Origin of the sequence: Psychrosphaera haliotis (assembly GCF_039523615.1) — a bacterium.
In the GTDB taxonomy this organism is placed as follows: domain Bacteria; phylum Pseudomonadota; class Gammaproteobacteria; order Enterobacterales; family Alteromonadaceae; genus Psychrosphaera; species Psychrosphaera haliotis.
Genome location: NZ_BAAAFQ010000006.1, coordinates 173,015 through 230,685, shown reverse-complemented (window position 1 = coordinate 230,685; position 57,671 = coordinate 173,015). Strand labels below are relative to the sequence as shown.

The following is a 57,671-nucleotide window of genomic DNA, read 5'->3' as shown; positions in this document are numbered from 1 at the left end:
AGATCCAGCGAAAACAACCATTGCATTTAATTCAACGTGGTTTGATAAATTTGGCGCAGCGGACATGATCAAACTCGCGGCACGTCAAACTGTTGCGCGTATGTTAGAGCGTGATGATTTCAAAAAGCGTTATGCTGGTGGCCAATCAATCGCAATACATGAGTTTTTATACCCATTAGTGCAAGGTTGGGACTCGGTTGCATTGGAAGCTGATGTTGAGCTTGGTGGAACAGACCAAAGATTTAACCTATTAATGGGTCGTGAGCTTCAAAAAGATGAAGGTCAAACACCTCAAGCTGTTTTGATGATGCCATTATTAGAAGGTTTGGATGGCGTTCAAAAGATGTCAAAGTCGCTTAATAACTACATTGGCATTACAGATGCACCAAATGACATGTTTGGTAAAGTAATGTCTATTAGTGATGAATTAATGTGGCGTTATTACGACTTATTAAGCTTCCGACCATTAGCTGAAGTTGCAGAACTAAAAGCTAAAGTTGAAGGCGGTGCAAACCCTCGTGATACTAAAATTGAATTAGCGAAAGAGCTTATTGCTCGTTTCCATTCTGAAGATGATGCTGAAGCAGCGCACGCTGACTTTATTAAACGATTCCAAAAAAATGCATTACCTGATGACATTCCGGAAATAGCAGTTGCGGCGACAGAAGCAATGGGAATTGCTAATGTACTTAAAGAAGCTGGTTTAGTGGGCAGTACTTCTGAAGCAATGCGCATGATAAAACAAGGTGCGGTAAAGCTTGATGGAAAAGAGAAAGTAACTGACAGTAAAATGATGGTTGAACTTGGCTCTACTCAAATATTCCAAGTAGGTAAACGTAAGTTTGGTAAAATTACGTTAGGGTAGGCATAAACGCTACTTTAACCAGCTGAATATATTCCCAGCGGGTTATATTTAAAAAAGCCAGTCTAAGACTGGCTTTTTTGTTATTTGATCGGGCAAATGCCCACAACCAATAAAATCAGTGGTAGTGTTGGTATTAGAGTAATAATAAGTTTTAATTATTCATAATTAATCTAAAACATATAAAGGGGAGAGCCTAGCAATGTTAGTTAAAAAGCTTACTTTGCTAATGACTGCAGCGTTGGTTGTAACGGGTTGTGCAAGTATTGACAGTTCGCCTACAGCAGAACAAAAGTCGCAGGAATTATCACTAGAACGAATTTATCAGGACCGTGAGTTTAAAAGCGAACGTAGTACTTATTTTAAATGGTTAAAAGACGGGTCTGGTTATACGGTACTAGAACGTCGTCAAATTGAGAAAAAGGTCACGCCAGTCAAAGATGGTGAAGTGGCCAGTGATATTGATGCGCTAGATGATAAAGATGCTGATAGTACAAAGGGCATCTCAGGCAATGACATTGTTTTTTATAACCCTGATAGTACAGGCCGTAAGGTATTAGTTAATTTTGAAAACCTAATTCCTGAAGGACAAGACAAGCCGTTGAGCATCGAAAGCTACGACTGGTCTAAAGATGGTAAATGGCTAATGGTTTTTACCAATGGTCAAAAAGTATGGCGCTCACGTAGTCGTGGTGATTTTTGGTTACTTAATTTAGAAACCAACAAGTTAATGCAATTAGGCGGTGAAGAGCCTGCAAGTGCAAAATTAATGTTCGCTAAGTTTTCTCCAAACAGTGAAAAAGTAGCTTACGTTCAAGACAATAATATTTTTGTTCAGCCAGTTGGCAGCAACAAAGTCACTCAGCTAACAACCGACGGCAGTGACATTATTGTAAATGGTAATTTTGATTGGGTTTACGAAGAAGAGTTCTCAATTCGAGACGGTTTCCGTTGGAGTCCAGATAATAAAAGTATTGCATACTGGCAGTTAGATACGTCGGGTGTAAAAAACTTTATCATGATCAATAACACGGATGAGCTGTATCCTACGTTAACTAAATTTCCATATCCTAAAGCCGGCGAGCAAAACTCAGCCGTTAAAGTAGGCGTGGTAAGTTTAAGTGATAAAAAAACACGTTGGGCTGAGTTAAAGGGCGACAACAGAGATCGCTACATTCCAAGAATCTCTTGGGCTGGCAACGGTGATTCACTATTAATCCAAGATGTAAATCGTCCACAAAATACTAATAAACTGTGGGTGTTTAACTGGAAATCTGACAGTTTAACCAACATTTACACTGATAAAGACGAAGCGTTTCTTGAATGGTTTTACGACGCTCAATTCATTAATGAAGGCAAAAATTTCATTTGGCACAGTGAACGAGACGGCTGGCGTCACCTTTACAAAGTCTCTCGAGATGGCAAAAGCATTGTTGATTTAACACCAGGCGAGTTTGATATTGTAGACATGTTAGGTTTGAGCGAAGAAAACAATGCGATTTTCTTTACTGCAAGTCCGGATGATGTTTCACAGCGTTACTTATTTAAAGCGACGCTAGATGGCTCTTCGCCAGTGACTCGAATTACCCCAGCGGAATTTTCGGGTACAAATAACTATTACATGTCAGAAGACACTTCGTGGGCAAGACATTCATTTAGTAGCTTTGCTAAACCAACTATGCGCCAGGTTATTTCAGTTAATGATCACAAGGCAATAAAAAGCTTAGTGAAAAATGAAGAACTTACGGCGCAGTTAGCCAATGAAAACTTACCTACACACGAGTTTTTCCAAGTGGAAGCGCGTGATGGCGTAAAGTTAGATGGTTATATTATGTTTCCTCCAAACATGGATAAATCAAAAAAATACCCAATCATTTTTTATGTTTACGGTGAACCATGGGGACAAACAGTAAAAGACAGCTGGCGTGGAAATAGCTACCTTTGGGATTCGATGATGGCTCAAAAAGGGTACATTATTGCCTCGGTAGATAACCGTGGTACGCGTGCTCCAAAAGGTCGTGATTGGAGAAAGTCTATCTATAAAAAGCTAGGTGACATTACTGCTAGAGATCAAGCTGATGCATTAGGTGAAATGGCAAAACGCTGGTCATTTATAGATACTGATCGTGTTGGCGTTTGGGGTCACTCTGGTGGTGGTACTCAAACATTAAACTTGTTGTTCCGTTACAATGACAAGTATAAAGCTGGTGTAGCCGTTGCAGCGGTTCCAGACCTAAGCTTGTACGACACTATTTATCAAGAACGTTATTCGGGTAACCCTAAAACAGATCCTGATTCGTACAAAAATAGTTCAGCATTAAACTTTGCTGATGGCTTAGAAGGTAAGTTACTACTGATCCATGGTACGGGAGACGACAACGTTCATTATCAAGGCGCGGAACGTTTAATTAATGAGTTGATTAAACACAATAAGCAATTTGAATTTATGTCTTATCCAAACCGCAGCCATGGTATTTACGAAGGTAAAAATACCACGCTTCATTTGAAGACAATGTTACGAAACTTTTTCATCGAAAACTTGTAATTACTTTTTGTGGATGTGATTTCAGCTAACTAGGCTAGTTAATAGTTAATAGTTAATAGTTAGCTGGAATCCATTAGCAATAGAAATTTATTTAGAAGAGGCGCTTAGCGCCTTTTTTTGTGTCTGGAATTTGCACTAAAAACGCTTTCTTAATTTCGGCAGGACGTTAAAGCCAGTTATTTGTTTAAATAAGGAAATAACTGGTTTACTTCATCCGTGGTCAATTGTTCCACTTTCTCCATATTGCGCTCTGGAATAAGCTCAGGATCAGGATACTGTTTGAGGACTCGGCTCATACTATCTTCTCTAATAATATGAATTATTGGATAAGGAGCTCGGTTCGTTAAGTTTTCTCTAGCGTCTGCTTCAGCACCATCAAATTGATAGTCCGGGTGGAAACTAGCAAGCTGAAACACACCTTCAAACCCTAAGTCAGAGTTAATGCTATTTGCGCTGTCCAAGAAGTCTAAATAAACATAAAAGTCTTCTAGTAAGTGTGGGATAACAAAAACCGTTGTATCTGTTTGTTCAGCTGGTGTTTTACTGAGTTTGAGTAACGCTTTTTCAAAATCTTCGCTAATAGCCACCATCGACGGTTTATTACTAACATGCAATTCGATTTGTTGTTGCGTCCTTGGCTTTTTTGCAAAGGGGCACAAATTAAGTCCAATCACCACAGAATCTAACCATTGCCATACTTCAGTTTCAATTGTGGAATTAACATCGTTATTATTAGCTGAATCAAGACTATCGCTAATCTTAGGAGTAACTTTGTTCTCTAGACAGGGCTCTTGAACGTCAGATATATTTTTACTTATTTTATTAGACGGCATAGTGTTTCCTGTTTAGGTTGTTCTAGGTTAGTTTGATAGTGTTTAGTTTTTAAGGCCTGACTGACTCAGCTTTATCATGGTTAGTCTAAGTTAAACTGCTGTTTTAATAGTTCATGAGTAAATTGGCTGCGCAGGTAAAACCCTTTTGGTGGAGCCATCGTTGGCGAACCATCATTACTTATTGCTGCGGTTCTTATGCTTGAATCTGCAGCTTTAGGTCTGAGCTGTATTACTTCGCCGTGGTGTGCGGTAATTTTATCATGCTCACCCATTACAATAAATTCAGTTAACTCTAGCCAGTCTTGTTGAAGCTTTTGCTCCGATTTAGCGTCCATTTGCCATAAAAAGGGCATAGCTATTTGACGGTCAGGAACCGGAATATGGCGTTCGGCAATAATAGGCACCCATAAAACATGGCGTAGTTTTTTATATACGCCGCTGTCTTGCCATTGATGTCCGGCAGCTAGCAATAATGGCGCGACACAAACAAACGTGGTTTCTAGAGGCTTTCCTTCGGCATTGATTGGTAAGGTTTTTAGTTCAATACCAAGCTCTTGGAAATCAGGTTCAGGCAAGTTACCCGCTGTTGCGCCTAAATAAGCTTCTAGCAATTGTCCGCTCCAACCTTTATCAACTAACAAGTTTTCTGGCACTGCCACTTGCAACTCTTCGGCAATTTCACCCAAAGACAAACCGGCTACAGCGTCGATACGTGATTGTAATTCTTCAATAGTTTTTGGTGGATTGGGTAATTTCATATCAATTAGCTTCGTTATTTTGAATCTATATTATCTATCGTCCATTTAATTGATGCTAGTGCTAATTTACGTTTGCGCTAATACTTCGTTTGTGGAAGAATCAAGTCATATATAAGAATTAGAAGACAGGTGAAACTGTGATTGATGCCGAAGGGTTTCGACCTAACGTTGGCATCGTGATTTGCAACCACAAAGGCCAGGTGTTTTGGGCTCGTAGATACGGACAACACTCTTGGCAGTATCCTCAAGGCGGTGTGGATGAAGGCGAAACGCCTGAACAAACAATGTACCGTGAACTTGAAGAGGAAGTGGGGCTTAAGCCAGATGATGTAGAAATTCTGGCGGTGAGTAAAAACTGGCTTCGTTATCGTTTACCTAAGCGACTTATCCGTCGCGAAAGTATGCCGATATGTATAGGTCAAAAACAGAAATGGTTTTTACTGCGCTTGCGATGCAAAGAATCCGATGTAGATTTATTAAAGTCAAACCATCCAGAATTTGATGATTGGCGCTGGGTAAGTTACTGGTATCCAATTAGAAATGTCGTATCGTTCAAAAGAGACGTTTATCGACGTGTAATGAAAGAGTTTGCTCATATTGTGATGCCTATGGGAAGACAGCAGTCATCACGTGGTGATCATATGGGTAGTAAGTCGGCAAATCACCGATTTAAACGACGAAATCAAAAGTCTCAACAACCAAGGAATAAAGCTCAAAAACAACAATAACGTTTTTATATTATGCTAGACGAACTGAGACGCATCACCCACAACTTTGTTCAGAGCCAAATTTAGACTTGGCTCTTGCAAGTCTCGTCAGCGATATAAAGTACTGTTTGAATACAGATTGTTGTTCTATCTACCTTGCCGAACCAGATCAAAAACTATTACGCCTCAAAGCCACTGATGGATTAAATATTGACGCCGTTGGTCAAACTATAATGCGGTTTGACGAAGGATTAACGGGTTGGGTTGCTGAACGTGGCGAACCCATTAAAGTTCATAATGCGCTTCAACATGCTCGCTTCAAACAATTCCCTGCAATAGAAGAAGATACTTATTCTGGTTTTTTAGGTGTGCCAATTATGCACCGTAGAAAAATACTCGGTGTTATTTCGCTTCAACAGTCAGAGTCCAGATATTTTGAGCAAGAAGAAGAAGCTTTCCTGGTAACCCTAAGTGCTCAATTAGCCTCAACCTTTGCTAACGTAACATTACGATTGCGCTCTCAAGACGTTCAAACTAATGAACATGCCGGTTTGGTTTTACAAGGCGCATCCGGAGCTCGTGGTGTTGGTATAGGCCATTCATATTTAGTCCAAACGAATATTGAATTCTCTGACGTTTCATTAAAAAAAGTAAGTGAAAGCGAACCGGAAAAGGCGCGTTATTTTAATGCGGTAGAAAATACTCGAGCAGACATTATTCAAATGACGCAGCGTATGTCAGATCAACTGCCTAAAGACGCTCTGGCTATTTTTGATGTATACCAACAGTTACTGGACGCCGCGAGTTTAGGCAATGAAGTTGTTGAAAAAATTAATCAAGGCTGGTGCGCTGTTTCAGCATTGAAGATTGTCGTTGAAAAGTACATCGCCGAGTTTGAAAAAATGGATGACCCTTACATCCGCGAACGCGCTGTTGATGTAAAAGACTTAAGTCGACGTTTACTTGAACATTTAACGGCAAAAGCGAATAGGGCGTTGGCAATTCCCACATCGGCAATCATTATTGCGGAAGAAGTGACAGCGTCAATGTTGGCTGAGATCCCTCGTGAACAAATCACTGGCATTGTATCTTTTAAAGGTGCTGAAAACTCGCATGCAGCCATTATGGCCAGAGCGCTGGGTATTCCTGCGGTGATAGGCGTTAGAGATGTGCCTATTTTGCAACTTGACGACGTTGATATCATTGTTGATGGTTACAGCGGCAAAGTATTTATCTGCCCAAATGAAGCTATTTTAGACGAATACAGAAAGTTAGAGTCTGAAGATAAAGCCTTCGCCGACTTATTGAAAGAAGAAGCCGATGAGTATGCCCAAACGGCATGTGGTCGTCGAATCTCAATGTACATTAATTCAGGTATGGGTTTTGAAGGCGACATTGCCGAACAACAACACATTGAAGGCATAGGTTTATACCGAACAGAATATCTATTTATGATGCGTCAGCGCTTTCCATCAGAGCAGGAGCAACAAGCCTTTTACCAAGAAGTTTTAGGTGATTTTGATGGTAAACCAGTAATCATGAGAACACTGGATGTTGGTGGTGATAAACAATTGCCATACTTTCCAATTATCGAAGAAAACCCTTTTTTAGGGTGGCGGGGTATTAGACTAACGCTTGATCACTCAGAAATATTTTTAGTTCAAATTAGAGCCATGATCAAAGCGAATATCCTGACTAATAATTTACACATTATGTTACCAATGGTATCAGATATTGGTGAAATTGAAGAAGCGTCAAGGTTAATCAAGCAAGCGCATCGAGAGGTCGAAAAAGAAATGTTTGACGCTGATAATGCGGCGCGTGTGCCAATGCCAAAAATTGGAGTGATGATTGAAGTACCAAGCATGATTTTTCAATTGGACAAATTAAAAGGCAAGATTGATTTTTGCTCCATTGGTACAAATGATTTAACCCAATATCTATTAGCAGTTGATCGAAATAATGATAAAGTGTCGGGTCTTTATGATGCTTATCACCCTACGGTTTTAACGGCGATTAAAATGATTGCAGATGAAACCAAAAAAATAGGTATTCCCTGCAGTGTGTGTGGTGAGTTAGCAGGTGATCCCGGTGGCGCAATGTTGTTGACTGGTATGGGTTTTGACCAGCTGAGTATGAATACTCAAAACGTATTACGTGTTAAATGGGTATTGAAAAAGGCAGACCATCTAGTACTGCAAAAATTGGTTGAAGATGTACTCGATTGCACCAGACCAGACCAAGTTAAATTTAGAGTAAACAGAACCATCTTAAACATCGGTGCGGCTGGCATTCTTAGAGCCGGCAATTAAATTGGATTTAACGTGACAGACCTACTTATTTTTACGCCTATTCTTGGCATTATTGCTGGCTTTTTGTCGGGCCTTTTAGGTATAGGCGGCGGTATTGTTATTATACCTGTGCTGCTTTATTTATTACCTCAGTTGCCTCAGGTTGATGAAAGTAATGTGGCTATTATCGCAATTGCTACTTCGCTATTTACTATTTGTATCACTGCATTTTCGTCAGGACGTAGTCATTATAAAAATGGCAACGTAGATTGGCTAATAACGCGACCAGTTATTGTAACTGTCGGTTTATCAGCAATGATTGCATCACAAATTGCGGTACAATTATCCTCTGCTTGGTTAACCAAAATATTTGCTGTATTACTTATTATTCTTGCAATACTAATGTGGCGTGGAAAACATGATGTTGCTGATGAAGATCATGAAATTAATAATACTAAATTAGGCTTTGGTGGCATTTTAACTGGCACCTTAGCTGCAATGGCTGGTTTAGGCGGTGGCGCAATTCTTGTTCCATATATGACCTTTATTGGCGTGCACGTAAGGCAAGCTATAGCAACCGCTGCCATTTCCGGTGTTATAGTTGCAGTGTTTGGCACCATAGGCTACTTATGGGCTGGCTGGGGTTGGACAGACTCCGTAGACTTTTTGGGTTATGTTCATTGGCCAACGGCACTTATGATCATGGCTTTTTCTTATTTTTCAGCGCCATGGGGCGTTAAAGCAGGACAAAAATTACAACAAGCGCAACTAAAGAAGGTTTTTGCTGTCTTTATGATGCTTGTTTCAATTAAATTATTATTAGAGGTATTGCAGGTTTGGTAGATCCAATTATATTCCCACAGATTGATCCCGTTATATTTTCAATTGGCCCTTTAGCCGTTCGTTGGTATGGATTGATGTATTTAATAGGATTAGGCTTTGCTTATTTCCTAGGTATGAAAGCCGTTAAAAGTGGTCGTTCGCCATTTACAGAGCAGCAACTTTCTGACCTTTTGTTTTATGGATTTATGGGTGCCGTACTAGGTGGTCGTCTAGGTTATGTATTCTTTTATCAGTTTGAACGATTTATCGAAGATCCATTATATCTATTTATGATCCATCAAGGTGGTATGTCTTTCCATGGTGGCTTATTGGGCGTAATTGCTGTGTTGTTCATATTTAGTCGAATTACTAAAGTATCGTTCTTACAAATTGGTGACTTTGTTGCGCCACTGGTTCCAATTGGTTTGGGTGCTGGTAGATTAGGCAATTTTTTAAATGCAGAGCTGTGGGGCCGCACTACAGATGCTCCATGGGGTATTGTATTCCCTAACGCAGGGCCTTTACCTAGACACCCTTCGCAATTGTATGAGTTCTTTTTAGAGGGATTTGTTTTATTCTTTGTTGTTTATTGGTATTCAAAAAAACCAAGAGCCGTTGGCTCTGCAAGTGGTTTGTTCTTAATGGGTTATGGCTCGTTTCGTTTTATCGTTGAATATTTTAGGCAGCCAGATGATCACTTAGGCCTACTTACTTTAGGTATGTCGATGGGACAGTGGTTGTCATTACCAATGGCATTGGCTGGACTTGGCTTAATGGTGTGGTCTATAAAAACCAACCCAAAAGCGGAAAATGGAAAGTTGGTTACTCCTTAAGATGTAAAACCTTAGGGCCTTAAATCCTAGCGTCTTAAACTTCAAGACTTTTAAGCTGGTCTTTTAGCAAAATTTTTGAGAATTATTATGAAACAGTATTTAGATTTGTGTCGCCGAATAGTAGAAGAAGGCGAGTGGGTAGAAAACAAGCGGACAGGTAAGCGCTGTCTTACGGTGATTAATGCTGAGTTAAATTATGATGTGGCAGGTAATAAATTTCCGCTTATCACTACGCGCAAAAGTTTTTGGAAAGCAGCCATTGCTGAACTACTTGGTTACTTAAAAGGTTATGACAACGCCGCAGACTTTAGAGCTATTGGATGTAATACTTGGAACGCAAATGCCAACGAAAATGAAGCTTGGCTAAACAACCCTCACCGTAAAGGTGAAGATGACATGGGTCGTGTTTACGGTGTTCAAGGCCGTGCATGGGCAAAACCGGATGGTGGTTTTGTAGATCAGTTGAAGAAGCTGGTGGATGATCTTTCAAACGGTATTGATGACCGTGGTGAGATTTTGTCTTTTTATAATCCTGGTGAATTTCACATGGGTTGCCTTCGTCCATGTATGCATACCCACACGTTTTCACTTTTAGGCGATACATTACACTTAACTAGTTATCAACGTTCTTGCGACGTGCCGTTAGGCCTTAACTTTAATCAAATTCAAGTATTTGTTTTATTAGCATTAGTAGCGCAAATTACTGGGAATAAACCGGGCAAGGCGTATCATAAAATTGTTAACGCACATATTTATGAAGATCAACTTGAGTTGATGCGAGATGTTCAGCTTAAGCGTGAACCGTTTGAATCACCTAAGCTGCATATCAATCCAAAAATTAAATCGTTAGAAGATATTGAAACCTGGGTTACTTTGGATGACTTTACCGTTGAAGGTTATGAGTGCCACGAAGCTATTAAATATCCTTTTTCTGTTTAATAACATAGTGCCTCAGTTTGTTTCTCTAATATAAACAAGTGCTTGCCATTAAAATCAACCCAGCTTTGTGCTGGGTTTTTTGTTACAGTTGGCCAATAGACAAATTAAAAACTTGTGATAGTCTGATTAAATAATAATAAAAAATAGCAATTAGCTACTTCAGAAAAGAGAGATGGTATGAACTTTGTCGCCATTGCAATTCCATTCTTTTTGTTGCTTGTAGGCCTAGAGTTACTCGCCAATTGGTGGCGAAAGACTAACTACTATTCAACAAATGATGCAATAAACTCGCTCCACCTAGGTGTTTTAAGCCAGTTAACTGGACTTGCTAAAAAAGCAGTTCAATTCTCTGTATACGCTTGGATCTTTCCTTACATTTCTTTATTTGAGTTAAACAGCCAATCTGTTTGGGTTTGGATTGCCGGCTTTGTTGTATATGACTTCTGTTATTACCTATATCACCGCTGCTCGCACGAAATAAATGGTTTATGGGCTTCGCATGTTGTTCATCATCAAAGCGAAGAGTACAACCTGACAACAGCGTTGAGACAAACCAGCGGTGGAATCGTAAATTTTGTATTTTATATACCGTTAGCTATTTTAGGTTTTGAGCCGATTATATTTATTGCGGTAGGCTCACTGAACCTTGTATACCAATTTTGGGTTCATACAAGACATATAGATAAAATGCCTGCTTGGTTCGAGTTTGTCTTTGTTACGCCAAGTAATCATCGCGTTCATCATGGCCAAAACCCTGTTTATCTCGATAAAAACCACGGCGGTGTTTTCATTTTGTGGGATAGATTTTTAGGCACATACCAAAAAGAGTTAGATGAAGAGCCTGTTATTTATGGTGTTACAGTCCCTCTTGCGAGTTGGAATCCAATTTGGGCAAACTTTGAAGTTTACTTGGGACTATTACAAGACTCAGTTAGAACAAAAAAGTGGTCGGATAAATTTAGAGTTTGGTACAAAAAAACTGGCTGGCGTCCCGATGACGTTTCTGAAAAGTATCCTGGCCCTAAATTTGACCCTTATAAGCAAGTTAAATTTGATGTCGCTAATTCAATAACAACAAAAACTTATATTTTGTACCAACATATAGTGACACTTTGTTTGTCGTTAGTTATTTTGTATCAAGCTCCAAAGGTGGACAATTCCTTTAATATAGTTAGCATGATAGTTATAGGGTTTGGTTTGTTTACATTAGGTAAATTACAACAAAACACAAAGTGGTCTCATCAGCTAGAAACGTTAAAAATTGCTCTTTGGGGAAGCTTTATTGTTTTGTCACCGTACCAATTTGAATGGCCGTTAGAAATTTCGATGCTTTATGGTCTTAGTAGTTTGATTTGGCTGGCAGGAAGTTACAGGTCAAAAAGTAATAACATAAATATAAAAAAAATAATTCCAGGAAATTAACATGTTAAATAATTCTTCAGTAGTTAGCTTTAAGAAAAGCAAATTGTCACTCGCGGTTGTCTTTTCATTGCTATCTTCAGGCGCATACGCCATGGATGAAGTTCCAGAAAAAAAAGTCGGTTTAGAAGTAATCGAAGTTAGTGCCCAAAAACGAGTGGAAAGTATTCAAGATGTTCCCATCACAATAACTGCCTTTGGTGAAGCTGATATAGAGAAAATGGGCATTCAAAGTGCGAATGACCTTGGTCTTATTACCCCTGGATTAGAGACCAATAATGCCACGGCAACTCAAACCACTTTTAATATTCGAGGCATAACAACAAACGACATGGGAATTGGCCTAGATGCTGCTGTTGCTGTGTATATTGACGGTGTTTATGTTGGTCGTAGAGGTACTTCAAATCTTAACTTTAATGATGTTGAAAGGGTTGAGGTTCTTAAAGGGCCACAAGGTACTTTATTTGGCAGAAACTCCGCCGCAGGCGCTATTCACATTATTACTAAAAATCCAACAGATGATAACGAAGGCGGAATTAAGTTTACGGTTGGAGAATATAACAAACGTAAAATAGAACTGTGGGCGAATACACAAATTAATGAAGAGTTGTCTTTTAGGGGCAGTTTTAACTCAAACCATCGCGGTGGTTATTTAAATATAAAAGACAGTGAAGAAAAGTACGGAAACCAAAGAGATTGGTCAGCTCGTGGTGCTTTATTATGGCAAGCAGCTGATGACTTGGAAGTGATTTTCAGGGGTGATATAAACGATACTAATCAACAAGGTAGACCTGCAGTTACGTTAAACACTTCTTACGGCAGTGGCGACCCTTTTGCACCTATCGAATTTGACTTTGAAGGTAAAGAAACACGCCAGGCAGGTGGTATCTCTGCGGAAGTGAATTACTTTGCAGATGGCCTAACGTACACCTCCATTACCGGCTATCGCCAGTTTGAGCGTTATAATGCAATGGAAGATGATGGTTCTGCAATGCAGAGAGCTTATTTTGAAAGTTTGCTAGATGAAGATCAAAGCCAGTTCAGCCAGGAGTTTAGAGTTGTAGACTCTGAAGGTGACTTTAAGTGGACTGCAGGCACAACCTTCTTCTATGAAGATATTGAACAAGATGTTGTTGCTAACTTTAATACGCTAAGCTTTGATGCATTAGCGATTGTGCAGCTTGGCTTGGACCCTCGTATTTTGCCTGACTTTCCATTTGGACAAGGGGTTGCTGGTTCTTATATGACGTTAGGACCAATTGAAGCGCAACAAGCTATTGGTTTAGAAATTCAACGTCGCATAATGGCGGGTCAGGACTTTGAAACAGCTCAGGCAACCGTTGGACAAGACTTGATCAATGCCAATTTAACTAAGGTTTTTGGTCAGCATGAAGAGCGCTTTTATCATCATGCAACGACTTCAAGTTTTGCAGCATACTTTGACGGCACCTATGCCGCGACTGACAAGTTAGATTTAACATTTGGTTTACGTTATACCTACGATGATAAGAACTTCAAGCTATCCTCTGTGCCACAAAACACTTACTACGTGCCATTTGAAGGTGCCGATGCTCAAATTGTTGGTGATGTGCCGCTAGCGGTAGCTTTCCAACCTGAAGATGCTCGACAAGAAGAGAGTTGGGATAAGTGGACACCACGTGTTGTAGTAGATTACAAATGGACTGATACCTTCATGACATTTGCTTCCTACGCAGAAGGCTTTAAATCAGGCGGCTTCAATGGTGTAGGCAAAGCGCCACCAGTAAAAGAAGAAACCGTTAAAAACACGGAAATAGGGGTTAAGTCTTCTTGGTTAGATAACCGCATTAGACTCAATGTGTCGGCCTTTGAATACAAATATAAAAATCTTCAACAACTTGAGCTATTTGGTGCGCCAATACCTACTTATAACCTTCGAAATGTAGATGCAGAAGGTGAAGGGTTTGATATTGAAGCGGTTATCCAAGTAACACCAGATTTAATTGTTACGGCAAACTACGGAAAAACGATTGCTGAATACACTAAGTGGGATTTCTTTGAGGGCGAAGATGTTAACGATGGTAGAGTTGGTGAGCCGATTTCAGGCATGCCAGAAGATCAAAGTAATATTCGTGTAGACTATTTCTTTGAAGGTCTAGATGGTCAATTTAACCTCCATGTTAGTTACGCTGACACAGGTGAGAGAACCCAAGGCGTAGAAGGACCTGCATTGCCAGTGTTACCTTTTGAGCCAGGTACAGTGACGGGCTTAAATGCAGATAATAGAATTTCTGGATACAGCTTAGTAAATACGCGTATTAGTTGGCAAAGTGACAACCACCCAATTTATGCTGCCTTTTTTATTAATAACCTAACGGACGAAAAATACTTAATTCAAACAGGCGGGCAAGCTATGGCGCTTGGTTCTCCTATCGCAACGCCAGGACTTCCTAGAATGTATGGTTTTGAGTTTGGTATGGAATTTTAAGGTTTGTTTCTAAAATAAATACGGTTATTATCGGCTCCATGATGGAGCCGTTTTTATAGATGAAGGAGTAACATAAATGGCCTACTTGGATACACTTGGTGAACTAATCTTAATTTTTTCGCTGCTGGCGTTTGTAATCAATTTAAACAAAACAAACTCTTTTGAGTCACCGTATAGACTCTACTTAACCCTTGGTTTGTTGTTCATTGTTATCACTGCTTCTTTTGGTGCTGTGCGTTTTGCTGGTGTAGATCAAATAATACCCATCCATGACTATTTGTCTTTATTAAGTACAAAGGTTGCTATGGTGATTTACGTATTTAGTCTTCCTATGGTGATCCTATCTTGTAAAAGTAATAACGCCATTTGCAACTCTGATATATCATCTTCAACTACTGAAAAAGAAGAACTAACAGGTAACAAAGATGCGCCTGTTAGTACTAAATTAGAGTTCTTAAATGGTCACTTTTCGGAGCAGGGGATTGTTAAAATTGCGAAGTTTGTAATGGTATTTTTGCTAACGTTTAATATTCTAACTGTAAGTTTTTCCATCGAAACTAATAAGCTAATTACAGATGCAAGTATCATTCTCGGGTTTGTTTTGTTTGCTTTAGTCGCTAAAGAAAAAGGGTTAGTTTTCTTATCTATTGTAACGCTTTTATTGGTTCCAGCGTCGACGACATTGCACATTAGTGATGATTTAAGTATGGCTATTTTCCATTTATTACTTGCCATACATTTTTTACTTATAAATAGAGTGTTCACCTTAGAGCAGTCGCAACCAAGTTTTAATGAAGTCAGTGAGCAAAATCGCCTATAATGGCTAATAGACTTTAAAAAGGTGATGTATGACAGAAACTAAACTAGATCCAAATCGATTTGTTGAAATTAAAAGCTGGAGCCAAGATAAGCGTTTAAAATACTTATTAATGCAAATACTGGAACAGCAGCAGGTTTGGATTTTAACCGACGAACACGGCGCTGTGATGCTCACAACGGATGATGAAGACTGCATTCCAGTTTGGCCTCATTTTGAATTTGCTCACGAATGGGCAACGGGTGATTGGAACGGTTTTGAACCTAAAGCTATTTCATTAAAAGATTGGCAGAAGAAGTGGAGTCATGGCCTTGAAGATGATGAATTGTTAATAGTGGCATTTCCAGTCCCTGATGAAGACGGCATTATCCTTGAACCGTTTGAGCTAGAAGATGAATTAGAACAGCAAAAACGAAAGCTTCACCCTCGCTAGAGTCAAAAGCCCAAGTCTACGATTTGGGCTTCTTCAAAAAGATAACATCCTTATCTACAAACTCTAAAGTTAATCCAAATTTCTTCGCAATAAATTCAAAGGTTTGTTGGCTGAAAAAGCTGATATGAGTAGGATCGTTTTTATAGTGCCAATTCGCAAAACGTTGTTTATCGATGACGAGTTTTGTCATTATGGCTAGTAACCCGTCAGGCTTTATCATTTCAATAAGTTGGCTCAACTCTTTACTTGGGGTATTAAAATGCTCTATTACTTCTGTACAGGTTATAAAGTCATATTGCTTGTTGAGTAGTGACTTATCGTCGGCGTAATAAATATCGTATTCGCTGATGTTTAAACCAAGTCTTCTAAGCTCAAATGCCAACGCAGGTCCAGGTCCACAACCAAAATCGAGACCAGTGAGGTCGCCTTTCTTTTTACCTAAGGGCTTTTCATTTAAACGTTTGTCATTTTCAAACTTTCCATCTGATGTGGCTAAGCTTATACAGTTAGCAGAATTATTAGAATTACTGGTGTTGGCAGAGTTAATAGAGTTGGAGTGAGAACTATAAGATTCCGGCTTAGAAAGTTGGCTAGCAAACTCGCCAGCAAAATCAGCGTCAACCAATTGTGTTAACAGTGGCTTGGCTAACCGACTAAGAAAAGTTAGGTATCCTAAATCTTCAAGCTGGTTTTCATGTTTGTCATACTCTGACTTTTCATTAGATGTTGATAGGTGAAATTCGGCAGGAACAAAAACCAACGAGCATTGTTGGCACTGTAGGTAATCACGTTTTTTGTCAGTAAAGTAGTGTGCGACCTTTGTATGGTCGCACAACGGGCATAAGTGATTAGTCACTTACTACCTCAAAACTTAACATTTTCATATACTTTGCCATGTCTTCAGCTGATTTAGCTGGGCGCACGTTTTTATCAATCATGACAATTTTACCTGTTTTGTCGATGTAAAACGTATGACGCTTTGCATATCCCATAAAGCTAACATCGTAAGCATCTGCCACCTCGCCTTCAGGGTCGCTCAATAAAGGAAAGTCGGCTTTAGTTTCCTGCGCAAATCGCTCATTATCTGACGCGTCATCTGTACTTGCCATAAAATATTGAGCATTAAACTCTTTAAGCAAATGTCCGTTTTCCGCTAACGATTTACATTCAATGGTACAGCCCGATGTAAATGCTTTTGGAAACCAAGCTAAAACAACGTTTTGTTTTCCTTTGTAATCAGATAGTGAATAGGTTTTTCCGTCGCTTCCTTTCATTGTGAAATCAGGGGCCTGATCTCCAACTTTTAGCGATGCAAACGTTGTGACACTAAATAACAATGCCGAAGTTAGTGCGATAGTACTTAATAGTCTTTGTAACATATTGCGTTTCCTTATTAATAATCTGACGGTTTTACGTAGTAATAACCTTGGTCGATCAGTTTGTTACCGGTAATTGATTAAATGTAGAGATAACAAAATCCAGTGTAACGACAAAAGGGATTTTTGCTTTTAGTGTTGTTAAATTTTCTTCTGACGTTTTCCACCCCAAAGGCGTCATCGTCAATAAATTACTGAGGTCCGCTTCTTCAGTAATTTGAATTTCCATGCTAACCGAATCATGTTTTTCTAACTCAAACATATCTGGTGCTTTAGGTGCTTCGTGTAAATCAGCAGTAGGATAAATAACCTGCTTAATTTCAAATAGATGATGCGGGCCAGGTGAAACGGATAATATTTTCCCTTGCTCCACTAAAATGCGCTGACATTCTTTGCCAATAAGAGGTGCGAAAACGTTCATTACTAAGTCTACACTGTCTGTAGCTAATGGCACGTGAGCATTTGTTGCTACGGCGTAATGAACTTGCTTGTTTCTCTTGGCGGCATATTTCACGGCAGACTTGGAGATATCAAAACCGTAAACGGCTTTATCGGCCATCTGGTTTTTAACTTCATTTGTGTAATAACCTTCACCACACCCTAAATCAACAATGGTGTTAGGTGATAACTCAGCAATAAGTTCTATTAACTTGCTGCGCATAAACTCATAGTGACCTAACTGCAGAAACTCTCTTCGTGCTACCACCATGTTTAAGTCGTCACCTGGTTGAAGCGACTTCTTTAGCTGCACTGGCAATAAATTAACGTAACCTTCTTTGGCATAATCAAATGCATGATTATTTGAACATCTTAATGTTTGTCCTTCTTTCTCTAATGAAGAAGAGCAGATAGGGCAGGTAAATTTAGCGTGTTCAGACATAAAAACTTATTCAAATAATTCAAAGACAAGGCAATTATAACGCAGAGCTACTAAAATTGGTTTTAGTTTTAACAGTTGGTTTGTACATTAAATGTCCGAACGAGCGATAAACCGTAAAATAAATGAAATTTACCCTTTACCTCAGGCATTCGCACAGTATAATTGCCGGACTTTGATGCAGGGGCGTAGTTCCAATTGGTAGAACAGCGGTCTCCAAAACCGATGGCTGGGGGTTCGAGTCCCTCCGCCCCTGCCAAGTCAAAGAAATTAAACCGCTTAATTGCGGTTTTTTTGTGCTTGAAGTTTAGGGTGTTTATGTAGCATCGAATTAGCCAGTTAGCTGCATGATTTTAGAACAGCGGTCTCCACTCTTCATAAAAGACGCGATGGCTGGGGGTTCGAGTCCCTCCGCCCCTGTCAAGTCAAAGAAATTAAACCGCTTAGTTGCGGTTTTTTTGTGCCTGAAATTCACGAGCTCAAACGCTTCCTTTAAGTGCTTTGCTAACATGGACAGTTAATTTAGTTAATTAAATCTCTAATGGCTCAACTCCTCAAATTTAGATATCATTAATTTTTATTTCATAATTTTGGTTCCACTGTGTACACACCTCATCAAATAGAATGCATGAAAAAGCTTGGCATTAAATTTCTGCAAGCTGGCTCTCTCGATGCATCATCAAAAGAATCGTTGACTAAAGATATGGTGCTAGAGCCATCATTTGAAAAAGACTTGTTGGTTCTCTTTCCTCAAATGAAAGTGGTGGGCCAAAAGGTTCAGCTTACTGAAAGCTTTTCGTGGTTGATTGAAGGTAAATCTACCCGTGTTATTGCTACTAAAACACAATTAATAACAGCACCGATAAGTGATTTATCAAGCGCTCAAAAACAGCAGGTTTGGTCAACGTTGGCACCTTTGGTTAGCCAGTAATAAAAAACTAAAAACAAACACTAACCGATGAATCTCAGCTAATAAAAGCCAGCTAATGAAAACAAGAATAGAACCATTAAACCATTCTCATATCTCCGAAATTATGGAAATTGAAAACACTGCGCACTTAGCACCTTGGAGTGAGCGTATTGTTTCCTCTAGTTTTGGCTCGCGTAGTCATAATATGGGCTTGTTTCAAATAGAGAAAAAACAATATCAACTTATCGGATATTATTTTTCAGACCATGTTGCTGGCGAAGTGTCTTTGGAAAACATATGTATTGCCAAAGATCACCAAGGTAAAGGCTTAAGCAAAGCGTTAATGAATGATTTGTTTACGTATAGTGAAAGCATACAGGCAGAAGAAATTTGGTTGGAAGTGAGAGAGAGCAACCAAGCTGCGGTTGCTCTTTATGAGTCATTTGGCTTTGTAACACAGAGCGTCAGAAAAAATTACTACTCAGTGCCTAATAGCGTTGAAAAAGAACACGCACTGTCTATGAAAAAAGCACTGTAGCAAGCAGCACAAACTCTAGTTAAGCTTTAGTACCGACAACAAGCTTGAGTAATCGTCGGTCCAATTAACGGTTGCTCCGCCAGTCATTAAAATACTTGAGCCAAATGATTTTACCGTTGGTTGAGCCAAGTACTTCTTATTATTAGTAAATACTACCCACTCAGTTGTGTGAATATTTGCATCTTCAGACTCGGCTTTAAAATAAACCGCCGTCATTTTTAATTGCTTAGCAATGCTTCGCATCACAGGTTTTAAGTTTAAATAGCTATTTGAAATATGGAATGCCATTAAGCCATTTTGTTTAAGATGATGTTGGTAAAGGTTTATTGCTTCCTCAGTAAGCAAGTGAACCGGAATGGCATCACTCGAAAAGGCATCAACCACCAACAGATCAAACTGCTGGCTACCCTCATTATTCATCTCTTGTTCCAACATGACTCTAGCATCACCTAATTTAATATTTACCTGAGCGCGCGAACGCTTTAGATAATCAAAATAGGTATTGGCCACAAAAGCCACGTCGGGATTTAACTCATAAAATATATAGTTATCATTGGACTGACCGTAATAGGCTAATGCACCTACGCCTAAACCAATAAGTCCTACTTTTCGTGACGCTTGCTGTGTAGGCATTTGCAAAGTGAGACCAATACCCGATGCCGGACGGTAGTAACTAAGAGGTTCTAGATCAACTTTTGCAGCAGAATTGGACGAGTGATTTATGGAAGGCAGGCGTTGAGCGCCATGTGCGGTATAACCATCAACCAGTCGGCGTTCTGGTGGTGAAATATTCAGTAAATCTTTAACTGCGAGTGAGCCGTAAAAGTTGCGACTTTCATAAACATTAAACTGATTAAATTGAGAGTTTAAAAAGTTGAAAAAGAAACCAAAAGCTACAAACCCAGCAAGACTAGTGAATGCCAGCTTATTGTCTGGTTTAGCGTTGAACGAGGCTATATCAATATTAGTATCTGGTCTTTTAAGTGTTTTATTATGGCTAAAAATAGACAGGGGCAACAAAGCGTAAATCGCCATAAAGCCAATAATGTATTCATAGTTTTGCGTGAAAAATTGAGTAGCAAAAAAAGAAGCAAACAAACTTCCTGCTGCGCCGCCTGCGGCTAGTAATAAATAAAACAGAGTAAGGTGCTGAGTATCTGGTTTTGTTTTCACCAATTCGCCGTGACAAACCATGGTGGCAATAAACATGGTTAATAAATAAAGCGATATTTGTGAAATAGCACTGAAATGTGTGCCTATATAAAACAGCAGCAATGCAATAACGGAGCTAACGATAAACGCCGCCAGCCAATACCAGCGGGCGTAAAGTCTTTCATTATGGAAGGTCAAAATAAACGTCACGAGATAAACCGCTAATGGTGTGATCCATAAAAAAGGAATAGGTGGAATGTTTTGTGTCATTTTGCTGGTGGTAGCAATCAGCAATACAACGCCAGCCGCGGACAGCAAAAACCAGCTAAGCATTTTCAAAAAGCTTGGCATCGCCTCAATGGAATCTGCATCTGTCAGTTCCGGTAAACTCTCCGGTGCCAGCTTTAACGCGGTATAGATACTTAAGCCAATGGTCGCGGAAAAAAGCAAGTAAACACCAGACCAGTAAAAGGTTTGATTGTTGAGTGTCAGCTGGTGCTCAATAATGAATGGGTAACTAAATAAGGCGAGCAGCGCGGCAATGTTAGAAACTGAATATAAGCGATAAGCTTTAGATTTCAATGAAGTTTGCCCTAACCAATGCTGAATCAAAGGGGCCGTTGTTGATAATACAAAATACGGCACGCCAATAGTGTAAAATAACAGTTTAAATATGTCCCAAAATGGCGATTGCACGTCAACAAATATGGCGTTAGACCAATCATTGGAAACGGGCATTAAGGTGGCGGCAATCAAAACTATCACCGCATGAAACTTGGCTTGAAAGCTTGTGTTTTTCAGCTTACTTAAAATAAATGAGTAAAGGTAACCAGCCAGTAACATTGTTTGAAAAAACAATAAACACGCGGTCCAAACGGCACTGCCACCACCTAAGTTCGGCAATATCAGTTTTGCGTAAATAGGTTGAATTGAGAAAAGTAAAAATGAACTGAGAAAAATGGTTAAAACAAAAGACGCTTTCAAGTTGTTGTTCACTCGTGTGATGGCCGAAAACAGGCATGATACACGGCTTTTAGCTAAGGTTAAAATAGTGTCAGAAAAAACGCAGTTTAAGGTGAATCAGCGCCTTACTTTTAATCCTAATTCGGCTATAATACGCGGCTAAAATTTTATTCTCTTTTTCAATCCATATTTAATACAGGTAATTTGCATGTCTGCGCAACAACAGCAAGTCGACATTCGACGCACATTCGCGATCATCTCGCACCCGGATGCCGGTAAAACAACTATCACCGAAAAGGTATTGTTGTTCGGACAACACCTTCAAACAGCAGGTACTGTTAAAGGTCGTGGTTCAAACCAGCATGCAAAATCTGACTGGATGGAGATGGAAAAAGATCGTGGTATTTCAATTACTACGTCTGTTATGCAATTCCCATATAACGAATGTTTGGTCAATTTACTCGATACTCCAGGACACGAAGACTTCTCTGAAGATACTTACCGTACATTAACTGCTGTTGATTCCTGCTTAATGGTTATTGATACCGCGAAGGGTGTAGAAGATAGAACTCGTAAGTTAATGGAGGTTACTCGCCTTCGTGATACACCAATCATAACGTTCATGAACAAATTGGACCGTGACATTCGTGATCCAATGGAAGTAATGGATGAAGTGGAATCAGAATTAAAGATTGCATGTTCACCAATCACTTGGCCAATCGGTTGCGGTAAATTGTTCAAAGGTGTTTATCATATTCTTCGTGACGAAGTTATTTTATATGCCACAGGCCAAGGCCACACAATCCAAGAAGTTCGTACGATTAAAGGTGTTGATAACCCTGAGATAGATGCCGCAGTAGGTGAAGACCTTGCAGAACAATTACGTGAAGAACTAGAGCTAGTTGTTGGTGCGTCACATGAATTTGATAGAGAGTTGTTTTTAGCAGGCGAATTAACACCAGTATTTTTTGGTACCGCTTTAGGTAACTTTGGTGTCGACCACATGTTAGATGGTTTGACTGAATGGGCGCCAACGCCAATGCCTCGCGAAACGAACGAACGTTCTGTATCAGCAGAAGAGTCAAACTTCAGTGGTTTTGTATTCAAAATACAAGCAAACATGGACCCTAAACACCGTGACCGTGTTGCCTTCATGCGTATCGTTTCTGGTAAATATGAAAAAGGCATGAAAATGAAACACGTTCGTTTAGGAAAAGACGTTCGAATTTCAGATGCGTTAACTTTTGTTGCTGGTGACCGTGCCCAAGTTGAAGAAGCATGGCCGGGCGACATCATTGGTTTGCATAACCACGGCACTATTAAGATTGGTGACACCTTTACACATGGTGAAGACTTTAAATTTAGTGGTATTCCAAACTTCGCACCAGAATTATTCCGTCGTATCCGTCTTAAAGATCCACTGAAGCAAAAGCAGCTATTAAAAGGCCTTATTCAGTTATCAGAAGAAGGTGCTGTACAGGTATTCCGTCCACTTGAAAACAACGATTTGATCGTAGGCGCGGTTGGTGTACTTCAGTTTGATGTTGTTGTTCAACGATTAAAATCGGAATACAACGTTGAAGCAATTTATGAAAATGTAAACGTGGCAACTGCTCGTTGGGTAGAGTGCGACGATGAGAAAAAACTAGATGAGTTCCGCCGCAAATGTGCCACTAACTTAGCGTTAGATGGTGGTGACAGCTTGGCGTACATTGCTCCTACAAGAGTGAACTTAAACTTATCTATGGAACGTTACCCAGATGTCCGTTTCTTAGAAACTCGTGAACACTAATTAGGCACTAAAGAAAATGAATGTATTTCAATTAGTTCAAGACAGATTTAAACAAGCATTAAGCAACATTGAAGGCGCAGAAGGCGCACCAGCACCATTGGCTCGCAGTACTCGACCTGAATTTGGTGAATATCAGTTTAACGGTGCTATGGCACTGGCGAAAATTTTAAAACAAAAGCCACGTGATATTGCAGAGACTATTGTTGAGCAAGTAAACCTAGATGATATGGCTGATAGCTTAGAAATTGCTGGCCCTGGTTTTATCAATGTAAAGCTTCGTCCAGAGTGGTTAGCCGCACAGGTTGAAACTGCACTGGCAGATCCTCGTTTAGCCATCGAAAAAGAGTTGGCTAAAAAAGTTGTTGTTGATTTGTCTTCACCAAACCTAGCCAAAGAAATGCACGTTGGTCACCTTCGTTCAACGATTATAGGTGATGCCGTTGCACGCGTTATTGAATTCTTAGGTCACGATGTGATTCGTCAAAACCACATGGGTGATTGGGGAACACAGTTCGGAATGTTGATCGCGCATTTACAAGACAAGCTGCAAGCATCTGAAGTTGCAACAACCGCACTGTCAGACTTAGAAGACTTTTACCGCGAAGCAAAAATTCGTTTTGATGACGAAGAAGGGTTTGCTGACCGAGCTCGTGAGTATGTTGTTAAGCTTCAAGGCGGTGACGCTGAGTGTAAAGCTCTGTGGCAGCAGTTTATCGAAGTGTCTATTCAACACTCAGAAGAAGTATACGAGAAACTGAACGTTAAGCTAACTAACGATGACATTATGGGTGAAAGTGCTTATAACCCAATGTTACCAGGTGTGGTTGCTGACTTAAAAGAGCAGGGCATTGTGGTTGAAGACCAAGGTGCGCAAGTTGTATTCATTGAAGAGTTAGCGAATAAAGACGGTGAGCCATCAGTATTTATCGTTGAAAAGTCAGGCGGTGGTTTCTTGTATTCAACCACTGATTTAGCGGCAATGAAGTATCGCTCATTTGAATTAGATGCGGACAGAATCATTATCTTTACCGACGCACGTCAAGCTTACCACTTTAAGCAAGCTGAAATAGTTGGCCGCAAAGGTGGATTGTTACGAGAAGAAACGACCTATGAGCATGGCCCATTTGGCATGATGCTAGGTAAAGACGGCAAACCATTTAAAACTCGTACTGGTGGCACGGTAAAACTAGCTGACTTGTTAGATGAAGCAGTTGAGCGCGCAGGCAAACTATTAGCAGAACGAAATAGTGATCTATCTGCAGATGAGCAAAATGAGATTGCTCGTAAAGTAGGTATTGGTGCCATTAAATATGCAGACTTAAGCAAAAACCGTACAACGGATTACATTTTTGACTGGGATACCATGTTGAGCTTTGAAGGCGATACGGCTCCTTATTTGCAATATGCGTTTGCGCGTATTCAAAGTATTTTCCGTAAAGCGGGGATTAATACTGAAGACTTCGCTGCAAATGTTGTTATTGCAGAAGCTCAAGAAAAAGCGTTAGCAATGAAGCTATTGCAGTTTGTTGAAGTAATGAATGCGGTTAGCCAAAACTTAACGCCTCATGTGTTATGTACTTACCTTTATGAGTTAGCTAGCTTGTTCATGACATTCTACGAAGCGTGCCCAATCTTAAAAGATGGTGTGCCAGAAGAAACAAAACAAAGCCGTTTAGCACTTAGCTTGTTGGTATCTAAAACAATGAAGCAAGGTTTAGACTTGTTAGGCATTGAAACAATGGAAAAAATGTAAGTATAAAATGTTTAAACCTGAGCTCTAACCTTGGGTTTAGATTTGTCATATACTTTCTGAAAAGCGGAGCCTAGTGCTCCGTTTTTTTGTTTCAACTTTAGGCGATGCGGATTACTGTTGTGTCCTGAAGCTAGACTAGGTGAGTTATTTCCAAACTAAGCTTAGCATTAACTGGGTGTTGAAACTCATCACCGACTTGTTTTGATTTCATGGCTCCGCCCAGGGGTGACGATAAGGTAATGACGGTAACGACTTCGTCTGATACCTCGATTTTTAAACCACCAGAATAATTGCCGATTAAAAACATTTTTGAAATTTCATCTGAATCAATGAGCTCAACTAAAGCCCCTGCGTCGATACTAGACTCATTACTGAATACTTTGTGTTGTAAAACTTTCCAATCCTCTATGGCATTGGCTAAGTCTGCAGCACGTTGTGAGTGACCATGTGCTAAATATGAAGCTTCGAGTCCAACCGTATCATACTGAGTTTCTGGTTTACTCTGTTCGTGAGTTGCCAATTGACGCGCCCCTTCTGCAGCATCGGAGGCTGCTAGAAAGGACTTTTCTAACTGAATAAATAATTCTGAAAATACTGCTAATTTGTCAATGTTCATAGATTAGTTTAAACAATTTCCAATGTGTCTGGTTCTTTCACAAAGTATACCGCAAGCATGGCTAAGGTGAATGGAAATAGTAGTAAATTAAATGCAGAGAAAATCACTGTTACTTGTAGAATGCTCACCACTAAAAGTAATACAGAAAAGACTTTCAACATACTGCTGATTTGTTGGTGGTTGATTAATATTACAATACTGCAAATAAAAGTAGAAAACGCTAATAAAACTAGCGCAGCAATACCGAAAAACAAACCCACAGCAACTATGCTATCTATTGATGAGTTTGGTAACGCACCACTTGTCATCGCTAAAGCAACATCAAAGATCACCGTTCCGTGGAACAGGGCACTGGCTATCGCCATTACAATAAGCAAAATAGAAGCAAAGCGCGAGTTAAGTTGGACTTTTAGTGCTTTGCTTAAACTCAAATAAACGTAAACTTCAAGTGCGCCCATGATCACAAACATTAAATCACTGAAGCCAAGTGTCATCATATCGGCTTTTATAAACGCAAAAATATCATTATTAAAGCTTGCTGAGTAAAACGCGCTGCTCCAATAAATGGGGAATACGATGGCGAGCAGCAAAGTGGCTATCGCTGGTTTTATGTATTGATTGTTCATTTAAATCTCCAGTTTTAAAATAAGTAAAGTCAGAGTTAGTTAATCGACTTTTAAAATAGATTAACTCCCATCTTTCTCTTTAATTTCATACACCAAAATATCGCCGGGCTGACAACTTAATGCCTTGCATATAGCCTCTAGCGTACTAAATCGAATCGCTTTAACCTTACCGTTTTTCAACAAGGATAGATTAGTCATTGAAATGCCGATTTGTTGTGACAATTCAGTTAATGACATTTTCTGTTTCGCGAGTTCTATGTCTAAGTTAATTCGTATATTCATGTTATTTACAATAGTGACTTGCTTTATGTTAGTCAAATTAAATTTTATGATAAACGTAAAGTTTATTTCGATTAGCATAAGGTGTCGTGGTTTGAGAACACAACTTTATTGACTAAATTCACACAGGAAAGTGAGCATATGTAGGTACTAGCTGGTGGTTTTAAAAATTTAAATTGGGACGATACTAACTGCGAATGCAATTAAATGGATATTGGCTGAGAATAGTTTACACAGAGGCATTCAAATATATAAAAACGGCTCGCTATATATTATTATTATCAGTTATTAAGGTTGGTAAAGGCTATCCTATATACTGCCAACTAAATCAGAGCGTTAAGGAACAATTATGTACGACTTGCCAGTGGTCAGCTTAAAAGACTCAGTGTCTGAACAAGAATGGCAGACGCGTGTGGAATTGGCCGCATGTTATCGATTATTAGTGATGCACGGTTGGGACGACTTAATTCATTCTCATATATCAGCTCGTATTCCGGGTACTGATCATTTGTTATTAAATGCATTTGGCCTTACGTTTGATGAAATCACGGCATCGAATTTAGTAAAGATTGATATTCAAGGCAACATTGTTCAAGAAGACTGTCCTTTTACGATTAACCCAGCTGGCTTCACTATTCATAGCGCACTGCATGAAGCAAGACATGAAGATCAATGTACATTACATGTTCATACTAATGAGACTGTTGCAGTAGCAAGTTTAGAAGAAGGTTTATTGCCGTTGAGTCAGTATTCAATGTTTGCATTGGCTTCCCTTGCTTATCACGACTATGAAGGTTTGGCTGTTAATGATGAAGAAAAGCAAAGACTCAAAGATGATTTGGGTAATGCTAATTTTTTCCTGCTTAAAAACCATGGTGCAATCACACTAGGTAAAACTATTGGTGATGCCTTTATGCATATGTACGATTTAACGCGTGCTTGTGAGATTCAATTACAAGTTCAAGCAACGGGAAAATCCGCGTTTATGGTAGACCAAAGCATAGTTGATGGTATAAAAGCGCAAGCGAATATAGTCCATTCGGGTCAAACTGGAGGCCAAAAAGCATGGCCAGCCATGATGCGAAAAGTTAAGCGCGCCTATCCTGACTTTGATATGTAAAGAGTGATAGGTAAAGGCGGGTATTTAAGACCGACATCTAATTTTAAAGCGTGACCAAGGGTCGCGAACAAAAACAATATAGAATTTAATTAAAAGAGACCAAAATGAAAATCACTCACGTAGAAATATTTGATATTCACTGCCCAGAGCGCCCACCATGGAATCCTGTTTTTATCCGTATTCATACTGACGAAGGTATTTCAGGCGTTGGTGAGGCAGGTTTAGCCTACGATTGGGGACACAGTGCGGCTGCCGCTATGATTAAAGAAATAGCTGAAGCGGTTTTAATTGGTTTTAACCCGTTTAATACTGAATTGTTGTGGAGTCGTATGCTGCGCGAAAGCTTTTGGGGCTTAGGCGGCGGACCGGTTTTATATTCTGCAATGAGTGCAATTGATACTGCATTGTGGGATATCAAAGGTAAAGCCTTTGGCGTTCCTGTTTATCAATTATTAGGTGGTAAAACGAATGACAAGTTGAGAACTTATGCCAGCCAATTGCAGTTTGACTGGGATAAAGACATCACTAAGCTTATTCAGCCAGAACAGTACGCAGAAGCGGCATTAAAAGCCGTTGCTGAAGGGTATGACGCAGTGAAAGTTGACCCAATTGTTTATGATGCAGATGGTGGCTCGTCGTTTGATAGAACTAAGTTATTCACAAAACCACAAATGCGCTTATTTGGTGATCGCCTTCGTGCAATCCGAGATGCGGTAGGCGAAGACGTAGATATTATCTTTGAATCACACTCGTTAATGGGCGCTGCTTCTGCAATTCAAATGGGTGCGATAGTGGAAGAAGTAGGCTGTATGATGTATGAAGAGCCTGTGAATTATTTAAATTCAGCGGTTCACAAAAAAGTGTCTGATAATGTAAATGTTCCAATTGCTGGTGGCGAACGCTTATATCATCGCTGGGATGTGCGTCCTTATTTTGAAGATCAAAGCATAGACGTATTGCAACCAGATGTTGGTTTATGTGGTGGTTTCACAGAAGCGAAGAAAGTTTGTGATTACGCCGATGTTTACGACATTCGTGTACAAGCACACGTTTGTGGTGGACCAGTTGCAACGGCAGCGTCATTACATTTAGAAACGGCGATTCCAAACTTCTTAATTCATGAGCACCATACTTATGCAATCAAGTCGTGGAACCGTGAACTTTGTATTCAAGATCCACAACCGGTAGACGGTTTTTTCCAAGCACCTGATACTCCGGGAATTGGTATTGAACTGAATGATGAGGTTGTTAAACGTTCGCCAAATGTGACGGTTAAGTAAGTTGTTTTTAAGTGCTGTTTAAGTGCCGTGTCTTTTGACGCGGCCTTTTTGTTTGAGAGACCGATTTGTTAAGGAGAGGGTGTCGGTTAAAAATAACATCTCCATAATACATGAACAGTCAGGTTTTATTTGAAATAGAAAGCAACCGCATTGTCATAAAGTAGCTTCTGCTGGTGAGCCTGCGGAATATTTAGGTTGTTTAACACCAAAACTATATCTTGCCAATATTCTGCATAAGACTTGCTGAATGTGCACAACGGAAAATTGCTGGCCATCATAATACGTTCAATCCCAAATACATTTATGACACTTTTAATCTTAAGTTCAATAGCAGCAAGCGTGTAATTTCGGTTACTCATTTCCCAGCCTGAACACTTTATCGAAACATTTGAGAACGTGCTTAACCGTTTAATTCCAGCAAGCCAGTTGGCCCATTCGTCTTCGTTTTGATTATGATCTGCAGGGGGAAATCCAGCATGATTAATAACAACTTTTAAATTACCGAGCGGCAAAGAACTCAGTGACTTAGTAATACCGTCAACAACGAGTGTATCGAATAGGTTCGTCTGAAGTTCAAATATTAAATTTTGAGACTCTAAATAACTGAGATTGCATAAGCAATTAGCTGAGTTAAGAATGGCAACTGCGTTTTCATCTAAAATATGGCGCACACCAGCAACAGAAGAATAGAGCTTAAGTTCGCTTATCTGACTTTTAAATTCTTCAGGCTCCAAAAGTAAATTGATAGTGGCGATAGATTTAAAAGGCTTAGTGACGGTTTTTTCCAACCATTCGACTTCTTGGCTGGGGTGTTCATTGTTGAACCCAGCTTCAATGTGAACAAATGAAGATAGCTCAAATTGCTCAAACACGGTTAGATCCAGCTCCGAAAAGTCCCGATTTATTTTAGACTTATCGCTCCAAAAAGGAGGATGCTCTGGCTTCAACCATTGATATTCGCCTTTGACCAAATCAAATAGGTGGAGGTGTGGGTCACTAATTTTCATTTATTGCGCCGTATACCCGCCATCAATAACTTGCAGGCTACCAGTTATAAAACTGGCCTTTTCACTCGCCAAAAATAGGGCAAACTGGGCGACCTCTTCTGGTTGGCCTAATCGACCAATTGGCTGGAGAGATGCTTCTTCTCGATGGATTTCGTCTTTATTTGCACCTGAGCGCGCAACATAATTGTCGATAGCCTTATGGTATAAAGGCGTTTCAATGGTGCCGGGGCATAATGCGTTTGAGCGTATATTAAATTCGGCGTAATCGAGGGCTGTTGTTTTGGCCATAGAAGCCAGCGCAGTTTTACTAAGGTTGTAAGCAAAAGAGTTTTGTTTAGCTATCAAGGCTTGGTCTGAAGCAATAAGTATTATTGAACCGTCGCGATGCTTTTTCATGCTTGGTAAAACGGCTTGTATTGCCGCATAAGCACCTTTTACATTGATATCCAAAACCCGATCAAATTCAGCGTCAGATGTGTTTTCAATAGTACCGGAGAAATGAATTCCCGCATTGGATATCAGAGTATCGATTTTATAACTACGGGCAATATTAGAAATGTTTTCGCGAACGGCATTAAGGTTTGTTATATCACAATGTATATACTCACCTTTGTCGCTAGGTTGTAAATCAAGATTAAAAACTTGGTAACCATTTTCTAGGAACAGTTCGACGCAACTAAGGCCAATTCCCGAAGAGCCACCCGTTATAATGCATGTTTTTTTCATGTCTAATAAAACCCTAAAATTAACCTATGGAATAGACCGCTAATTATGCAGAAAAAAGCACGACGCCGCACGGTTAATTTTAAAACTGAACTCTATTGAAGCTCTGTATAAATTTTGTCTAATAGTGCAATCAACGAGTTCTGGTTTGATTCGTTTGCCGCATAACTATCCGGAGTCGCAAAGGCTTTTTTATCATTGTCAAAATACTTGCCGTTGGATTCTTTAAAGCTGTCAGATAACGAAGCGTCCGTTAACAGGTTTACGCCAATAGAGATGTCATTACCTTCAACACCAAAACCAGCTTTCACCATTTTTGTTGCTAGCAATGAACCAGGGTTTACCGCCAAGAAAACCTGGCGTTTAGTGTTTTCTAACTTTGCCATGGCTAACGTCCACGCCGTGATTGCAAGCTTACTTTCAGCATAGGCTTGCATTTCGTTGGAGTAGCTTTTTGTTCCAAGAATACCGTTTAAGTCAAATGGTGCTTGGGCGGCTGAAGATAAATTAATAACTCTGGCATCGTCTGATAAGTTGCTATGCAAGGCTTTTGTAAATACATAAGGTGCAATCGTATTGATCATAAGTCGAGGGTCAACTTTATCTTTATCAATTGATGCAGGATTTAATTTGAATACGCCTGCATTATTGATTAAAACATCGATTGACGCGTAATCAGATTTAATTGTATTGGCTAACGCTAACACAGAGCTTAAGTCCGAAAAGTCTGCCTGGTATGCAGAAACTTGAGGCGATATTTTTAATAATGATTGGTGAACTGACGCCAGCTTTTCTTCGTTACGGCCATGAATTATAACTTGATGGCCAAGTTCTAATAATTTTGTTGCGGTTGCTAAACCTAAGCCATCGGTTGAACCTGTAATTAAAATTGTTTTCATCTTTATTCCTTTGAATAACCTATTAAAGGTATGGTTAAGCTAAATCATCTTTGGCTTCAATCAAGTAGTGTTTGAATATTAGTCGACAATTGCTATATTGATAATCCTCTTTAATGAAGAATCATTTTTTAGATATTATTGATAATGAATATTGAACATTTAAAACTATTTGTCCGAGTCGCTTCAACACTAAATATCAGCTCAGCGGGGCATGAATTAGGCTTGTCCGCAGCTGTGTCTAGCGCGCACATAAATAAATTAGAGCAAGAGTTAGGTATTCGTCTTTTGCATAGAACAACCAGAAATGTATCGTTAACTGAAGAAGGAAAGGTTTTTCTTCCTCACGCAGAAGAGGTTCTAGTTGGTATCGAAGCCGCAAAAGCCTCGGTAGGCGTTGGCAATGCGTCTCCTATGGGCACTCTAAGAATTACAGCACCGGCATCATTTGGACGGCAACATTTAGTTCCTGCTTTAGCAGAGTTTTTAAAGCGATACCCTTTGATCAATATTGATTTAAGCATGTCAGATACCATTGTGGATATGGTTGAAGGTGGTTTTGATATTGCGATTAGAAATGCTGAATTAAAAGACTCCAGCCTAATAGCCAGTAAATTAGCGGTGGATAAGCGAATTATTTGTGCCGCACCAAGTTATATTGAAGAGTTCGGTATGCCTAAAACGCTAGAGGATTTAAAGGCACATAACTGTGTAAACCTCAGAAGCTTTGATACGTGGGCATTAAAGTCAGAAGGTAAAACGGTAAACATTAAAACGCATTCTAAGCTTCGAACGGATAACGGTGAGGCGATGCGAGATGCAAGTGTACAAGGGCTTGGTTTATCTATTAACTCTACTTGGAATGTTTATAAGCACTTGAATAGTGGCGAATTAGTGAAGGTTTTAGAGGATTATCCGTTGGCCTCTGATACTGCTATCTGGGCCGTTTATCCGTCGTCGAGATTGTTAGCACCAAAAGTTCGAGTATTGATAGATTTCTTAAAAGACTGGTATGGCACCCCGCCATATTGGGATACGGAATAGTATGAAAAACTGTAATCAGTGCGGAAAGTGTTGCATTAAATATGGTGGAGGAGATTTATCCGCCACCTCCGAAGAGATTGAAATGTGGGAGATTTTTAACCCCGACATATACGCATACGTGAAGGACGACAAAATATGGTTTGACCCAAAATCAGGAGAACCTTTAAAACAGTGTCCATTTTTAGGCATAGAGCCTAAGTTAACACCGGATTCACCAACACTATATACCTGCAGTATTTACCTCGATCGCCCAGAAGATTGCCGACATTACCCAAGCTTAATATCGGAAATGATTAGGGACGAATGTGAAATGATAGAAGTAACCGATTTAAACAACCCCTCAGCGGCTCAACTTAAATTGAATAAACTGATGGATGATAGTCATCACAATCGTTAGGAGCTTGGTGTATTAGAGCCATTGTCATTACGGTCGTCCTCAACATCTTGTGAACCATTTTCTGGCTTCGGCTGCGAGCTCATTGAATAAGCGGCTCCTAACGCGACGCCTAAAGCAATTCCCAGACCTAAATTATCTGTCGCTACACCAATAGCAACACCCACAGCAATACCGACACCAATGCCAACTTCTAGTTTTACTGGTTTGTTTTCTTCTGACATTTACTATTCCTTGTTGTAATTGTGTGTAACTAACTTAACATCGAACATAAAAAAAGCAGAACAAATGTTCTGCTTTTCGTAATTATATAACGCATTAGTAGTCTATACGTTCTGAACCGTATTTTTACATTTGAGCTTGTAAGTAATTAGGTAGGCCAATTGTTTTAATTAAGCCTAACTGCTGCTCTAACCAGTGTGCGTGGTCTGTTTCTGTATCATCGATAAGAACTTGAAGCATATTACGAGTTACGTAGTCTTGTTCTTTTTCACACAGTGCCATGGCGTCTTTTAACGCTTTGTCTACGGCATATTCAACACGAAGATCGCTCTCTAACATCTCAGGTACATCTTTACCTATGTGCAAACCATCTCGGTTTACCATGTTAGGGATACCTTCTAAAAACAAGATTCGCTCAATTAATACTGAAGCATGGCCTTTCTCATCATCGAATTCGTGATCAATACGTTCGAATAGCTTAGTAAAGCCCCAATCTTCGTACATACGAGAGTGAATAAAGTATTGGTCCATTGCTGCTAACTCAAATGCCAAAAGGCCATTTAATGCATTGATTACGTCTTTATTGCCTTTCATAACGAGGTCCTCTTTATAGCTGTGCTTGAAGGTACTTTTCAATACCTAAGTTTTCAACTTGATAGTCTTGAGTTTCTAGCCAATCTAAATGTTCTTCTTCACCTTCAAGAATATCAGTCAATAAATCTCTAGAAACATAATCTTGCTGCTCTTCACAAACCGCAACTGCAGCTCTCATTTGAGCAATTTGAGTCAATTGGAACTGAGAGTCACACTTGATCATTTCTACCGTATGTTCACCGATAGACAAGGCGCCAAGCTTTTGTAAATTTGGTAGACCTTCCAGAAACAGAATTCGTTCAATTAATTTGTCCGCTTGCTTCATATCTAAAATAGACTTTTTGTAACATTTGTCATTCAGTTTGCTAAAGCCCCAGTTCTTGTACATGCGTGCATGCAAGAAATATTGATTAATGGACGTTAACTCCACCGTTAAAATGTCATTTAATGTGGTGATAATAGTTCGATTAGATTGCATAAAAAAATCCTAATAACGGGTAATAGGAACATTATAGATGATTATGCGGTTTTTGCAAAAATTCTTAATAAAAACAGGGGGTTAATAATGAGAATCATTATTAATTAGATTGAGGTTTTGTAACTAGCTGACTTCTTTAAATAAAGACTCATCCATGATCATTTTGTCTACAACCATTTGCGCAACCTTAGTACAGTTACCACACTCAGAACCAACAGGCAGGTGTTGTTTTAATTCACGAAGGTTACCAACACCGTGCTGGTTAACAACATCTTGAATATCTTTATCGGTGATACCTTTGCATAAACAAACGTACATTTTGAATCCTACTGGTTACGGCTAACTTCAATGCAAGTGATAATAGTTCTCATTTAGTTTGAAGGCAAGTGTTTTTGTCTGTTTTTGTGCTATTTTTAAGCATTGTGTTTTTCCGCTTTTGGGAAAGCAAGAGTGCGAGATTACCTATATTGATAATTTCGATAGGTTTAATCGAAAATTCACCTTGGTTTATGAAATTTTAACTATATATACTGTGCACAAGAATTTATTAACAATAACCACATTGGAGAAACCCATGGGCGTATTAGTAGGCCGTCAGGCACCAGACTTCACTGCAGCTGCAGTATTAGGCAACGGCGAAATCGTTGATACATTTAACTTTGCTGAAGCAACTAAAGGTAAAAAAGCAGTTGTTTTCTTTTACCCACTAGACTTCACTTTCGTTTGTCCTTCAGAGCTAATCGCTTTTGACAAACGCTTAGCTGAGTTCAACAAGCGCGGTGTTGAAGTAATTGGTGTTTCAATTGACTCACAATTCAGCCACAACGCATGGCGTAACACTGCTGTTGCAGACGGTGGTATTGGCCAAGTTGGTTACACACTAGCAGCAGACGTTAAACACGAAATCTGTAAAGCATATGACGTTGAGCATCCAGAAGCTGGCGTTGCTTTCCGTGCGTCTTTCTTAATTGATGAAGAAGGCATGGTTCGTCACCAAGTAGTTAACGATCTTCCTCTAGGTCGTAACATTGATGAGATGTTACGTATGGTAGACGCATTAAACTTCCACACAGAGCACGGCGAAGTATGTCCTGCTGGTTGGGAAGAAGGTAAAAAAGGTATGGACGCAACTCCTGCAGGCGTTGCAGCGTTCTTATCTGAGAACTCTGAATCTCTATAATTTTAGTTTGATGGGTTATTTTGCTCATCAATATTAAATATCAAAACTCTCGACTTGTTCGGGAGTTTTTTTTTGCCTGAAATAAATGTTGGTAGGTACATTCTTAACTGACGATAGTTTTGTTAAACTTCGATCTGAATATTTCTTTTAAGGTGTGTGTTGGTGAAGCAGTCGGTTAATCAGTGTTTTTCAGATGAAGGGGCGTTAGCAAAAGCGATCCCTGGATTTAAAGCTCGCCAATCACAATTAGACATGGCTAATGCGGTGGCCGGCGCCATCAAAGATAAAAAGCAGTTGGTTGTAGAAGCCGGCACTGGAACAGGTAAGACATTTGCTTATTTAGCCCCCGCTATATTAGATGGCCGAAAAATTATTGTGTCCACAGGGACCAAAGCTCTGCAAGAGCAACTTTTCCACCGTGATTTGCCATTAGTTAAACAAGCAATAAAGCCTCGATTAAAAACGGCATTGCTCAAAGGCCGAAGTAATTACCTTTGTATCTATAGAATGAATCAAAATGGTCAGCATCCACCATTTGAAGACCCTGACTTTATTACAGACTTGTCTAAAGTTCGTCGGTGGAGCTCAGAAACAGACTCTGGTGATCTTGGTGAATTAACATCCATAGAAGAAAATAGCCGTGCTATCCCTTACGTGACAAGTAGTGTAGATAATTGCCTTAGTAAAGACTGCCCAAATATTGGTGAATGTCATGTAGTTAATGCGCGTAAAAAAGCATTGGATGCAGATTTAATTGTTGTGAATCACCATTTATTTTTTGCTGACATGGCCTTAAAAGATACTGGTTTTGGTGAACTAATTCCTGAAACGGACGTTATTATTTTTGATGAGGCTCATCAAATTCCGGATATTGCGGCGGAGTATTTTGGCGAGCATTTTTCCTCGCGCCAAGTTTTTGAATTATGTAAAGACATTCAAGCCGAATATCAGATGAACTTGCGTGACTTGTCGCAGTTAAATAAAGCGGCCATGAATTTAGAAAAAAATATTTTAGATATGCGCTTAGCCTTTGCTTATGATCCAGAACGAGGTAATTGGCGAGATAAAGCGCCTCAGGAAGAAGTTGTTGCGGCCATGCAGTTGGTCCATAAGTCCTTCGACTTTATTTACGATGTATTAAAACTAGCGGTTTCAAGAACGGAAGCGATTGATGCGTGTTTTGACCGTTTGTGTCAATTAAGAGGTAAGTTTGATCGTGTGAATCAAATTGAAGAAACCGGCTTTAGTTATTGGTACGAAACTAGCAAAAGGCACTTTACGCTTCACACTACTCCTCTGTCTATTGCTGATAAGTTTGGTGGTTTTGTTAAAGAGTCTGATTCAAGCTGGATATTTACCTCTGCTACCGTATCGGTAGATGATGACTTTGAACACTACACGAATCAATTAGGCTTACCAGAAGCTAGAACACAAATACTGGGAAGCCCATTTAATTATCAAGAACAAGCATTGTTCTGTGTACCAAGGTATTTCCCTGAGCCAAACGACAAAACCGCAGTTCGAGCATTTGGTGAACTAGCGTTAGAGTTAATTGAAGCCAGTCAAGGTCGAGCGTTTTTACTGTTCACTAGTCATAGAGTGATGTCGTTAGTAGCAAAAATGCTTGAAGATAAAACTAGGTTACCTTTGTTAGTTCAAGGCACAACAAGTAAACGTTTATTATTAGAGAAGTTTACTAAACTCGGCAACGCCGTATTACTCGGAACAAGCTCTTTTTGGGAAGGGGTGGATGTACGTGGCGAGGCACTTTCTTTGGTGATGATTGATAAATTACCTTTTGCTTCGCCAGATGATCCACTGCTACAAGCTCGTATGGAAGATTGTAAATTAAAAGGTCAAGACCCGTTTAAGCATGTTCAAATTCCTCAAGCGGTAATCTCTTTAAAACAGGGAGTTGGCCGGTTAATTAGAGACGTAACAGATAGTGGTGCATTAGTTATATGTGATCCACGGTTAGTGACAAGACAATACGGTGAAACTTTCATGAGAAGTTTACCCGACATGAAGCGAACTCGAGATACAGACAGAGTCGTTAAATTTTTAGAAACGTTATAGTGTAAAAAAATGAATTTATTAGCATTAGATGCTGCAACTGAAGCTTGCTCAGTAGCAATAAAAACAGAAGATAAAGTAATTGGTTACTACGAGGTTTGTCCTCAACAACATTCTCAAAAATTGTTGCCAGCCGTTGAAAACTTGCTAAACGAATCAAGCCTAACACTTGATGACTTTGATGGTATTTTATATGGGTGTGGTCCTGGCAGTTTTACCGGCGTTCGCATTGGCGTTTCAATTACCCAAGGCTTGGCCTTTGGTGCCAATTTACCCGTGCTCGGTGTCTCAAACCTAGCGCTCATGGCTCAACAGGCAATAGATGACCTTAATGCACCTCAAGTGATTGCTGCCATTGATGCCCGAATGTCGGAAGTGTATTTTGCGATATACGATAATGTAGACGGTAAAGCAGTAGCACGAGTCAAAGACGTTGTTTGTAAGCCAGAAGAAATCAATATTGAAAGCAGTGAAGTGTTAGATGGTGCTGTTTCAGTTGGTACAGGCTGGGAAACCTATAACGACATATTAAGCGATAAATTTAATGTTAAAAGTACTGATATTTTACTACCGAATATAAAATATGGTTTTAAGCTTGTTGAAACAGAGTTTAAAAATGGTGAAGGCCTACCCGCTGAATTAGCGCAACCCAATTATGTTCGTGATGAAGTAACATGGAAAAAATTACCAGGTCGATAAATTGAACTTTTTGGTTAATTTTAAGCCAAAGGTAAGGCATAATTAAAACCGACCAGTCGGTCGTTAATATTTGAGAGCATGAAATGGCATTAAGAGATCCTGATAAAACCCGTAATAATTTGTTAGAGATAGCATCATGTTTATTTCAACAAAAAGGGTACAACGGTACTAGCCTTACCGATATTATTAGCAAGGCTAATGTGTCTAAAGGCGCGCTTTATCATCACTTTTCAAATAAACAAGATTTGTTGTATGCCATCATAGATGAGCTTTTCAAAGAGCAATCTAAAGCTCATTGGGAATCAATTACTTCTGCAAATGATCCAATTGAAGCCATCGCTAAGTCAATTGAAAAGCAGGCTATCGATGCCTCGCAAGAAGACATGTGCAATGGCTGTCCTATTCATAACTTACTAGCCGAGCTTGGATCAACCAATGATGGTTTAAGAATGCGTGTTGATGCTATTTTTTGCGCGGTGCAGAAATCAATTTACGAAGCTTTTGAAAGAGCGAAAGTTCTAAATATAGTGAGCGACAGTACTGATAGTAAAAGAGTTGCTATGTTAATCATGTGCACTATGAACGGTATGCCGCAAATGGTAACGAGTTGTCAAAACAGAGATGTTTTCAAAGAAATATCTGCAGCGTTATCAGATTATATTCGCAGTTTCAAAATCGTTGACTAGACTTAATCTAACTTAGTTATATTTAGGAGATAGTTATGACAGAAGGTGTCGGTTATGGACCTAGCGCTGGTGGAAACCTGAGAGCTGAACAACAGCTTATTCAGCAGCAAAGGCAAAATAGTGATGACTCTGTTCAGCGCCGTGATCAGCAAGAGCAGTCGGTAGATAATCAGCAACGATTAGAGTCAGTTAGAGAACAAGATGCCGTTCAAACTGAGAATACACAAACCGAGCAACGCCAACGTCAAGAACGTCCTAATCAAGAAGCGGTTGAAGTTTCCAGTCAACTTCGAGCACCTGATTCGCAAACCATTCAACAGCTAGAACTAAATGCAGCAAATAGAAGAGAGCAACAACAAAACTCTTCAGGTTTGGGTCAAACCGCAGTCAATTCCTACAATAGTCTGCAAGTTACAGAAAGTAACCAAAGTCTTTCAGAAAAAATAAAGGTTGATATTACCGCTTAATTTGCCTAATACTACCTGTATATATTTAGAGAGGTAGGTAAATGAACTTTTTTAAGAAATTGTTGTTAAGTATCAGCATTGCAACGGTAATTACTGGGTGCGCTAGTTACCCAGATTCGGTTAGTATTCCTGAAGGGACGAATTTAACGGCATTTTCATCAGTTAAAGCTGACGATAATTCTTTAAACGGAAATCAGGCCCGTTGGAGCGGTGTGATTGCGGCCGTTAAAAATGAAGCTAACCGAACACGACTTGACGTTTTATATTACCCATCAAAAAGAACAGGCAGACCAGATCTCAAAGAAGATCCTGCCGGCCGATTCCGTGTATATGCTGATGGCTTTTTAGATCCAGCCGTCTTTAAGAAAGGTAAGTCCATTACGGCACTAGGCACAATCAAAGAAAACGAATCGCAAAAAATTGACGAATATGAGTATTCTTACCCTACGTTAAATGAAGCTAAGGTACACCTGTGGAAAAAATTAGATCCTCCAACAGGTGTAGAGTTTCATTATGGTTGGTATGGGCACTACCCTCACTGGCAATGGCAGGGAGGCACAAGACATCGCTACATCATTGGTGGAACAAAAAGAAAAATCGCCCCAACTGGTGTTGTTAAGTCAAAAGACAAAAAACAATAATAGAGCGCACTAAATAATAAGGTAAGTTAATGTTTAAAACAGGTTGTTTGGCTGTATTTATAAGTGCGGCGTTCAGTGCAAACTCTATTGCAATGAGCAGTAAAGTTGAAAATAGCGTTGATATGATTACTCCGATACTTAGTAGCGATCATAGAAGTGAAGAAAATAAAGCACGAGATACTTTTCGTCACCCTCAAAAGATAATAGAGTTTTACGATATTAAGCCGTCGGATACCGTACTAGAAGTATGGCCGGGTAATGGTTGGTATAGTGAAATTTTAGGTCCATACCTTAAAGATAAAGGTCAGCTAGTTGCGGCGACGTTCGGCATTAACAATGAAAATTCTAAAGACAAACGTTTAGCCTTTTGGACTAAAATTGCTATCGAATATCGCGAAAAGATGTCTGATGAAGAATTGTATGGTGAAGTTATTTTTACCGAGTTTGAGCCACCGGAACGCTTAGATGTTGCCGAGGTTGATTCTATTGATAAAGCTTTAATCATAAGATCGTTGCATATCTGGGACGAAGTAGGTCAAATGCAACAGGGTTTGCAGTCTGTATTTAAAGCGTTAAAACCAGGTGGTGTATTAGGTGTTGTTCAGCACAGATCAACACAAATTTCAGATTTTGCCTCTTCTGCTCCAGAAGGTTATCTAGCCGAAAATTATGTAATTCAAGCTGCCGAAAATGCAGGGTTTGAGTTAGTGGCAAGCTCTGACATCAATAGTAATCCTAAAGACACCAAAGATTACCCTAAAGGGGTTTATACACTGCCACCAACATTGGCAATGGGAGCGCTTGACCAAGATAAGTATATCTCTATTGGTGAAAGCGACAGAATGACATTGAAATTTGTTAAACCTAAGTAAATTGAACAGTCATTTTATACAAATATCCGGTGGAGGAATAGCGGCACTTAAGAGTGCCGTTTTTGACTCTAATACAGCACCAACAATAATTGCTTTGCATGGCTGGTTAGATAACGCCGCGAGTTTTACTCCCTTAATTAACGCTTTACCTCAATTTAACTGGATAGCTATAGACCTTCCTGGTCATGGTCATTCTTTTCATCGCGCTAATAACAGTTATTACCATTTTATCGATTGGGTGTCTGATGTTATTGAAGTAATTGATGCACTTAACCTTCCGCAACCTCCCATTGTAGTTGGGCATTCTTTAGGCGGTATGTTAGGGACTGTTTTAGCTGGTTTGTACCCGGATAAAATATCTAAGTTAATACTGATTGATTCAGCGGGTTTGGTAATACAAAACGATGCTAATGCATTAGTTAATATTCGTGCCGCAATGAATTCTAGATTAGATTTAGCGCATAAAAAGCCTCGTCACCATGAAGATATTAACGCAGCTATAAAAGCGCGACAAAAAGCTGGTGGAATTTCACTGGAATCTGCAAAAATATTGGTTGAGCGAAATACTGAGTTAAAGGATGGCGGCTACCGTTGGCGGACAGATTTGAGGCTTAGAACTGGATCGCCTGTTCGAGTGAATTTAACGGCGGCAGAACAAATAATCGCAGCTATAGAAGTAGAAACACTGATAATATTAGCTACCGACGGTTATGAGTCAATGCAGACTAATTATTCAAAATTTCAATCGTTTTACCGAAATCATAAAATGGTTGAAGTAAGCGGAAATCACCACTGTCACCTAGATGACCCGTCTGAAACATCTCAGCAGATTGCTGAATTTTTACTATAATTGCCGGATTATCAAACAAAATAGATGGTTTGATTGATTTTTAGTCTAACTAATTTGTCTGATCGGATGAGTTGGAGTATTGTAACGGACTATTTTGGCTTTAATAAAATAAAAGCATAGCAAATTGATTCAGGAGAGCGTTTTGGACAAGATCTGGTTAAATAAATATCCTAAGAATGTACCAGCAGAAATAAACCTTGATCCGCAGCATTCGTTATTAAACGTTGTTCAAGACAGCGTCGCTAAGTTTGGCGACAAAGAAGCTTTTATGAATATGGGAAAAACCATATCTTATAACGAGCTAGATAGAGAAGCAGAGGCATTTGCCGCTTATTTACAAAATGAGTTAGGTATTCAGAAAGGTGATGCCATCGCCATTATGATGCCAAATCTACTTCAGTACCCAGTAGCACTTATTGCTGCGCATCGAGTGGGTGCAATTGTTGTAAATGTAAATCCTTTGTACACTCCTAGAGAATTAGAACACCAACTTAATGATAGTAAAACTAAAGCTATTATTATTGTTGAGAACTTCGCGAATACCTTAGAGCAAGTATTAGAGAAAACGGATGTTGAGCATGTAATCCTTACTAAAATGGGTGACATGCTAGGCATGAAAGGTTTTGTAGTCGACTTCGTGGTCAAACATGTGAAGAAGATGGTACCTGATTTTTCACTGCCAACTGCAATTCCATTTACACAAGCTCTAAAGAAAGGTCGTCAGTTATCACTTACTCCAGTAGAAGTGGTTGGTGAAGATCTCGCCTTTTTACAATATACTGGTGGTACAACAGGCGTTTCTAAAGGTGCAATGCTTACTCACAGCAACATGGTTGCCAACTTAGAGCAAGTATCTGCATTATTAGGCCCTTGTTTAGAAGAGGGTAAAGATACGATTATTACCGCTTTACCTCTTTATCATATCTTTGCACTAACAGCTAACTGCCTGCTGTTCTTAAAGTTTGGTGGTACCAATGTACTTATTACCAACCCTAGAGATATGCCTGGTTTTGTTAAGGAACTAAGTAAAGTTAAATTCACCGCAATCAGTGGCGTTAATACTCTATTTAATGGTTTGCTGAACACACCAGGGTTTTCTGAATTAGACTTTTCGTCATTAAATCTTAGTATTGGTGGCGGTATGGCTGTACAGCGTGCTGTTGCCGAACGTTGGTTAAGTGTTACAGGTTGTGACCTACTAGAAGGTTATGGACTTACTGAGTGCTCTCCAGTGGTATCGTTTGTACCATTTGATACAGGTAAATACACTGGCAGTATTGGTGTTGCTGTACCTTCAACGGATGTTCGCTTAATTGGCGAAGATGGCGAAGACGTTAAAGCAGGCGAACCAGGTGAACTATTAGTTAAAGGTCCTCAAGTTATGAGAGGTTACTTAGGTCGCGCGGAAGCAACGGCTGAAGTACTCAATGACGGTTGGTTAGCAACTGGTGACATTGCCAAAATCGATGAAGATGGTTTACTTTATATAGTTGACCGTAAAAAAGACATGATTTTAGTATCTGGCTTCAACGTATTCCCTAATGAAATTGAAGACGAAGTTGTTACTCATGAAGGTGTTCTAGAAGCAGCTGCTATTGGCATTCCTCATGAAGTATCAGGTGAAGTTGTTAAGATTTTTGTGGTAAGAAAAGATCCTAACTTGACGGAGCAACAGGTAATCGATCATTGTCGTGAAAGATTAACAGGATATAAAGTTCCTAAACTGGTAGAATTCCGTGATGAATTACCAAAGTCTAATGTTGGTAAGATCTTACGTCGTATGCTTAAAGATTAATCTTATCTTTGATTAAATAAAAGCTGACTGAGGTCGGCTTTTTTTGTTTTTAAGAGTGAATAAAATAGTGAATGACTCACAATCCGAATATCAATATATTGATTCCCAAGTTGAGCTTAATGCGTTCTGTGCTCAAGCAGCTAAAGCGTCGGTTTTAGCATTAGATACAGAGTTTGTCCGTACTCGCACTTTCTATGCCCAGTTGGGCCTAATACAAGCTTATGACGGCAAAGACTTAGTATTAATTGACCCTCTTGTTGACCTAGATTTAGAACCATTCTGGGAACTCCTAACGAATAAAAATATTGTTAAAGTTTTGCATTCTTGCCACGAAGACTTAGAAGTTTTTAAAGTATATTCAGGTCGACTACCACAACCACTTTTTGATACTCAAATTGCGGGTCAGTTTTTGAATGATGGTGCTGTTTTGGGGTTTGGAGCGGCGGTTGAAAAAACAACGGGCACTGTTTTAGACAAAGGCGAAGCACGAACTAACTGGCTAAAGCGACCGTTAGAAAAAACGCAATTGCATTATGCCGCGAACGATGTCAAATACCTTCTTCCTTTGTATCATGCATTTAATGATGAGCTGATATCAAGAAATTTAGACCAGTACAATTTGATTGAAGCTGAGTTAAAAGTAGAGCAAAAACGCAAAGACAAAATTCCAGCGGAGCTTTATCAAGACTTTGGTAATGCTTGGCAATTAAAACGACGTGAATTAGCAGTATTAAAAGAGCTAACAGAATGGCGTTATGAAGTGGCCATCAAGAAAAACCTAGCATTAGGTTTTGTAGTCAAAGACGCAACTCTTTTTGTTTTGTGTCAGCGCAGGCCTAGCGACTTAGCTAGTCTTAAAAACATCCCGGACATTCACGCGAGTGAAATTCGTATACATGGCAAGGCACTCTTAGAATGTATTGAGAAGGGCAAACAAGTTGAACTTGAAGACTGTCCAGCAGTCATACCTAGATTGACGGACTTTCCTGAATATAAACAGGCGTTTAAATTACTTAAACAATTAGCTGCTGAGGCGAGTGAAAAGCATAATGTTCCACTGCCGTTATTAGCAACTAAAAAACAATTAAACCAATGGATTAAATGGACTTGGAAAGTGCCGGGGCAAGAGCTACCAGACTTTGCACAACCTTGGCGTCATGCGCTTTTAAAAGATGTACTGGACGTTTGGAATGATAAATACCAACTAGATAAATTATCATTTAATCCATTGGCGAAAAAAGGTTAGTTATGCAACTTTGTACAATATATAAAAGCTCAAAAAAATCTGAAACTTACCTTTACGTTGAAAAAACAAATGATTTTTCTAAGGTACCTGAGCCTTTAATGGCGTTAGTAGGTAAATTACAACTGGTCATGACATTAGATTTAGATCGTCGCAAAGAGCTTGCAACGGCAGACCTTTCTAAAGTAAAACAAGAGTTGTTAGATAAAGGTTATTATTTACAAATTCCGCCACCGGAAGAAAACTTATTAGAAACTTTTAAAAAGAACCAAAAACATCCCCAAGAGGATGTATAGGAGAAGTTACATGAAGTTAAAAACGATTATTGCAGGACTTATTTTGTCGTCGCCTATTTTCACGTCTTTTGCGGCAGACAAACCATCATTTGAGCAGTATGTAAAAGGCTTAAAAAAAGAAGCGATTGAAAAAGGCTTTGAACCAGAGTTTGTTGAAACTCATTTATCAAACCTAAAATATTTGAAAAGAGTAGTTAAGGCAGATAAAAATCAGCCAGAGTTTGTTGAAACCTTAGATACTTATTTACCAAAACGTGTGCCAGAGTGGAAAGTTAAAAGAGCTCGAGACGCATATGTAGAAAATCGTGAATTACTTGAAAAAATAGCAGCAGAATATGGCGTTCAGGCTCGTTTTATTGTTTCTTTGTGGGCCCTAGAAACAAACTTTGGTCGCATCCAAGGAAAAATGCCAATTATAGATTCAATAACGACCCTTAGTTATGACGGCAGAAGAGAAGCGTTTTTCAAAAAGCAATTATGGGCGTCGCTACAAATTTTAGATGAAGGCCATATCAGTAAAGAGAAGTTCGTAGGTTCTTGGGCTGGAGCGATGGGACAGTGCCAGTTTATTCCAACATCATTTCTTGCATATGCTGCCGATGGCGACAAAGACGGTAAAAAGGATATTTGGACAAATAAAACAGACGTTTTTGCATCAATTGCTAACTACTTGAAGCAAGAAGGCTGGGATAATAACAAAACTTGGGGTCGACAAGTTATGTTGCCTGAAGGTTTTGATAGTCAGAATATTATGGCGAAAAATAGTAAAGGTCGTCGTGGTTGGCTGAATAACTTTAAAGATAATGAACGTAGTTTAAAAGAGTGGCGAGCGCTTGGCGTTACCCGTATGGATGGTAAACCATTACCTGATGTTGATATCACTGCTGCCTTAATTATGCCAGATGATGCCAAAGGAAGAATGTATTTAGCGTACGATAATTACAAATCATTAATGCATTGGAACCGTTCATATTACTTTGTGACATCAGTTGGTTATTTAGCTGATCGAATTGGTTACCCAAAGCTCTAATATGACGACAACTAGCTCAGTGCCATTTTGGCAAGAAAAGTCATTAGAAGAAATGTCTCGGGTTGAGTGGGAGTCTATTTGTGATGGCTGTGCTAAGTGCTGCCTACACAAATTAATAGACGACGATGCTCAAGATGAGGTCATTGATACGACTCACATGAATGATCAAGAGGAGTTACACTTTACCTCGGTAGCGTGTCGTTATCTCAATGATAAGAAGTGTGAGTGCACTGTGTATAAACAGCGGACTCATCTTGTGCCTAGCTGCATTCAGCTAACACAAGACAACCTTGAGCAAGTGTTTTATATGCCAACAAGTTGCAGTTATAGACGCTTACAAGAAGGTAGAGGCTTGCCAAGCTGGCACCCGTTACTGAACAAAGGCAAAAAGTCGGCGATGCATAAAGCTGGTATGTCTGTGAGAGGCAAAATTATCTTTGACGATATGATCACTGAAGAAGAGTTTGAAGATTATATTGTTGTGTGGCCGTTAAAGGATCTAGATTAATAGTCGTTGCATAAAAAAAGCCCGCTTAAAGCGGGCTTTTTTTATGCAACAAGACCTATGATTTTCATAGGAGTCAGCTTGAGTTAACTCACCATGAAGTGTCTAATTTTATTTTCAACACCTTTGCCATCAAGCTCTAGCTCTTGGTAGATTTCTTGCTGAGTGCCATGCTTAATAAAGTTATCAGGTAAACCAAGGTTCAATACTCGGTTGTCATACCCACGCATGTTCAAATACTCATTTACATAAGAGCCCGCGCCACCTGCAATTGCGTTATCTTCTAATGTAACCAAAACATCATGACTCGCTGCTAATTCATCAATAAGTGCAACATCTAAAGGTTTTACAAATCGCATATCAACAACAGAGGCATCTAGCTCTTTAGCGGCATAAATAGCTGAGCCTAAGAAGGTACCAAAGTTTAGAATTGCGATGCTTGTTTCATTGCACTCAGAAGCGGTCTCCGTTGAAATAACTCGACCTTTACCGATTTCAAGTGCTGTCATGGTTGCTTCAATATCAACGCCCATGCCTGTGCCCCTTGGATAGCGAACCACTGCAGGCCTATCTAGTTTATGGCCAGTAAATAACATCTGGCGACATTCATTTTCATCGCTAGGGGTCATAATCACTAGGTTAGGGATGCATCGTAAAAAGCTTAGGTCAAAAGAGCCTTGGTGAGTTGGTCCATCGGCGCCAACAACACCCGCTCTATCAACAGCAAATAACACTGGTAAGTTCATAATGGCTACATCATGAATTAACTGGTCGTAAGCGCGTTGTAAAAAGCTAGAATAGATAGCAACAATAGGATTGTAACCTTCACAAGCCATACCGGCAGCCAAAGTAACCGCATGCTGCTCAGCAATAGCTACATCGAAGTATTGTTTAGGGAATTGTTTTGCAAATTCCACCATACCAGAGCCTTCTCGCATAGCTGGCGTAATAGCCATAAGCTTTGGATCAACAGCGGCCATGTCGCACAACCACTCACCAAATACTTTTGAATAGGTCGGCCCTGATGGTGCAGACTTTGGCAATGAATCTAAGCTCGGATCAAATTTTGGAACTGCATGGTATTTTATAGGGTCTTGCTCTGCAGGATCGTAGCCTTTGCCTTTTTTAGTCACAATATGAAGAAATTGCGGGCCTTTTAAATCACGCATGTTTCTTAACGTATCTACAAGTGCGTCAACGTCGTGTCCGTCAATTGGACCAATATAGTTAAAACCAAGCTCTTCAAATATTGTGCTTGGCACAACCATACCTTTAAGGTGTTCTTCAGCTCGGCTTGCTAGTTCTTTAATTGGCGGAATGCCGCTTAATAGCTTCTTACCACTTTCTCTAAATGTAGTATAAAGGTTTCCTGATAAAAGTTTAGCCATGTGAGTGTTTAACGCGCCCACATTTTCAGAAATAGACATGTCGTTGTCATTTAATACTACAAGCATATCAGGCTTAATGTCGCCAGCATGGTTCATGGCTTCAAAAGCCATACCAGCCGTCATTGCTCCATCGCCTATAACAGCACAGACTTTTCTTATATCTTCACTTGGATTGGCGTCGTGCTTAGCTTCAGCTGCAATTGCCATTCCTAACGCTGCGCTTATTGATGTTGAAGAGTGGCCAACACTTAATGTGTCGTACTCACTTTCTTCGCGCCAAGGAAAAGGATGAAGACCATCTTTTTGACGAATAGTATGAATTTTGTCAGCTCGACCTGTGATAATTTTATGAGGGTAAGCTTGGTGGCCAACATCCCATATTACACGGTCGTATGGAGTGTTATAAACATAATGCAAAGCTACCGTTAGCTCTACAGTGCCAAGGCCGGAAGCAAAATGCCCTGAGCTTTTACTAACACAGTTTAAAAGATACGCACGTAATTCATCACAAACAGAGTGAAGTTGCTCTTGTGGCAATTGACGTAAGTCGGTTGGCAATAATGCCTTTTGTAAGTTCGGATAATCCGCCATATTAACAGTCATAAAATTACTAATGGTCTCTTTCTATAATGTATTGCGCCAATTGACTTAATGAAGATGTATCTGCGTCGATTTGTTCTAACGCAAGGTTGGCTTCATTTACCAATTGCTGTGCTTTTAATTTTGCTTCATCTAAACCTAGCAAAGCTGGGTAAGTAGATTTATTTGCTTGTTCGTCAGAGCCTTGAGGCTTGCCTAGTGTTTCTGTATCCGATGTAATATCCAATACGTCATCCCAGACTTGAAAGGCCAATCCAATTGCATCTGCGTATTTAGTTAATGCTTCTATTTGACCTTGAGTTGCATTGGCGGTAATTGCCCCTGCTAATACAGAAGCTTTAATAAGTGCCCCTGTTTTCAGGTTATGCATCGCCTGTAAATTTGCCAAAGTCATTGGCTTTTTGTCAGTGTTTAATAAATCAATGCTTTGCCCAGCACACATCTTAGTTGCCGACTTAGCAATAATGTTGACCAATCTTAGTTGATTTTCTGCAGAAACGTCGTGGTAAGTGTGAGATGTCACTAGGTCAAACGCAAAAGATTGCAAGGCATCACCCGCAAGAATAGCTGTCGCATAGTCAAACTTTTTGTGGCAAGTAGGTTGGCCACGTCTTAAGTCATCATTATCCATTGCAGGCAAATCATCATGAATTAAGCTGTAAGTGTGAATTGCTTCTATTGCAGCTGCTGGTGCGTCAAGATCTTCATTAGACGCACCCAATATTTGGCCAGTGGTATAGACCAAAAAAGGTCGTACTCTTTTACCACCTAGTAGCAAAGAGTACTGCATAGCATCTTTTAATTGCGAGTCTTCAATATTTGCATTGTTTAAGAAGGCATCAAGGTGAGTTACCGTGCGTTCTTGCACTGCCTTGATAGCAGACAAAATAGTCATTCTAATTATTCGCCTTGTCCAACGTTTTCAAAAAAAGGTTGAAGATCTAAGTTGCCCTGCTTTTCCATTAAAATTTGTACTTTTTGCTCAGCTTCTTGCAAACGGCCTTGGCTTAGTCGAGTTAATTCAATACCACGCTCAAATAACGCCAACGACTTCTCGAGTTCTAGGTCTCCAGATTCAAGTTGATTAACTATAGTTTCTAATTCACTTATTGCCGTTTCAAACGTAATATCTTTAGGAGTTGCCATAGGTTGATTTTCACTTGGTTAAAAGCTGCCAAAATTAGCCGGTAAAGGTATCGCAAATGGCATGGTTATTCAATTATATTGAGCTAGAATAAATGTAAATCGATTAAACTTTGTTCGGTTAAGTCATTAAGTTGCCGATAATATTTAAGTTGCTAGTTTTGCTGTCGATAATTAAACTTAGTAATAGAAATCACCTTCAGGAGTAAATTGTGGATTTAGCAAGTATAGTTGGCATGATCGGAGCCATCGGCTTTATTGTTTTAGCCATGATATTAGGTGGTGGTTTAGGGATGTTTATTGACGTTCCTTCAATTGCTATTGTTTTCGGTGGCTCAACCTTTGTACTTATGTCTAACTACACACTCCCTCAATTTATCGCCGTAGGCAAAATAGCGGGTAAAGCCTTCTCGTTTAAAATTGAAACTCCTGAAGAACTCATCGAAAAAATTGTTGAACTGGCTGACTCTGCTCGTAAAGGTGGATTCTTAGCATTAGAAGAAGCGGAAATCAGTAACCCATTTTTACAAAAAGGCGTGGACCTTCTAGTTGATGGCCATGATGGTGAAGTTGTCCGCGCCACTTTATCAAAAGATATCTCACTGACTACTGAACGCCATGAACTTGGCGCCGGTATGTTTAAAACTTTAGGCGATATTGCCCCAGCAATGGGCATGATTGGAACTTTGGTTGGCCTTGTAGCAATGCTATCAAACATGGATGATCCTAAGTCAATTGGACCAGCAATGGCAGTAGCATTGTTAACTACGTTGTATGGAGCTTTCCTAGCAAACGTAATCGCACTACCAATGAGTTTTAAACTTGGACTTCGAGTTGAAGAAGAAAAGCTAAACCAAAGTCTTATTATGGACGGCGTACTTGGTATTCAAGACGGTCAAAACCCGAAAGTTATTGAAGGTGTTCTGCGTAATTACCTCGCTGCTTCCAAACGTGAAGTTAATACTGAGGAATAGCAGATGTCTGAAGAAGAATGCCCAAAATGTCCACCCGAGGGGCTGCCCGGTTGGATGGGTACATTTGCAGACTTAATGTCTCTGTTAATGTGCTTTTTTGTACTGTTATTGTCATTTGCCGAAATGGATGTGCTTAAGTTTAAGCAAATTGCGGGCTCTATGAAGTTTGCCTTTGGTGTTCAAAATAAAATTGAAGTAAAAGATATTCCAAAAGGAACGTCTGTAATCGCGCAGGAGTTTCGTCCAGGTAGGCCAGAACCGACGCCAATCGAAATTATTCAGCAACAGACTATTGAAATTACTCAGCAGGTTTTAGAATTTGAAGAGGGTGAAGATGAGTCCGCCGGTGGTCGCCAGGAACAAACAGCAGAAATGCGTGGTGGCATGAGTTCAGCAACTGCTGAAGCTGAGTCTGAGTCTTCGGCAGAAGCCGCCGCTGAACAAGAAGAAGTGAACGAGCTATTGAAAAAAATAGCACAACAGATGCAACAAGAAATTATTGATGGCGCCATTGAGTTAGAATCATTAGGGCAACAAATCATTATTCGAATCCGCGAAAACGGTTCGTTTCCATCGGGCTCTGCGTACTTGCAAGACCAGTTTAAACCTATTATTCAAAAAGTAGCGCGTGTATTAAATGATGTTCCAGGTGAGATAACTGTTTCTGGACATACTGACGATATTAACGTGACCAACGAACTGTTTTTCAATAACTGGGATTTATCCTCCCAGCGAGCTGTTGCCGTTGCTACTGAAATGGTGAAAGTGCCCACCTTTGATAAAAATCGAGTCATCGTTGTAGGCCACGCTGATACAAGACCGTTATTACCTAATACATCTGCTGCTAACAGAAGAATCAACCGCCGCGTTGAGGTTTCGATAATGCAGGGTAAAGCAAAAGAATCTGAGCAAATTAACATTACAGAACAATAGACTAACAACAGATATTTGATTGTTGCTTTTCGATGGTCGGGCGTGTGTGTATAATATGCGCGCGCTGAACCGCGAGAACTGACCTAAAAATGAGATATTATGAAGTTAATTGTTAAATACCATCCTGAAATAAATATAAAAAGCCGCTCGGTTCGAAAACGGTTTTATAAACTACTTGAATCTAATTTACGCATTATTTTAAAAAAGGTTCACCCAAAAGCGCATATTATTTCTCGCTGGACTGATATTTTGGTAGACGCGCCACTCGCGACGCCAGAAGAACGCGAACAATTATTAGATTTAATCGTTAGAATTCCTGGTGTTGATCAATTTAATGAAGTTGTTGAATATCCATTTGTCGATTTTGATCAAGCTTATAAAGACGTATCTAGACACTGGCAAGATGAAATTGCGGGTAAGTCATTTTGTGTTCGCATCAAGCGCACCGGTAAACATGATTTCACCTCATCAGAATTAGAGCGTTACGTTGGCGGTGGCTTAAATCAGGCGGTAGAGTCTGCTCGCGTTCAACTTAAAAAACCTGAATTAATAATTAAAGCAGAACTACGTGATGACGTATTTCATGTTATCAAAGCGAACCACAAAGGTTTAGGCGGTATGCCTCTGCCAAGCCAAGAAGACGTTTTGGCATTAATGTCAGGTGGTTTTGATTCTGGGGTTGCGGCTTATCACCTAATCCGCCGTGGTGCGAGAACCCATTTCTGTTTCTTTAACTTAGGCGGGAAAGAACATGAAATCGGCGTAAAACAAGCTTGTCATCAAGTTTGGAATGCATATAGCAGTTCACACAAAACACGATTTATCTCAGTTAATTTTGAGCCTGTAGTAGCAGAAATACTGACTAAAATTGACAATGGCTTGATGGGTGTTGTACTTAAGCGAATGATGATGCGAGCAGCGTCAAAGGTTGCCGATAAGTTAAATATCAAGGCATTAGTTACCGGTGAAAGCTTAGGCCAAGTATCGTCTCAAACATTAACAAACCTTAATGTTATTGACCGTGTAACAGAGACGCTAATTCTAAGACCATTAATTCACATAGATAAGTCAGAGATTATTGATACCGCTAGAAAGATAGGCAGCCATGACCTAGCTGCGGCAATGCCTGAATATTGTGGAGTAATATCTAAAAAGCCAACTACGCGTGCCGTACTAAGTGAAATTGAAGCTGCAGAAGCAAACTTTGATTTTAGTATTTTAGACGATGCTATTTATCACGCGAACATGATGGACGTGCGTGAGATAGAAAATGAAACGCATGAAGAAGTCAAAGAAGTTGAACAAGTTACGGATTTATCAAGTGACTCTATTGTACTAGATATACGCAGCCCAGAAGAGACAGATAATGCACCTCTTGATTTGGGCGATATCGAAGTGATTGAGCTGCCATTCTTCAAACTTGCCACTAAATTTGGCGACTTAGATCAAACTAAAGCTTACTACTTATACTGTGATAGGGGAGTGATGAGTCGTTTGCAAGCCTTATTACTTCACGAACATGGTTATACTGACGTTAAAGTTTACAGAAAGAGTTGATATAAAAAAGGCGATTAATAATCGCCTTTTTTAGTTAGTGCTGTTTGACCGAGAATTACAGGTTCAAAGTCTAGTTATACTGAAAAGTCACTTTCTTCAGTAAGTCTGTTGTTTGAGTATAACGAGTGGTCATCTCTTCCATTGACTCTGTATCTGGGTTAATCCCTTTTGTTTCTAAAAACTCATTATTATAAAGTTTAGATACAGAGCGCTCTCCTAAATCACAAGCCAAAGTCACTACATGTTGTTTAGCTCCACCGGATAGAGGGCCTTTTTGTACTGCAGTGTAAAAAGCGGCAGCAACATTTAAAGCACTAGAACTTCCCAGTACCAGACCGTCCTGTTGCCTTACATAATTTGCTAGGGTGACAATGTCGCTGTCCGGCAAAGTAATAGTTTCGTCAACCTTCGCCTCTCTAAAGTTATCTACTAGGCGCATAATACCAATCCCTTCCGTGAAAGAGCCGCCTTGCGTTGCTTTATATTCACCTGACTGTAAAAAGTTAAAAACACCCGAACCATTAGGATCAACACATACAGTGCCGATTTGTTCGTTTTGTTCTTTTAAGTATTTAGTAATGCCACCTATGGTGCCACCTGTACCAGCTGCTGACACAAAGTAGGTTATGTCACCATTTGTTTGTTCAAAAATTTCAGGACCCGTAGTCAAGTAATGTGCGTCCGCATTTGCAGTGTTTTCAAACTGATTGGCCCACCAGAAATCTGCATTTTCTTCAGCTATTCGTCTTGCTGTGTGGTAAAAGTGGTTTTCATTGGCAAATGGTACTGGGTCAACCAAAATGAGCTCAGCGCCATGCAGTTCAATCATTTGTTCTTTTTCTTTTGCTTGGCCTTTTGGCATGACAACTTTTAAATTAAAGCCAAGTGATTTAGCAACCACAGCTAAACCAATACCAGTATTGCCAGCAGTGCCTTCAACAATTGTCATTCCTGGCTTTAAATCACCACTTTCAATTGCAGATAAAACCATTTGCAGCGCAGCTCTATCTTTTACAGAACCACCTGGGTTTTGAAATTCACACTTAACGCTGATATCACATTGCGTTAATTTGCTAAGGCTTGGAATCGTTAATAGGTCGGTATTACCAATTAACTGCGAAAGTTTGCTTGCTGATCCATTGGCTGGCATAAAAGTTGGCCTCTTAATAATAGAATTGGCTGAAGTCTTAAATTGTATTTGTCGCATTATGCCAAGTTAATACGCAATATCACAAATATGAATTGATATTTATTACATCAAAATGGCATATAAAAACGAGAGTTGAAAATTTACGTCTATATAAGCGGTGAATTTGAATATTTAGCAAGGTTTAACTTGAATGTATTTCAATAGCCAGTATAATCCCCGCATCAAATCTTTTGGAGGGCTTTTATGAGGCATTTCCATAAAGTAGTCGTTAAAACCGACTGTAAATGTTTTTAGTCTACTGGCGCGGGATGGAGCAGTCTGGTAGCTCGTCGGGCTCATAACCCGAAGGTCGTCGGTTCAAATCCGGCTCCCGCAACCAAATACAGGTAGCTTTTAAATTAATCAATTGCGAATATGTATTATAGTAGAACCAGAAACTTTGCCTCGAGAGAATCGGGGCGCTTTAGTTTCTGTTAACAGTTTATGTGGTGTGCGTTTAAATTAGCACATGCAACTGGGGCTTTAGGCCCTTTTTTTGTATTTAAAATTAGTGATAGGAGTGGTGATTTGACTAACCTTGAATTGCGTTTAACTGAAATGTTACAACCTGCAGTTGATGCTTTAGGCTTTGAATTGTTAGGTGTTGAATTTATACGAGCTGGAAACCATTCAACGTTGCGTATTTATATTGATCATGAAAATGGTATTTCAGTTGATAACTGTGCTGATGTAAGTCATCAAGCTGGCGCAATACTAGACGTTGAAGACCCAATTTCTACTGAATATAGTTTAGAAGTTTCGTCACCGGGCATGGATCGTCCATTGTTCACCGTTGAACATTTCGCCAAAGTGGTAAACGAAACTGTGAGTGTAAAATTAAATGTGCCGCAAGATGGCCGTCGTAATTTTAAAGGGACGCTTGTTGAAGTTGAGAGCGATATGATCAACATCAACGTGGATAATCAAGTGTTCTCTATTTTAATTGATAATGTCCAAAAAGCACATTTAGTTGCTCAATTCGACTAACCAGATAAAAAGGAGCGAAGTATAATGGCAAAAGAACTATTACTGGTGGCAGAAGCGGTATCGAATGAGAAAGCCGTTCCACGCGAAAAGATTTTTGAAGCGCTTGAGTTTGCTCTAGCGGCTGCAACAAAGAAAAAGCACACTGCTGAAATAGAAGTACGTGTTTCTATTGACCAAGAAACTGGCGAGTACGATACGTTCCGTCGCTGGTTAGTTGTTCCTGATGATCACCAAATGGAAAACCCAAGCGCAGAAATGAGCATATCAGCTGCTCAATATGATGAGCCTGAGCTTCAATTAGGTGACTTTGTTGAAGAACAAATCGAATCTATTAAATTTGACCGTATTACGACTCAAATGGCGAAACAAGTAATCGTACAAAAGGTACGTGAAGCTGAACGCGGTCAAATTGCTGAGCAATACTATGACCAAGTTGGCGAGCTAATTACTGGTATCGTTAAAAAAGTAAATCGCGATAACGTTATTTTGGACTTAGGTGCGAATGCTGAAGCCGTTTTATATCGTGAAGATATGATTCAGCGTGAAACATTCCGTCCAGGTGACCGTGCAAGAGCATATTTATATGCGGTTAAGCCAGAAGTACGTGGCCCTCAGTTATTTGTGAGCCGTACTAAGCCTGAAATGCTAATTGAATTATTCCGCATTGAAGTACCAGAAATTGGTGAAGAAATGCTAGACATTATTGCAGCAGCTCGCGATCCAGGTTCACGTGCAAAAATCGCAGTTAAATCAAACGACCGTCGCATTGACCCAGTTGGTGCGTGTGTTGGTATGCGAGGTGCTCGTGTACAAGCAGTATCTGGTGAACTTAACGGTGAGCGTGTAGATATTGTTTTATATGACGGTAACCCTGCGCAGTTTGTAATTAACGCAATGGCACCGGCAGAAGTAGCATCAATTATTGTTGATGAAGACAGCAAGTCTATGGATATTGCCGTTGCTGCAGACAATTTAGCTATGGCCATTGGCCGTAGTGGTCAAAACGTACGATTAGCTAGCCAATTAACTGGCTGGGAATTAAACGTAATGACAGAAGCCGATATGGCTGAAAAACATCAAGCAGAAAACAGCAAAACGATACAGCTGTTTACTGAAGGGTTAGATATTGATGAAGACTTCGCAACGATGTTAGTTGAAGAAGGTTTCTCATCACTAGAAGAAGTTGCCTACGTACCAGTTTCTGAGTTACTTGAAGTTGATGGATTAGACGAAGATACAATAGAAGAACTGCGCGCACGTGCAAAAGCAACACTTACAACAAAAGCGCTTGCAAATGAAGAGTCGCTTGAAAATTCAGAACCTGAAGAAGACTTACTAAACCTTGAAGGTGTCGATCGTCACTTAGCTTATGTGTTCGCAAGTAAAGGTATTACTAACCTTGAATTGTTAGCAGAGCAAGGTGTTGATGAACTTAGTGACATTGAAGAGATTACTGAAGAAAAAGCGGGCGAGCTAATTATGGCTGCACGTAACATTGTTTGGTTTAGTGAAGAGCAATAGGTTCAACGGAGGTATTTAGAAATATGACAGAAGTTAGTTTAGATAAACTAGCCCAGGACGTGGGCACTCCGGTTGAGAAGCTGGTTTCACAATTCGCAGACGCTGGTATTAAAAAAGCGGTTGGCGACATGGTTAATGAAGCTGAGAAAAAGCAATTACTTGACCACTTAAGCAAAGCTCATGGCGGCGAAGGTGCTGAACCTACAAAGATGACTCTGCAACGTAAAACTAAGAGCACATTGAGTGTTAATAGTGGTTCAGGCAAGGCTAAAAACGTACAAGTAGAAGTTCGTAAAAAGCGTACTTTTGTTAAGCGAAGCCCAGAAGAGTTAGCTGCGGCAGCAGAAGCGGAAGAAAAAGCAAGACTTGAAGCTGAAGAAGCTGCAAAACGCGAAGCGGAAGAAAAAGCAAAACGCGATGCAGAAGCTAAAGCAAAACGCGATGCAGAAGCTAAAGCTAAAAAAGAAGCAGATGATAAGCGTAAAGAAGCGGCTAAAGCAGCAAAAGCGAACAAGCCAGCTGAAAAGAAAGCTGTCAAAGAAGAAACTGCTGAAGAACAAAGAATTCGTTTAGCGCTAGAACAAGAAGCTCTTAAAAAAGCGGAAGAAGAAGCGGCTAAACTTGCTGAAGAAGCTCGTAAACTTGCTGAAGAAAAAGGCAAAGAGTGGGAAGAAGC

At 39.7% G+C, this 57,671-nt stretch carries 58 protein-coding genes and 2 tRNA genes (2 of these 60 running past the window's edge); 40 read left to right on the top strand and 20 right to left on the bottom strand.

Annotated features, from left to right (window positions below; translation table 11 throughout):
* Both tyrS and ABD009_RS09330 read left to right on the top strand, forming a co-directional pair.
* Positions 1 to 865, top strand: the 3' portion of a protein-coding gene (tyrS, locus tag ABD009_RS09335) for a tyrosine--tRNA ligase (protein ID WP_343824774.1). Its footprint begins 335 nt before the window's first position; 865 of the gene's 1,200 nt are visible here — the last part of the coding sequence; the start codon falls outside the window, past its left edge; its stop codon occupies positions 863 to 865.
* A gap of 199 nt (positions 866 to 1,064) precedes the next feature.
* Positions 1,065 to 3,407: a S9 family peptidase gene (locus ABD009_RS09330; protein ID WP_343824771.1), complete on the top strand. Its 2,343-nt coding sequence runs from the start codon at positions 1,065 to 1,067 to the stop codon at positions 3,405 to 3,407.
* Positions 3,408 to 3,583: 176 nt separating this feature from the next.
* Here ABD009_RS09330 and ABD009_RS09325 read toward each other — a convergent pair whose 3' ends face one another.
* Complete coding sequence (locus ABD009_RS09325) at positions 3,584 to 4,240, bottom strand: DUF1415 domain-containing protein (RefSeq protein WP_343824768.1); 657 nt, start codon at positions 4,238 to 4,240, stop codon at positions 3,584 to 3,586.
* 80 nt (positions 4,241 to 4,320) lie between these two features.
* Positions 4,321 to 4,998, bottom strand: a complete 678-nt coding sequence (gene mutH / locus ABD009_RS09320; protein WP_343824765.1) for a DNA mismatch repair endonuclease MutH — start codon at positions 4,996 to 4,998, stop codon at positions 4,321 to 4,323.
* 137 nt (positions 4,999 to 5,135) lie between these two features.
* On the opposite strand from mutH, the gene rppH reads away from it, so the two are divergent.
* The 9 genes from rppH (at position 5,136) to ABD009_RS09275 (ending at position 15,726) form a co-directional block, all read left to right on the top strand.
* Positions 5,136 to 5,726: an RNA pyrophosphohydrolase gene (gene rppH, locus ABD009_RS09315; RefSeq protein ID WP_343824762.1), complete on the top strand. Its 591-nt coding sequence runs from the start codon at positions 5,136 to 5,138 to the stop codon at positions 5,724 to 5,726.
* Positions 5,727 to 5,833: 107 nt separating this feature from the next.
* A complete protein-coding gene (gene ptsP, locus ABD009_RS09310) occupies positions 5,834 to 8,017 on the top strand; it encodes a phosphoenolpyruvate--protein phosphotransferase (protein ID WP_343824760.1) in 2,184 nt (727 codons plus the stop codon).
* Between the two features lie 12 nt (positions 8,018 to 8,029).
* The gene (locus ABD009_RS09305; RefSeq protein WP_155694510.1) at positions 8,030 to 8,839 is read left to right on the top strand and encodes a sulfite exporter TauE/SafE family protein; all 810 of its coding nucleotides are present in this window, start codon (positions 8,030 to 8,032) and stop codon (positions 8,837 to 8,839) included.
* Positions 8,833 to 9,651, top strand: a complete 819-nt coding sequence (gene lgt, locus ABD009_RS09300; RefSeq protein WP_343824756.1) for a prolipoprotein diacylglyceryl transferase — start codon at positions 8,833 to 8,835, stop codon at positions 9,649 to 9,651. Before ABD009_RS09305 ends, lgt begins: the two co-directional genes overlap by 7 nt.
* Before the next feature lie 87 nt (positions 9,652 to 9,738).
* Positions 9,739 to 10,590 carry a thymidylate synthase gene (locus ABD009_RS09295; protein ID WP_155694506.1) on the top strand — a complete coding sequence of 284 codons (852 nt, stop codon included), beginning with the start codon at positions 9,739 to 9,741 and terminating at the stop codon, positions 10,588 to 10,590.
* A 177-nt stretch (positions 10,591 to 10,767) separates the two neighbouring features.
* Complete coding sequence (locus ABD009_RS09290; protein ID WP_343824751.1) at positions 10,768 to 12,012, top strand: sterol desaturase family protein; 1,245 nt, start codon at positions 10,768 to 10,770, stop codon at positions 12,010 to 12,012.
* 1 nt (position 12,013) lies between these two features.
* Positions 12,014 to 14,476 (top strand): TonB-dependent receptor, encoded by a 2,463-nt coding sequence (locus tag ABD009_RS09285; RefSeq protein ID WP_343824748.1) that lies wholly within the window; start codon positions 12,014 to 12,016, stop codon positions 14,474 to 14,476.
* Positions 14,477 to 14,552: 76 nt separating this feature from the next.
* Positions 14,553 to 15,296, top strand: a complete 744-nt coding sequence (locus ABD009_RS09280; RefSeq protein WP_343824745.1) for a hypothetical protein — start codon at positions 14,553 to 14,555, stop codon at positions 15,294 to 15,296.
* A 28-nt stretch (positions 15,297 to 15,324) separates the two neighbouring features.
* Positions 15,325 to 15,726 (top strand): DUF2750 domain-containing protein, encoded by a 402-nt coding sequence (locus ABD009_RS09275; RefSeq protein WP_155694496.1) that lies wholly within the window; start codon positions 15,325 to 15,327, stop codon positions 15,724 to 15,726.
* 16 nt (positions 15,727 to 15,742) lie between these two features.
* On the opposite strand, the gene ABD009_RS09270 is transcribed toward ABD009_RS09275, so the two are convergent.
* Genes ABD009_RS09270 through ABD009_RS09260 form a run of 3 tightly spaced genes read right to left on the bottom strand, consistent with a single transcriptional unit; the run spans position 15,743 to position 17,982 of the window.
* Complete coding sequence (locus ABD009_RS09270) at positions 15,743 to 16,582, bottom strand: class I SAM-dependent methyltransferase (protein ID WP_343824741.1); 840 nt, start codon at positions 16,580 to 16,582, stop codon at positions 15,743 to 15,745.
* Positions 16,575 to 17,105 carry a peroxiredoxin gene (locus tag ABD009_RS09265; RefSeq protein ID WP_155694494.1) on the bottom strand — a complete coding sequence of 177 codons (531 nt, stop codon included), beginning with the start codon at positions 17,103 to 17,105 and terminating at the stop codon, positions 16,575 to 16,577. Before ABD009_RS09265 ends, ABD009_RS09270 begins: the two co-directional genes overlap by 8 nt.
* 55 nt (positions 17,106 to 17,160) lie before the next feature.
* A complete protein-coding gene (locus ABD009_RS09260; RefSeq protein WP_343824736.1) occupies positions 17,161 to 17,982 on the bottom strand; it encodes a putative RNA methyltransferase in 822 nt (273 codons plus the stop codon).
* 179 nt (positions 17,983 to 18,161) lie between these two features.
* On the opposite strand from ABD009_RS09260, the gene ABD009_RS09255 reads away from it, so the two are divergent.
* The 3 genes from ABD009_RS09255 (at position 18,162) to rimI (ending at position 19,427) form a co-directional block, all read left to right on the top strand.
* Positions 18,162 to 18,238 (top strand) — tRNA-Trp (locus tag ABD009_RS09255).
* 342 nt (positions 18,239 to 18,580) lie between these two features.
* Entirely contained in the window at positions 18,581 to 18,910 is a 330-nt protein-coding gene (locus ABD009_RS09250) for a hypothetical protein (RefSeq protein WP_343824733.1), read from the top strand.
* A 55-nt stretch (positions 18,911 to 18,965) separates the two neighbouring features.
* The gene (gene rimI / locus ABD009_RS09245) at positions 18,966 to 19,427 is read left to right on the top strand and encodes a ribosomal protein S18-alanine N-acetyltransferase (RefSeq protein ID WP_343824731.1); all 462 of its coding nucleotides are present in this window, start codon (positions 18,966 to 18,968) and stop codon (positions 19,425 to 19,427) included.
* 15 nt (positions 19,428 to 19,442) lie between these two features.
* Here the strand turns inward: rimI and ABD009_RS09240 are convergent, their stop codons facing one another.
* A complete protein-coding gene (locus ABD009_RS09240; protein ID WP_343824729.1) occupies positions 19,443 to 21,575 on the bottom strand; it encodes a fused MFS/spermidine synthase in 2,133 nt (710 codons plus the stop codon).
* Between the two features lie 175 nt (positions 21,576 to 21,750).
* On the opposite strand from ABD009_RS09240, the gene prfC reads away from it, so the two are divergent.
* Together prfC and argS are read left to right on the top strand one after the other, a co-directional pair.
* Positions 21,751 to 23,334, top strand: a complete 1,584-nt coding sequence (gene prfC, locus ABD009_RS09235) for a peptide chain release factor 3 (protein ID WP_343824727.1) — start codon at positions 21,751 to 21,753, stop codon at positions 23,332 to 23,334.
* Between the two features lie 16 nt (positions 23,335 to 23,350).
* A complete protein-coding gene (gene argS / locus ABD009_RS09230) occupies positions 23,351 to 25,087 on the top strand; it encodes an arginine--tRNA ligase (protein ID WP_343824724.1) in 1,737 nt (578 codons plus the stop codon).
* A 130-nt stretch (positions 25,088 to 25,217) separates the two neighbouring features.
* On the opposite strand, the gene ABD009_RS09225 is transcribed toward argS, so the two are convergent.
* The 3 genes from ABD009_RS09225 to ABD009_RS09215 are packed head-to-tail and all read right to left on the bottom strand — an operon-like array spanning position 25,218 to position 26,611.
* Positions 25,218 to 25,703 carry a hypothetical protein gene (locus ABD009_RS09225; protein WP_343824722.1) on the bottom strand — a complete coding sequence of 162 codons (486 nt, stop codon included), beginning with the start codon at positions 25,701 to 25,703 and terminating at the stop codon, positions 25,218 to 25,220.
* An 8-nt stretch (positions 25,704 to 25,711) separates the two neighbouring features.
* Positions 25,712 to 26,329 carry a hypothetical protein gene (locus ABD009_RS09220; protein ID WP_343824720.1) on the bottom strand — a complete coding sequence of 206 codons (618 nt, stop codon included), beginning with the start codon at positions 26,327 to 26,329 and terminating at the stop codon, positions 25,712 to 25,714.
* 60 nt (positions 26,330 to 26,389) lie between these two features.
* Entirely contained in the window at positions 26,390 to 26,611 is a 222-nt protein-coding gene (locus ABD009_RS09215; protein WP_155694477.1) for a helix-turn-helix domain-containing protein, read from the bottom strand.
* Positions 26,612 to 26,957: 346 nt separating this feature from the next.
* Here ABD009_RS09215 and ABD009_RS09210 point away from each other — a divergent pair, with 346 nt between their 5' ends.
* Positions 26,958 to 27,728, top strand: a complete 771-nt coding sequence (locus tag ABD009_RS09210) for a class II aldolase/adducin family protein (RefSeq protein ID WP_343824716.1) — start codon at positions 26,958 to 26,960, stop codon at positions 27,726 to 27,728.
* Positions 27,729 to 27,832: 104 nt separating this feature from the next.
* Complete coding sequence (locus tag ABD009_RS09205; protein ID WP_343824714.1) at positions 27,833 to 29,008, top strand: mandelate racemase/muconate lactonizing enzyme family protein; 1,176 nt, start codon at positions 27,833 to 27,835, stop codon at positions 29,006 to 29,008.
* Positions 29,009 to 29,133: 125 nt separating this feature from the next.
* Here the strand turns inward: ABD009_RS09205 and ABD009_RS09200 are convergent, their stop codons facing one another.
* The 3 genes from ABD009_RS09200 to ABD009_RS09190 all read right to left on the bottom strand — a co-directional run bounded on the left by ABD009_RS09200 (position 29,134) and on the right by ABD009_RS09190 (position 31,637).
* The gene (locus ABD009_RS09200) at positions 29,134 to 30,015 is read right to left on the bottom strand and encodes an amidohydrolase family protein (RefSeq protein WP_343824712.1); all 882 of its coding nucleotides are present in this window, start codon (positions 30,013 to 30,015) and stop codon (positions 29,134 to 29,136) included.
* Positions 30,016 to 30,741: an SDR family NAD(P)-dependent oxidoreductase gene (locus ABD009_RS09195; protein WP_343824710.1), complete on the bottom strand. Its 726-nt coding sequence runs from the start codon at positions 30,739 to 30,741 to the stop codon at positions 30,016 to 30,018. It lies immediately after the preceding gene.
* Between the two features lie 92 nt (positions 30,742 to 30,833).
* The gene (locus ABD009_RS09190) at positions 30,834 to 31,637 is read right to left on the bottom strand and encodes an SDR family NAD(P)-dependent oxidoreductase (protein WP_343824708.1); all 804 of its coding nucleotides are present in this window, start codon (positions 31,635 to 31,637) and stop codon (positions 30,834 to 30,836) included.
* Positions 31,638 to 31,781: 144 nt separating this feature from the next.
* On the opposite strand from ABD009_RS09190, the gene ABD009_RS09185 reads away from it, so the two are divergent.
* Positions 31,782 to 32,678 (top strand): LysR family transcriptional regulator, encoded by an 897-nt coding sequence (locus ABD009_RS09185; protein ID WP_343824706.1) that lies wholly within the window; start codon positions 31,782 to 31,784, stop codon positions 32,676 to 32,678.
* A 1-nt stretch (position 32,679) separates the two neighbouring features.
* The gene (locus ABD009_RS09180; RefSeq protein ID WP_155694462.1) at positions 32,680 to 33,075 is read left to right on the top strand and encodes a YkgJ family cysteine cluster protein; all 396 of its coding nucleotides are present in this window, start codon (positions 32,680 to 32,682) and stop codon (positions 33,073 to 33,075) included.
* Here ABD009_RS09180 and ABD009_RS09175 read toward each other — a convergent pair.
* From ABD009_RS09175 to ABD009_RS09160, 4 genes are all read right to left on the bottom strand, one after another.
* Complete coding sequence (locus ABD009_RS09175) at positions 33,072 to 33,296, bottom strand: glycine zipper domain-containing protein (RefSeq protein WP_343824702.1); 225 nt, start codon at positions 33,294 to 33,296, stop codon at positions 33,072 to 33,074. The two genes, ABD009_RS09180 and ABD009_RS09175, sit on opposite strands and share 4 nt — an antisense overlap.
* Positions 33,297 to 33,420: 124 nt before the next feature.
* On the bottom strand, positions 33,421 to 33,888 hold the full coding sequence (gene bfr / locus ABD009_RS09170) for a bacterioferritin (RefSeq protein ID WP_343824699.1): 468 nt from the start codon (positions 33,886 to 33,888) through the stop codon (positions 33,421 to 33,423).
* Between the two features lie 13 nt (positions 33,889 to 33,901).
* Positions 33,902 to 34,366, bottom strand: a complete 465-nt coding sequence (gene bfr / locus ABD009_RS09165; RefSeq protein ID WP_343824696.1) for a bacterioferritin — start codon at positions 34,364 to 34,366, stop codon at positions 33,902 to 33,904.
* A 123-nt stretch (positions 34,367 to 34,489) separates the two neighbouring features.
* Positions 34,490 to 34,684, bottom strand: a complete 195-nt coding sequence (locus tag ABD009_RS09160) for a (2Fe-2S)-binding protein (RefSeq protein ID WP_155694452.1) — start codon at positions 34,682 to 34,684, stop codon at positions 34,490 to 34,492.
* Positions 34,685 to 34,940: 256 nt separating this feature from the next.
* Between ABD009_RS09160 and ABD009_RS09155 the strand changes: the two genes are divergently transcribed.
* The 13 genes from ABD009_RS09155 to ABD009_RS09095 all read left to right on the top strand — a co-directional run bounded on the left by ABD009_RS09155 (position 34,941) and on the right by ABD009_RS09095 (position 46,706).
* Positions 34,941 to 35,546 (top strand): peroxiredoxin, encoded by a 606-nt coding sequence (locus ABD009_RS09155; RefSeq protein WP_155694450.1) that lies wholly within the window; start codon positions 34,941 to 34,943, stop codon positions 35,544 to 35,546.
* Between the two features lie 162 nt (positions 35,547 to 35,708).
* Positions 35,709 to 37,622 carry a DNA repair helicase YoaA gene (gene yoaA / locus ABD009_RS09150; RefSeq protein WP_343824690.1) on the top strand — a complete coding sequence of 638 codons (1,914 nt, stop codon included), beginning with the start codon at positions 35,709 to 35,711 and terminating at the stop codon, positions 37,620 to 37,622.
* 9 nt (positions 37,623 to 37,631) lie between these two features.
* Complete coding sequence (gene tsaB, locus ABD009_RS09145) at positions 37,632 to 38,318, top strand: tRNA (adenosine(37)-N6)-threonylcarbamoyltransferase complex dimerization subunit type 1 TsaB (protein WP_155694446.1); 687 nt, start codon at positions 37,632 to 37,634, stop codon at positions 38,316 to 38,318.
* Positions 38,319 to 38,401: 83 nt separating this feature from the next.
* Positions 38,402 to 39,004, top strand: coding sequence for a TetR/AcrR family transcriptional regulator (locus ABD009_RS09140; protein ID WP_343824686.1), 603 nt, complete (start codon positions 38,402 to 38,404; stop codon positions 39,002 to 39,004).
* A 35-nt stretch (positions 39,005 to 39,039) separates the two neighbouring features.
* Positions 39,040 to 39,471 (top strand): hypothetical protein, encoded by a 432-nt coding sequence (locus tag ABD009_RS09135; RefSeq protein WP_343824683.1) that lies wholly within the window; start codon positions 39,040 to 39,042, stop codon positions 39,469 to 39,471.
* Between the two features lie 41 nt (positions 39,472 to 39,512).
* Positions 39,513 to 40,112 carry a Slp family lipoprotein gene (locus ABD009_RS09130; RefSeq protein ID WP_343824681.1) on the top strand — a complete coding sequence of 200 codons (600 nt, stop codon included), beginning with the start codon at positions 39,513 to 39,515 and terminating at the stop codon, positions 40,110 to 40,112.
* A gap of 29 nt (positions 40,113 to 40,141) precedes the next feature.
* On the top strand, positions 40,142 to 40,984 hold the full coding sequence (locus tag ABD009_RS09125) for a class I SAM-dependent methyltransferase (RefSeq protein ID WP_343824678.1): 843 nt from the start codon (positions 40,142 to 40,144) through the stop codon (positions 40,982 to 40,984).
* A 1-nt stretch (position 40,985) separates the two neighbouring features.
* Complete coding sequence (locus ABD009_RS09120) at positions 40,986 to 41,834, top strand: alpha/beta fold hydrolase (protein WP_343824676.1); 849 nt, start codon at positions 40,986 to 40,988, stop codon at positions 41,832 to 41,834.
* A gap of 142 nt (positions 41,835 to 41,976) precedes the next feature.
* Positions 41,977 to 43,629 carry a long-chain-fatty-acid--CoA ligase FadD gene (gene fadD / locus ABD009_RS09115; RefSeq protein ID WP_343824674.1) on the top strand — a complete coding sequence of 551 codons (1,653 nt, stop codon included), beginning with the start codon at positions 41,977 to 41,979 and terminating at the stop codon, positions 43,627 to 43,629.
* A gap of 67 nt (positions 43,630 to 43,696) precedes the next feature.
* A complete protein-coding gene (gene rnd / locus ABD009_RS09110; protein WP_343824672.1) occupies positions 43,697 to 44,875 on the top strand; it encodes a ribonuclease D in 1,179 nt (392 codons plus the stop codon).
* A gap of 2 nt (positions 44,876 to 44,877) precedes the next feature.
* Entirely contained in the window at positions 44,878 to 45,168 is a 291-nt protein-coding gene (locus tag ABD009_RS09105; protein WP_155694432.1) for a YcgL domain-containing protein, read from the top strand.
* A gap of 10 nt (positions 45,169 to 45,178) precedes the next feature.
* Positions 45,179 to 46,198, top strand: a complete 1,020-nt coding sequence (locus ABD009_RS09100; RefSeq protein WP_343824670.1) for a lytic murein transglycosylase — start codon at positions 45,179 to 45,181, stop codon at positions 46,196 to 46,198.
* A gap of 1 nt (position 46,199) precedes the next feature.
* Positions 46,200 to 46,706 (top strand): YcgN family cysteine cluster protein, encoded by a 507-nt coding sequence (locus ABD009_RS09095; RefSeq protein WP_343824668.1) that lies wholly within the window; start codon positions 46,200 to 46,202, stop codon positions 46,704 to 46,706.
* A gap of 83 nt (positions 46,707 to 46,789) precedes the next feature.
* Here the strand turns inward: ABD009_RS09095 and dxs are convergent, their stop codons facing one another.
* Genes dxs through ABD009_RS09080 form a run of 3 tightly spaced genes read right to left on the bottom strand, consistent with a single transcriptional unit; the run spans position 46,790 to position 49,837 of the window.
* Positions 46,790 to 48,694: a 1-deoxy-D-xylulose-5-phosphate synthase gene (gene dxs / locus ABD009_RS09090; RefSeq protein ID WP_343824666.1), complete on the bottom strand. Its 1,905-nt coding sequence runs from the start codon at positions 48,692 to 48,694 to the stop codon at positions 46,790 to 46,792.
* A 7-nt stretch (positions 48,695 to 48,701) separates the two neighbouring features.
* Positions 48,702 to 49,586 carry a (2E,6E)-farnesyl diphosphate synthase gene (ispA, locus tag ABD009_RS09085; RefSeq protein WP_343824664.1) on the bottom strand — a complete coding sequence of 295 codons (885 nt, stop codon included), beginning with the start codon at positions 49,584 to 49,586 and terminating at the stop codon, positions 48,702 to 48,704.
* Positions 49,587 to 49,591: 5 nt separating this feature from the next.
* Positions 49,592 to 49,837 carry an exodeoxyribonuclease VII small subunit gene (locus ABD009_RS09080; protein WP_343824662.1) on the bottom strand — a complete coding sequence of 82 codons (246 nt, stop codon included), beginning with the start codon at positions 49,835 to 49,837 and terminating at the stop codon, positions 49,592 to 49,594.
* 209 nt (positions 49,838 to 50,046) lie between these two features.
* Here ABD009_RS09080 and pomA point away from each other — a divergent pair, with 209 nt between their 5' ends.
* The 3 genes from pomA to thiI all read left to right on the top strand — a co-directional run bounded on the left by pomA (position 50,047) and on the right by thiI (position 53,298).
* The gene (pomA, locus tag ABD009_RS09075; RefSeq protein WP_330997681.1) at positions 50,047 to 50,808 is read left to right on the top strand and encodes a flagellar motor protein PomA; all 762 of its coding nucleotides are present in this window, start codon (positions 50,047 to 50,049) and stop codon (positions 50,806 to 50,808) included.
* A 3-nt stretch (positions 50,809 to 50,811) separates the two neighbouring features.
* A complete protein-coding gene (locus ABD009_RS09070) occupies positions 50,812 to 51,741 on the top strand; it encodes a flagellar motor protein MotB (protein WP_343824660.1) in 930 nt (309 codons plus the stop codon).
* Positions 51,742 to 51,837: 96 nt separating this feature from the next.
* Positions 51,838 to 53,298, top strand: coding sequence for a tRNA uracil 4-sulfurtransferase ThiI (thiI, locus tag ABD009_RS09065; RefSeq protein ID WP_343824849.1), 1,461 nt, complete (start codon positions 51,838 to 51,840; stop codon positions 53,296 to 53,298).
* A 70-nt stretch (positions 53,299 to 53,368) separates the two neighbouring features.
* Here the strand turns inward: thiI and ABD009_RS09060 are convergent, their stop codons facing one another.
* On the bottom strand, positions 53,369 to 54,448 hold the full coding sequence (locus tag ABD009_RS09060) for a cysteine synthase A (protein WP_343824658.1): 1,080 nt from the start codon (positions 54,446 to 54,448) through the stop codon (positions 53,369 to 53,371).
* A 302-nt stretch (positions 54,449 to 54,750) separates the two neighbouring features.
* On the opposite strand from ABD009_RS09060, the gene ABD009_RS09055 reads away from it, so the two are divergent.
* The 4 genes from ABD009_RS09055 to infB form a co-directional block, all read left to right on the top strand.
* Positions 54,751 to 54,827, top strand: a tRNA-Met gene (locus ABD009_RS09055).
* Between the two features lie 188 nt (positions 54,828 to 55,015).
* Positions 55,016 to 55,474 (top strand): ribosome maturation factor RimP, encoded by a 459-nt coding sequence (rimP, locus tag ABD009_RS09050; RefSeq protein WP_155694414.1) that lies wholly within the window; start codon positions 55,016 to 55,018, stop codon positions 55,472 to 55,474.
* Between the two features lie 24 nt (positions 55,475 to 55,498).
* Positions 55,499 to 56,995 (top strand): transcription termination factor NusA, encoded by a 1,497-nt coding sequence (nusA, locus tag ABD009_RS09045; protein ID WP_155694412.1) that lies wholly within the window; start codon positions 55,499 to 55,501, stop codon positions 56,993 to 56,995.
* A 23-nt stretch (positions 56,996 to 57,018) separates the two neighbouring features.
* A protein-coding gene (gene infB, locus ABD009_RS09040) for a translation initiation factor IF-2 (RefSeq protein ID WP_343824657.1) crosses the window boundary here: on the top strand, positions 57,019 to 57,671 show its 5' portion. The gene runs 1,990 nt beyond the window's last position; 653 of the gene's 2,643 nt are visible here — the first part of the coding sequence; it begins with the start codon at positions 57,019 to 57,021; its stop codon lies off the right edge, out of view.

Bases quoted from the DNA above. Each gene is read 5' to 3' on its own strand.
- ABD009_RS09285 (WP_343824748.1), top strand. From the start codon at position 12,014: ATGTTAAATAATTCTTCAGTAGTTAGCTTTAAGAAAAGCAAATTGTCA.
- ABD009_RS09190 (WP_343824708.1), bottom strand. From the start codon at position 31,637: ATGAAAACAATTTTAATTACAGGTTCAACCGATGGCTTAGGTTTAGCA.
- ispA (WP_343824664.1), bottom strand. From the start codon at position 49,586: ATGACTATTTTGTCTGCTATCAAGGCAGTGCAAGAACGCACGGTAACT.
- ABD009_RS09275 (WP_155694496.1), top strand. From the start codon at position 15,325: ATGACAGAAACTAAACTAGATCCAAATCGATTTGTTGAAATTAAAAGC.
- nusA (WP_155694412.1), top strand. From the start codon at position 55,499: ATGGCAAAAGAACTATTACTGGTGGCAGAAGCGGTATCGAATGAGAAA.
- ABD009_RS09095 (WP_343824668.1), top strand. From the start codon at position 46,200: ATGACGACAACTAGCTCAGTGCCATTTTGGCAAGAAAAGTCATTAGAA.
- ABD009_RS09125 (WP_343824678.1), top strand. From the start codon at position 40,142: ATGTTTAAAACAGGTTGTTTGGCTGTATTTATAAGTGCGGCGTTCAGT.
- ABD009_RS09135 (WP_343824683.1), top strand. From the start codon at position 39,040: ATGACAGAAGGTGTCGGTTATGGACCTAGCGCTGGTGGAAACCTGAGA.
- ABD009_RS09330 (WP_343824771.1), top strand. From the start codon at position 1,065: ATGTTAGTTAAAAAGCTTACTTTGCTAATGACTGCAGCGTTGGTTGTA.
- bfr (WP_343824696.1), bottom strand. From the start codon at position 34,366: ATGCAATCTAATCGAACTATTATCACCACATTAAATGACATTTTAACG.
- tsaB (WP_155694446.1), top strand. From the start codon at position 37,632: ATGAATTTATTAGCATTAGATGCTGCAACTGAAGCTTGCTCAGTAGCA.
- ABD009_RS09260 (WP_343824736.1), bottom strand. From the start codon at position 17,982: ATGTCTGAACACGCTAAATTTACCTGCCCTATCTGCTCTTCTTCATTA.
- ABD009_RS09185 (WP_343824706.1), top strand. From the start codon at position 31,782: ATGAATATTGAACATTTAAAACTATTTGTCCGAGTCGCTTCAACACTA.
- ABD009_RS09220 (WP_343824720.1), bottom strand. From the start codon at position 26,329: ATGAACAATCAATACATAAAACCAGCGATAGCCACTTTGCTGCTCGCC.
- dxs (WP_343824666.1), bottom strand. From the start codon at position 48,694: ATGACTGTTAATATGGCGGATTATCCGAACTTACAAAAGGCATTATTG.
- ABD009_RS09200 (WP_343824712.1), bottom strand. From the start codon at position 30,015: ATGAAAATTAGTGACCCACACCTCCACCTATTTGATTTGGTCAAAGGC.
- ABD009_RS09215 (WP_155694477.1), bottom strand. From the start codon at position 26,611: ATGAATATACGAATTAACTTAGACATAGAACTCGCGAAACAGAAAATG.
- ABD009_RS09080 (WP_343824662.1), bottom strand. From the start codon at position 49,837: ATGGCAACTCCTAAAGATATTACGTTTGAAACGGCAATAAGTGAATTA.
- ABD009_RS09060 (WP_343824658.1), bottom strand. From the start codon at position 54,448: ATGCCAGCCAATGGATCAGCAAGCAAACTTTCGCAGTTAATTGGTAAT.
- ABD009_RS09175 (WP_343824702.1), bottom strand. From the start codon at position 33,296: ATGTCAGAAGAAAACAAACCAGTAAAACTAGAAGTTGGCATTGGTGTC.
- rimI (WP_343824731.1), top strand. From the start codon at position 18,966: ATGAAAACAAGAATAGAACCATTAAACCATTCTCATATCTCCGAAATT.
- ABD009_RS09195 (WP_343824710.1), bottom strand. From the start codon at position 30,741: ATGAAAAAAACATGCATTATAACGGGTGGCTCTTCGGGAATTGGCCTT.
- ABD009_RS09280 (WP_343824745.1), top strand. From the start codon at position 14,553: ATGGCCTACTTGGATACACTTGGTGAACTAATCTTAATTTTTTCGCTG.
- ABD009_RS09160 (WP_155694452.1), bottom strand. From the start codon at position 34,684: ATGTACGTTTGTTTATGCAAAGGTATCACCGATAAAGATATTCAAGAT.
- ABD009_RS09070 (WP_343824660.1), top strand. From the start codon at position 50,812: ATGTCTGAAGAAGAATGCCCAAAATGTCCACCCGAGGGGCTGCCCGGT.
- ABD009_RS09210 (WP_343824716.1), top strand. From the start codon at position 26,958: ATGTACGACTTGCCAGTGGTCAGCTTAAAAGACTCAGTGTCTGAACAA.
- ABD009_RS09100 (WP_343824670.1), top strand. From the start codon at position 45,179: ATGAAGTTAAAAACGATTATTGCAGGACTTATTTTGTCGTCGCCTATT.
- argS (WP_343824724.1), top strand. From the start codon at position 23,351: ATGAATGTATTTCAATTAGTTCAAGACAGATTTAAACAAGCATTAAGC.
- ABD009_RS09225 (WP_343824722.1), bottom strand. From the start codon at position 25,703: ATGAACATTGACAAATTAGCAGTATTTTCAGAATTATTTATTCAGTTA.
- ABD009_RS09155 (WP_155694450.1), top strand. From the start codon at position 34,941: ATGGGCGTATTAGTAGGCCGTCAGGCACCAGACTTCACTGCAGCTGCA.
- mutH (WP_343824765.1), bottom strand. From the start codon at position 4,998: ATGAAATTACCCAATCCACCAAAAACTATTGAAGAATTACAATCACGT.
- ABD009_RS09140 (WP_343824686.1), top strand. From the start codon at position 38,402: ATGGCATTAAGAGATCCTGATAAAACCCGTAATAATTTGTTAGAGATA.
- ABD009_RS09180 (WP_155694462.1), top strand. From the start codon at position 32,680: ATGAAAAACTGTAATCAGTGCGGAAAGTGTTGCATTAAATATGGTGGA.
- bfr (WP_343824699.1), bottom strand. From the start codon at position 33,888: ATGAAAGGCAATAAAGACGTAATCAATGCATTAAATGGCCTTTTGGCA.
- ABD009_RS09325 (WP_343824768.1), bottom strand. From the start codon at position 4,240: ATGCCGTCTAATAAAATAAGTAAAAATATATCTGACGTTCAAGAGCCC.
- ABD009_RS09205 (WP_343824714.1), top strand. From the start codon at position 27,833: ATGAAAATCACTCACGTAGAAATATTTGATATTCACTGCCCAGAGCGC.
- prfC (WP_343824727.1), top strand. From the start codon at position 21,751: ATGTCTGCGCAACAACAGCAAGTCGACATTCGACGCACATTCGCGATC.
- ABD009_RS09295 (WP_155694506.1), top strand. From the start codon at position 9,739: ATGAAACAGTATTTAGATTTGTGTCGCCGAATAGTAGAAGAAGGCGAG.
- ABD009_RS09290 (WP_343824751.1), top strand. From the start codon at position 10,768: ATGAACTTTGTCGCCATTGCAATTCCATTCTTTTTGTTGCTTGTAGGC.
- ABD009_RS09265 (WP_155694494.1), bottom strand. From the start codon at position 17,105: ATGTTACAAAGACTATTAAGTACTATCGCACTAACTTCGGCATTGTTA.
- ABD009_RS09105 (WP_155694432.1), top strand. From the start codon at position 44,878: ATGCAACTTTGTACAATATATAAAAGCTCAAAAAAATCTGAAACTTAC.
- ABD009_RS09130 (WP_343824681.1), top strand. From the start codon at position 39,513: ATGAACTTTTTTAAGAAATTGTTGTTAAGTATCAGCATTGCAACGGTA.